Annotated in this window: 53 protein-coding genes and 1 pseudogene; 46 read left to right on the top strand and 8 right to left on the bottom strand. The window is 66.6% G+C overall.

Annotated features, from left to right (window positions below; genetic code table 11):
- Both ACLQ3J_RS17590 and ACLQ3J_RS17585 read left to right on the top strand, forming a co-directional pair.
- Positions 1–1395 (top strand): thioesterase domain-containing protein (locus tag ACLQ3J_RS17590; RefSeq protein ID WP_425904018.1); only part of this gene is annotated, 1395 nt, incomplete at its 5' end.
- Between the two features lie 134 nt (positions 1396–1529).
- Entirely contained in the window at positions 1530–2588 is a 1059-nt protein-coding gene (locus ACLQ3J_RS17585; RefSeq protein WP_169619977.1) for an alpha/beta hydrolase, read from the top strand.
- Between the two features lie 80 nt (positions 2589–2668).
- Here the strand turns inward: ACLQ3J_RS17585 and ACLQ3J_RS17580 are convergent, their stop codons facing one another.
- The 3 genes from ACLQ3J_RS17580 to ACLQ3J_RS17570 are packed head-to-tail and all read right to left on the bottom strand — an operon-like array spanning position 2669 to position 5419.
- Positions 2669–3514, bottom strand: a complete 846-nt coding sequence (locus ACLQ3J_RS17580; protein ID WP_169619976.1) for an ABC transporter permease — start codon at positions 3512–3514, stop codon at positions 2669–2671.
- A 4-nt stretch (positions 3515–3518) separates the two neighbouring features.
- A complete protein-coding gene (locus ACLQ3J_RS17575) occupies positions 3519–4376 on the bottom strand; it encodes an ABC transporter permease (protein WP_169619975.1) in 858 nt (285 codons plus the stop codon).
- Entirely contained in the window at positions 4373–5419 is a 1047-nt protein-coding gene (locus ACLQ3J_RS17570) for an ATP-binding cassette domain-containing protein (protein WP_169619974.1), read from the bottom strand. Before ACLQ3J_RS17570 ends, ACLQ3J_RS17575 begins: the two co-directional genes overlap by 4 nt.
- Before the next feature lie 264 nt (positions 5420–5683).
- Between ACLQ3J_RS17570 and ACLQ3J_RS17565 the strand changes: the two genes are divergently transcribed.
- The 25 genes from ACLQ3J_RS17565 to map all read left to right on the top strand — a co-directional run bounded on the left by ACLQ3J_RS17565 (position 5684) and on the right by map (position 20533).
- Positions 5684–7339, top strand: a complete 1656-nt coding sequence (locus tag ACLQ3J_RS17565) for an amidase (RefSeq protein WP_425904016.1) — start codon at positions 5684–5686, stop codon at positions 7337–7339.
- Between the two features lie 464 nt (positions 7340–7803).
- Positions 7804–8109, top strand: coding sequence for a 30S ribosomal protein S10 (rpsJ, locus tag ACLQ3J_RS17560; protein ID WP_003938093.1), 306 nt, complete (start codon positions 7804–7806; stop codon positions 8107–8109).
- A 28-nt stretch (positions 8110–8137) separates the two neighbouring features.
- A complete protein-coding gene (gene rplC / locus ACLQ3J_RS17555; RefSeq protein ID WP_169619973.1) occupies positions 8138–8791 on the top strand; it encodes a 50S ribosomal protein L3 in 654 nt (217 codons plus the stop codon).
- Positions 8788–9468, top strand: a complete 681-nt coding sequence (gene rplD, locus ACLQ3J_RS17550; RefSeq protein ID WP_169619972.1) for a 50S ribosomal protein L4 — start codon at positions 8788–8790, stop codon at positions 9466–9468. Before rplC ends, rplD begins: the two co-directional genes overlap by 4 nt.
- The gene (gene rplW, locus ACLQ3J_RS17545) at positions 9465–9770 is read left to right on the top strand and encodes a 50S ribosomal protein L23 (protein ID WP_072813738.1); all 306 of its coding nucleotides are present in this window, start codon (positions 9465–9467) and stop codon (positions 9768–9770) included. The genes rplD and rplW overlap by 4 nt, the downstream gene beginning before the upstream one ends.
- Before the next feature lie 38 nt (positions 9771–9808).
- Entirely contained in the window at positions 9809–10642 is an 834-nt protein-coding gene (gene rplB / locus ACLQ3J_RS17540; protein WP_169619971.1) for a 50S ribosomal protein L2, read from the top strand.
- Between the two features lie 19 nt (positions 10643–10661).
- On the top strand, positions 10662–10943 hold the full coding sequence (rpsS, locus tag ACLQ3J_RS17535; RefSeq protein WP_072699610.1) for a 30S ribosomal protein S19: 282 nt from the start codon (positions 10662–10664) through the stop codon (positions 10941–10943).
- Positions 10940–11338 (top strand): 50S ribosomal protein L22, encoded by a 399-nt coding sequence (rplV, locus tag ACLQ3J_RS17530; RefSeq protein WP_425904013.1) that lies wholly within the window; start codon positions 10940–10942, stop codon positions 11336–11338. The genes rpsS and rplV overlap by 4 nt, the downstream gene beginning before the upstream one ends.
- The gene (rpsC, locus tag ACLQ3J_RS17525) at positions 11338–12135 is read left to right on the top strand and encodes a 30S ribosomal protein S3 (RefSeq protein ID WP_072699608.1); all 798 of its coding nucleotides are present in this window, start codon (positions 11338–11340) and stop codon (positions 12133–12135) included. Before rplV ends, rpsC begins: the two co-directional genes overlap by 1 nt.
- Before the next feature lie 3 nt (positions 12136–12138).
- Entirely contained in the window at positions 12139–12555 is a 417-nt protein-coding gene (rplP, locus tag ACLQ3J_RS17520; protein WP_072699607.1) for a 50S ribosomal protein L16, read from the top strand.
- Positions 12555–12791 (top strand): 50S ribosomal protein L29, encoded by a 237-nt coding sequence (gene rpmC / locus ACLQ3J_RS17515; protein WP_072699606.1) that lies wholly within the window; start codon positions 12555–12557, stop codon positions 12789–12791. Before rplP ends, rpmC begins: the two co-directional genes overlap by 1 nt.
- Complete coding sequence (gene rpsQ, locus ACLQ3J_RS17510; RefSeq protein WP_169619969.1) at positions 12788–13072, top strand: 30S ribosomal protein S17; 285 nt, start codon at positions 12788–12790, stop codon at positions 13070–13072. The genes rpmC and rpsQ overlap by 4 nt, the downstream gene beginning before the upstream one ends.
- A 298-nt stretch (positions 13073–13370) precedes the next feature.
- Complete coding sequence (rplN, locus tag ACLQ3J_RS17505; protein WP_072699604.1) at positions 13371–13739, top strand: 50S ribosomal protein L14; 369 nt, start codon at positions 13371–13373, stop codon at positions 13737–13739.
- Positions 13739–14056, top strand: a complete 318-nt coding sequence (gene rplX / locus ACLQ3J_RS17500) for a 50S ribosomal protein L24 (protein ID WP_072699603.1) — start codon at positions 13739–13741, stop codon at positions 14054–14056. Before rplN ends, rplX begins: the two co-directional genes overlap by 1 nt.
- Position 14057: 1 nt before the next feature.
- Positions 14058–14624: a 50S ribosomal protein L5 gene (rplE, locus tag ACLQ3J_RS17495; protein WP_169619968.1), complete on the top strand. Its 567-nt coding sequence runs from the start codon at positions 14058–14060 to the stop codon at positions 14622–14624.
- Positions 14625–14628: 4 nt separating this feature from the next.
- Positions 14629–14814, top strand: a complete 186-nt coding sequence (locus ACLQ3J_RS17490) for a type Z 30S ribosomal protein S14 (RefSeq protein WP_006554598.1) — start codon at positions 14629–14631, stop codon at positions 14812–14814.
- A 168-nt stretch (positions 14815–14982) separates the two neighbouring features.
- Positions 14983–15381, top strand: coding sequence for a 30S ribosomal protein S8 (gene rpsH / locus ACLQ3J_RS17485; RefSeq protein ID WP_169619967.1), 399 nt, complete (start codon positions 14983–14985; stop codon positions 15379–15381).
- A gap of 14 nt (positions 15382–15395) precedes the next feature.
- Positions 15396–15935 carry a 50S ribosomal protein L6 gene (rplF, locus tag ACLQ3J_RS17480; protein WP_169619966.1) on the top strand — a complete coding sequence of 180 codons (540 nt, stop codon included), beginning with the start codon at positions 15396–15398 and terminating at the stop codon, positions 15933–15935.
- 2 nt (positions 15936–15937) lie between these two features.
- Positions 15938–16345 carry a 50S ribosomal protein L18 gene (gene rplR / locus ACLQ3J_RS17475; protein ID WP_169619965.1) on the top strand — a complete coding sequence of 136 codons (408 nt, stop codon included), beginning with the start codon at positions 15938–15940 and terminating at the stop codon, positions 16343–16345.
- A gap of 31 nt (positions 16346–16376) precedes the next feature.
- Positions 16377–17033: a 30S ribosomal protein S5 gene (gene rpsE / locus ACLQ3J_RS17470; RefSeq protein WP_169619964.1), complete on the top strand. Its 657-nt coding sequence runs from the start codon at positions 16377–16379 to the stop codon at positions 17031–17033.
- A complete protein-coding gene (gene rpmD / locus ACLQ3J_RS17465; protein WP_006554593.1) occupies positions 17033–17212 on the top strand; it encodes a 50S ribosomal protein L30 in 180 nt (59 codons plus the stop codon). The genes rpsE and rpmD overlap by 1 nt, the downstream gene beginning before the upstream one ends.
- Before the next feature lie 2 nt (positions 17213–17214).
- Entirely contained in the window at positions 17215–17658 is a 444-nt protein-coding gene (gene rplO, locus ACLQ3J_RS17460; protein WP_169619963.1) for a 50S ribosomal protein L15, read from the top strand.
- Between the two features lie 203 nt (positions 17659–17861).
- Entirely contained in the window at positions 17862–19175 is a 1314-nt protein-coding gene (gene secY / locus ACLQ3J_RS17455) for a preprotein translocase subunit SecY (protein ID WP_169619962.1), read from the top strand.
- Complete coding sequence (locus ACLQ3J_RS17450; RefSeq protein ID WP_296551752.1) at positions 19172–19717, top strand: adenylate kinase; 546 nt, start codon at positions 19172–19174, stop codon at positions 19715–19717. The genes secY and ACLQ3J_RS17450 overlap by 4 nt, the downstream gene beginning before the upstream one ends.
- A gap of 18 nt (positions 19718–19735) precedes the next feature.
- A complete protein-coding gene (gene map, locus ACLQ3J_RS17445; RefSeq protein ID WP_296551753.1) occupies positions 19736–20533 on the top strand; it encodes a type I methionyl aminopeptidase in 798 nt (265 codons plus the stop codon).
- Positions 20534–20542: 9 nt separating this feature from the next.
- Here the strand turns inward: map and dtd are convergent, their stop codons facing one another.
- Complete coding sequence (dtd, locus tag ACLQ3J_RS17440) at positions 20543–20980, bottom strand: D-aminoacyl-tRNA deacylase (protein WP_425904008.1); 438 nt, start codon at positions 20978–20980, stop codon at positions 20543–20545.
- A 184-nt stretch (positions 20981–21164) separates the two neighbouring features.
- Here dtd and infA point away from each other — a divergent pair, with 184 nt between their 5' ends.
- The 9 genes from infA to ACLQ3J_RS17395 all read left to right on the top strand — a co-directional run bounded on the left by infA (position 21165) and on the right by ACLQ3J_RS17395 (position 26153).
- Positions 21165–21386, top strand: a complete 222-nt coding sequence (infA, locus tag ACLQ3J_RS17435) for a translation initiation factor IF-1 (protein WP_005140011.1) — start codon at positions 21165–21167, stop codon at positions 21384–21386.
- 90 nt (positions 21387–21476) lie between these two features.
- Positions 21477–21590 carry a 50S ribosomal protein L36 gene (rpmJ, locus tag ACLQ3J_RS17430; protein ID WP_003938068.1) on the top strand — a complete coding sequence of 38 codons (114 nt, stop codon included), beginning with the start codon at positions 21477–21479 and terminating at the stop codon, positions 21588–21590.
- A gap of 212 nt (positions 21591–21802) precedes the next feature.
- Positions 21803–22171, top strand: a complete 369-nt coding sequence (gene rpsM / locus ACLQ3J_RS17425) for a 30S ribosomal protein S13 (RefSeq protein ID WP_072699592.1) — start codon at positions 21803–21805, stop codon at positions 22169–22171.
- Positions 22171–22584: a 30S ribosomal protein S11 gene (gene rpsK / locus ACLQ3J_RS17420; RefSeq protein ID WP_072699591.1), complete on the top strand. Its 414-nt coding sequence runs from the start codon at positions 22171–22173 to the stop codon at positions 22582–22584. The genes rpsM and rpsK overlap by 1 nt, the downstream gene beginning before the upstream one ends.
- A 26-nt stretch (positions 22585–22610) precedes the next feature.
- Positions 22611–23216 (top strand): 30S ribosomal protein S4, encoded by a 606-nt coding sequence (gene rpsD / locus ACLQ3J_RS17415; RefSeq protein WP_169619958.1) that lies wholly within the window; start codon positions 22611–22613, stop codon positions 23214–23216.
- A gap of 99 nt (positions 23217–23315) precedes the next feature.
- Positions 23316–24377 (top strand): DNA-directed RNA polymerase subunit alpha, encoded by a 1062-nt coding sequence (locus ACLQ3J_RS17410; RefSeq protein ID WP_169619957.1) that lies wholly within the window; start codon positions 23316–23318, stop codon positions 24375–24377.
- A gap of 30 nt (positions 24378–24407) precedes the next feature.
- On the top strand, positions 24408–24959 hold the full coding sequence (gene rplQ / locus ACLQ3J_RS17405) for a 50S ribosomal protein L17 (RefSeq protein WP_169619956.1): 552 nt from the start codon (positions 24408–24410) through the stop codon (positions 24957–24959).
- A gap of 5 nt (positions 24960–24964) precedes the next feature.
- Entirely contained in the window at positions 24965–25882 is a 918-nt protein-coding gene (truA, locus tag ACLQ3J_RS17400; RefSeq protein ID WP_169619955.1) for a tRNA pseudouridine(38-40) synthase TruA, read from the top strand.
- A gap of 70 nt (positions 25883–25952) precedes the next feature.
- A complete protein-coding gene (locus ACLQ3J_RS17395) occupies positions 25953–26153 on the top strand; it encodes a transcriptional regulator (protein WP_425904005.1) in 201 nt (66 codons plus the stop codon).
- Between the two features lie 37 nt (positions 26154–26190).
- On the opposite strand, the gene ACLQ3J_RS17390 is transcribed toward ACLQ3J_RS17395, so the two are convergent.
- The gene (locus ACLQ3J_RS17390; RefSeq protein ID WP_169651619.1) at positions 26191–27333 is read right to left on the bottom strand and encodes an acyl-CoA dehydrogenase family protein; all 1143 of its coding nucleotides are present in this window, start codon (positions 27331–27333) and stop codon (positions 26191–26193) included.
- A 56-nt stretch (positions 27334–27389) separates the two neighbouring features.
- Here ACLQ3J_RS17390 and ACLQ3J_RS17385 point away from each other — a divergent pair, with 56 nt between their 5' ends.
- On the top strand, positions 27390–27971 hold the full coding sequence (locus ACLQ3J_RS17385) for a TetR/AcrR family transcriptional regulator (protein WP_425904004.1): 582 nt from the start codon (positions 27390–27392) through the stop codon (positions 27969–27971).
- Positions 27972–27991: 20 nt separating this feature from the next.
- Complete coding sequence (locus tag ACLQ3J_RS17380; RefSeq protein ID WP_425904002.1) at positions 27992–28567, top strand: NADPH-dependent FMN reductase; 576 nt, start codon at positions 27992–27994, stop codon at positions 28565–28567.
- 9 nt (positions 28568–28576) lie between these two features.
- Here the strand turns inward: ACLQ3J_RS17380 and eccE are convergent, their stop codons facing one another.
- Positions 28577–30205 carry a type VII secretion protein EccE gene (eccE, locus tag ACLQ3J_RS17375; protein WP_425904000.1) on the bottom strand — a complete coding sequence of 543 codons (1629 nt, stop codon included), beginning with the start codon at positions 30203–30205 and terminating at the stop codon, positions 28577–28579.
- 104 nt (positions 30206–30309) lie between these two features.
- Between eccE and eccB the strand changes: the two genes are divergently transcribed.
- Positions 30310–31761: a type VII secretion protein EccB gene (gene eccB, locus ACLQ3J_RS17370; protein WP_169619948.1), complete on the top strand. Its 1452-nt coding sequence runs from the start codon at positions 30310–30312 to the stop codon at positions 31759–31761.
- 4 nt (positions 31762–31765) lie between these two features.
- Here the strand turns inward: eccB and mycP are convergent, their stop codons facing one another.
- On the bottom strand, positions 31766–33139 hold the full coding sequence (gene mycP, locus ACLQ3J_RS17365; protein WP_169619947.1) for a type VII secretion-associated serine protease mycosin: 1374 nt from the start codon (positions 33137–33139) through the stop codon (positions 31766–31768).
- Between the two features lie 4 nt (positions 33140–33143).
- Positions 33144–34601 (bottom strand): type VII secretion integral membrane protein EccD, encoded by a 1458-nt coding sequence (gene eccD, locus ACLQ3J_RS17360; protein ID WP_169619946.1) that lies wholly within the window; start codon positions 34599–34601, stop codon positions 33144–33146.
- Positions 34602–34851: 250 nt separating this feature from the next.
- On the opposite strand from eccD, the gene eccCa reads away from it, so the two are divergent.
- The 7 genes and pseudogenes from eccCa to ACLQ3J_RS17325 form a co-directional block, all read left to right on the top strand.
- Positions 34852–38838: a type VII secretion protein EccCa gene (eccCa, locus tag ACLQ3J_RS17355; RefSeq protein ID WP_425903999.1), complete on the top strand. Its 3987-nt coding sequence runs from the start codon at positions 34852–34854 to the stop codon at positions 38836–38838.
- Complete coding sequence (locus tag ACLQ3J_RS17350) at positions 38820–40316, top strand: type VII secretion-associated protein (protein ID WP_425903997.1); 1497 nt, start codon at positions 38820–38822, stop codon at positions 40314–40316. The genes eccCa and ACLQ3J_RS17350 overlap by 19 nt, the downstream gene beginning before the upstream one ends.
- Before the next feature lie 139 nt (positions 40317–40455).
- Entirely contained in the window at positions 40456–40821 is a 366-nt protein-coding gene (locus ACLQ3J_RS17345; RefSeq protein ID WP_296551762.1) for a WXG100 family type VII secretion target, read from the top strand.
- 36 nt (positions 40822–40857) lie between these two features.
- Positions 40858–41163, top strand: a complete 306-nt coding sequence (locus tag ACLQ3J_RS17340) for a WXG100 family type VII secretion target (RefSeq protein ID WP_169619943.1) — start codon at positions 40858–40860, stop codon at positions 41161–41163.
- Positions 41164–41421: 258 nt separating this feature from the next.
- Positions 41422–41865 carry a 50S ribosomal protein L13 gene (gene rplM / locus ACLQ3J_RS17335; RefSeq protein ID WP_169619942.1) on the top strand — a complete coding sequence of 148 codons (444 nt, stop codon included), beginning with the start codon at positions 41422–41424 and terminating at the stop codon, positions 41863–41865.
- Positions 41862–42377: a 30S ribosomal protein S9 gene (gene rpsI / locus ACLQ3J_RS17330; protein ID WP_169619941.1), complete on the top strand. Its 516-nt coding sequence runs from the start codon at positions 41862–41864 to the stop codon at positions 42375–42377. The genes rplM and rpsI overlap by 4 nt, the downstream gene beginning before the upstream one ends.
- A 193-nt stretch (positions 42378–42570) precedes the next feature.
- Positions 42571–42777: pseudogene (locus tag ACLQ3J_RS17325) on the top strand (hypothetical protein); the annotation flags it as partial.

Here is a 42777-nt window from a genome sequence, read left to right as displayed (position 1 = left end):
GGGGAGTTGGAGTACATCGGTCGTACCGATTTTCAGGTGAAGTTGCGGGGGTTGCGGATCGAGCTCGGTGAGATCGAGGCGGCGTTGGTGTCGCACGAGTCGATCAGCCAGGCTGCGGTGGTGGTGTCGGCCTCTGATCTCGGGGATCAGCTGGTGGGTTATGTGGTTCCTGTTGCGGGCGAGACTGTGGATCGTGACGAGTTGGCGGGGTTCGTCTCGGGGTTGTTGCCCGCGTATATGGTGCCGTCGGTCTTGATGGTGCTCGATGAGTTGCCGGTGGGTTCGTCGGGCAAGTTGGACCGCAAGGCGTTGCCTTCCCCTACCTTCGAAGCTCGCGAGTTCCGGGCGCCGCAGACAACCGTCGAACAGAGTGTGGCGTCGACGTTTGCGGATGTGTTGGGTCTCGAGCGGGTCGGTCTCGACGACAACTTCTTCGAGCTCGGTGGCAACTCCCTGGTCGCGACGCAGGTCGCCAGCCGGCTGCAGAAGGAGACGGGGGTCGAAGTTCGGGTCCAGTGGTTGTTCACCGACTCCTCGGTAGCTGCACTCGCGCACCGCATCGAAACCGATGCCGGGAGCGAGGAGGACTTCGATCCGCTCACGGACGGCGCCGTACAGGTTCTGCTGCCGTTCCGTACGCACGGTTCCGGAAACCCGTTGTTCTGCATCCATTCGATGTACGGACTCGCGTGGACCTACTCGGGCCTGACCGGATTCGTGGACGATCGGCCCCTGTACGGGATACAGACGCGCGCACTGTCGGACAACGACTACCTTCCCGGAACCATCGCGGAGATGGCGGACGACTATCTCCGGGAGATCAGGACGGCGCAGCCCGAGGGACCGTACAACCTGATGGGATGGTCGCTCGGAGGAGTGGTGGCACACGAAGTCGCCGTGAAGTTGCAGAAGCAGGGCGAGTTCGTGGAAAGCCTCGTGATGCTGGACAGCCACTGGGATCTCGAGGCAGCGGAGTTCCGCCGTGCCATTCGCGCCAACCTCGCACAGATCGGCGTGATGCTCGAGGACTCGGACGATGTGGCTGCCCTGTCCGACGAACACATCCGAAGACTCTGGGACACGATGGCACAGGACGTGACTGCGCTCAGCGCGCTCACCCTCGAGCGTTTCCGCAACTTGTACCGAAGCGCCGTCCGATCGGGACAACTGATCGCATCGCATCTCCCGGGAACGTTCGACGGTGACATCCTGTATTTCAGTGCAGCCAACCATCCGCCCGCCCGGCACGGAGCGGCGAAGCGGTGGGCTCACCTCGTGACCGGACATGTCACCGATGTACCGATCGACTTCAGCCACGACGACATGACCTCGACGGAGGCGCTCGCGGAGATCGGCCCCGTGCTCGACCACTACCTCAAACGGAATGTGGTGTAACAAGTTGCCGCTGGAATGCGACGCATGTAACTGTACGTAGGCTGCGATCGGGTACGTTCCGTTCGTACTCGCCTCGGACGAGGCGCCGTTGATGTCGACCACGCTGTCCAACCCGAAAAAGGTGAAAGAACCGTATGAAGCATCCGAGACGAGGATCCGGACGACTTCGCGTCCTGACTGCAGGCGCAGCATGCGCGTTGTTCTCTTCCGCTCTGCTGGTCTCCCCGGCAGCGGCTGATCCGGTCGCGGACACCCTGCAGCCGCTCGAGTCGGTGACGAGCGAGAACGGATCGCACATCAGCCGCATCGAAAAGTACGACGAGCAGCAGTTGCTGGTCTACGTATACTCGGCCTCGATGGACAAGGAAATCCTGCTCGACGTATGGCGTCCGGCAGACATCAGTGAACCGCGCCCCACGCTGTACCTGCTCAACGGTGCCGGTGGCGGAGAAGACAGCGCGACGTGGCGTTACCGTACCGACGCCATCGACTTCTTCAAGGACAAGAATCTCAACGTCGTCTCGCCGGTCGGTGGTAAGTGGAGCTACTACACCGACTGGAATCAGGAGGACCCGGCCCTCGGCGTGAACAAATGGGAGACCTTCCTGACCAAGGAGGTTCCTCCGCTGATCGATGCGGCGCTGGGAACCAACGGTGTGAACGCGATCGCCGGTTTGTCCTCATCGGGTACCTCGGTGCTCCAGCTCGCGATCGCGGGCGGGGGTCTCTACAAGGGTGTGGCCGCCTACAGCGGATGTGCGCAGACCTCCGATCCGATCGGGCAGGAGTTCGTCAAGATCACCACCGAGGTGTGGGGCGGGGGCGACACTCGCAATATGTGGGGTGAAACCGACGATCCGACCTGGGTGGAGAAGGACCCGTACGTCAACGCCGAGAAACTTCGGGGTCTCGAGCTCTATATCTCCAACGGCAACGGACTGCCCGGACAGTACGACACCCTCTACGGCCCGGAGATCGACGGCAAGGTGGAGATTCTCGCCAATCAGGTGGTCGTGGGCGGTGTCATCGAAGCCGCGACGAATTACTGCACTCACAATCTTCGCGACCGGCTCGACGAGCTGGACATCCCCGCGACCTACAACTTCCGTGACTCCGGCACTCATTCGTGGAAGTACTGGCAGGACGACCTGAAGGATTCGTGGCCTGTGCTGCAGAAGGCCCTCGGCATCTGACATCGGCTGTGAACGCGTGAAGCCTCTCCCACCTGTGGGAGAGGCTTCACTGCTTTCTGCCGCCTGGACTGCCCGGTTCGTCAGCCGTTCTGCGCCGCGCGCCGGTACCCTCTGATCGCCGGAACGAGGAACACCGCCACGGTTCCGAGCGACCACGCAAGCGTTTTCACGAACGGTTCGGCCACCGGGCCGCCGATCGCCAGCGCGCGCATCGTGTCGATTGCGCACGACATCGGCTGGTTGGCCACGATCGGCTGGAGCCAGGTCGGGTATGCCATCACCGGCACGAATCCCGAGTTGAAGAACATGAGCATCGTGCAGACGATCGACACCAGTTCCACCAGGGGAATTCGTCCGGGAACGGTTGCCAGCACCGTCACCATCATCGCGAAGCCGATACCGAAGATCAGCGGCACCACGAAAAGCAGGACGGAAGCGCCGAGGCCCTGGGTGAACCGGAAACCCATCACCATCCCCGCGGCGACGATCACGAGCGAGGTCACGAAGACTCGTATCGTCTCTGCCATGAGGCGGCCCACGAGGCCGGCCGAACGATGGATCGGCAGGGTGTAGAAGCGTCCCAGCAGTCCGGAGTCGCGCTCGGCGCGCAGCCCGACCGCGCTCACCACCGACCCGAACATCGCGCCCACCAGCACGATCATGGGAACGGTACCGAAGATCGACGATTGCCCGGTCGCGGCGGTGATGCTGTCCCCGAGCACGATCCGGAACATCACCAGCGTCAGCGCCGGGTAGATCAACGCCTGGATCAGAGTTACCGGATCGCGCGCCCACCGCAGCAGGAGGCGCCCGCACTGCAACCGGCTGTGCTCCCACAACGCGGGGAGAGAGTTCTCGTCCCGCGCATGGTCGGCTGCCGGGTACACAACCGTGCCGTTCGGGCGTGATTCGACGGTGTCGCTCATTCGCTCACCCCCTCCTCGTCGTGGCCCAGAGAGCTGCCGGAAGACAGACCACAGCGAGCCCGATCATCCAGAACGCACTCGGCCTGAAGACTTCCCATGTCACGCCGTCCTGCGCCATGTCGCGCATCGCGAAGGAGAACTGCGAGATGGGCTGGTTGCGGACGAACGGCCTGATCCATTCGGGAAAGCCACTCTCGGGCACGAATCCGCACGAGAGCATCCCGAGGATCAGTTGCGGGAGTGTCAGCGCCTGAGACGTCGCCTCCGGGCTCTTGGACAGGCTTCCGATCGCGTCGGCGCCCAGGCACAGCAGAACACTGATGGCGAGTGCGGTCGCGCAGAACAAGGCCGCCTGGCCGAATCCCGCCGAGAACCGGAAACCGATCGCATAGCCGAATCCGATGGCCGCAATCAGCGACACGATCGACCGGACCGTCCCGGCCGCCAATCTGGCCAGCATCGGTATCCCAGCCACCACCGGCATCGTCTGCATTCGTGTCGTCAGTCCGGTCGATGCCTCCGACGCAGCAAGCTGAGCCGCGGAGATCGCGGTGAACGCCATGGACTGCAACACGATGATCGGCATCAGGAACTGCGCGTAGTCGATGCCCTGGAGCTGCATCACGAACTTGAGAGGTAGGTAGAACCCGAGTCCGAAGACGACCGGCGCTATCACCGCGACCACGAGTTCGCCGTTGCGCGCCATCGTCCGCAGCGCGCGCGTGGTCAGCACCCACCATTGCTTCGAGGCGGCGGGCGCGATCCGGCGATGGTCTCCTCCGGGGCTGTCGCCCGAACCCGGAGTGGACGAGCCGGTCGACGGAGGGTCGGGGAGCGGCGCCCGATCGGTGCGTGTCGTCACGGTAGTTCCCCCGCCACCGCCGCCTCCGGTCGTTCTCCGGCGGACGGGTCCGCCGGCGACTCACCCGGTACGGGCGTCGCGGTGTGTCCGGTGAGACGCAGGAACACATCGTCGAGCGACGGCCTCCGAAGCCCGATATCTGCGAGGTCCACGTCGAGCGGTTCGAGGCGCCGAAGAGCCTCGGTGAGGGTCGCGGCGCCGTCGGGTGCCGGGATCGAGATCCTGTCCTCGTCTCCTTCGGTCCCGAGGGGGAACGCCGCGCGAGCGTCCGGCGGCACCATGTCACCGAGCGCCTGCGCGATGGCCGGGAGGGCGCGGGGCTCGACCGGTACGATCTCGCAGAAGCTGCCTCCTGCCGATGCCTTGAGCTGGTTGGCTGTGCCCTCGGCGATGACGGTGCCCTTGTCGATCACGATGATGTTGTCGCTCAGTACATCCGCCTCTTCGAGGTACTGGGTCGTCAGGAGCACCGTGATCCCCTGGTCCTTGAGCGCCGACACCAGCGCCCACACGCCCTGCCGGCTCCGCGGATCGAGTCCCGTGGTCGGCTCGTCGAGAAAGACCACCTCCGGGCGGACCACCAGTCCGCAGGCGATGTCGACGCGGCGTCGCATGCCGCCGGAGTAGCCTTTCACCGGGCGGCGAGCGGCTTCGACCAGATCGAACTGGCGGAGGAGGTCGTCGGCGCGCCGCTTCGCCGATGCGTTGTCGAGACCCATCAGCCGGCCGAAGAGCACGAGGTTCTCCCGGCCCGTGAGCGTGTCGTCGAGCGCCGCGAACTGGCCGGTCATCATGATGGATCGGCGCACCGCCGCAGCGTCGGTGACGACGTCGTGTCCCGCAACGACCGCTCGCCCGGAAGTGGGGCGCAACAACGTCGACAGGACCTTGACCATCGTGGTCTTTCCGGCTCCGTTGGGTCCCAGAATGGCGAGGACACGCCCCGCAGCGGCAGTGAAACCGATCCCGTCGAGGGCCTCGACATCGCCGAAAGACTTGTGCACGTCCTCCACGAGGACTGCCTGATCATGACTGTTCAGCATCACACTCCACCGTCGAACTCGGTCCCGCCCTGCATCGGGACTTCGTCTTCCCGCCGGCGGCGGTGCCGCCGACCATGACGGATGCGCTGCCGTCGAGAGGCGATGTTACCGGCGTCACTGCAACGAGGCGGGTCCAATGGTGTATCGGCGGGCCTCTGGCAACGGATGGTGGGAGGAATCGAGCCGCCGCGCCGTTTTCGAGACAAGATCACAACGGGACACCCCCGACCGGCGAATCCGGCCGATCCGTGGTCTTCTGGGGGCGTGGCAGTCCCAGTAACGCGTCGGCAGTTGATCGGGGGAGCGGCGGGCGGACTGGTCGCCTGGGGTTCGGTCTCGGCCGCTACCTCTCGGGCAGCTCGGCACAGACTGCCGGAGCCGGAGACGGTCACCGCCGGCGATCCGGCGCTGATGAGCGCCGTGGACGCCGCTGCACTTCTGCGCGCCGGCCTGTTGCATCCCCGCGAGTTGCTCGAGTCGTGCCTCAGCCGCACCCGCGCCTTCGACGGTGACGTCGGTGCCTGGGTGCGGCTCTATCCCGAACTCGCGTACGAGGCGGCCGATGCGGCGGGGGAGCGTCTCGCCCGCGCGCGACGCGAGCAGACGCACATCTCCCCGTTGTGCGGGCTGCCGATCGCGCTCAAGGACATCTTCGCGGTATCCGGTCTGCCGTTGACCGCGTCGAGCCGGGTGCTCGAGGGCAACATCGCAGCCGGTCACTCGGGGGTGTGGCGGAGGCTCGACGCGGCCGGCGCGGTACTCATGGGTCACACGCACACCGACGAGTTCGCGATCGGGGTCACGACCCCACAGGTCGGCAACCCCTGGAACACGAGATTCTCGCCCGGGGGCTCTTCGGGAGGCAGTGCAGCCGCTCTCGCGGCGCGCTTCGTGCCCCTCGCTCTGGGCAGTGACACCGGAGGCTCGGCACGACTGCCCGCCAGTGCCTGCGGAGTCTCGTCGATCAAACCCACCTACGGGGCGATCACGTCGTACGGCATGATCCCGCTCACCTGGACCCGAGACCATGTCGGGCCGATGGCGCGCAGTCTCGGAGACGCGGCCCTGCTCATGTCCGTGCTCGCGGGACCGGACGCCGACGATCCGATCACGTCCCTCGGGCGCCCGGTTCCGGAGGGCGGATACCCGCTCGCCGCTCGCGGCGGGGCGGCGCCTCTCTCCGGAATCAGGATCGGGGTACCGGTCGATTCCCGTCCCGCACCCGTGGCCGCGGTGCAGCGGGTCGTCGACGGATTCCTCGACGTCGTACGTTCGCTCGGCGCTGTGACCGTGCCGGTGACCATGCCGCCTCTGCCGTCGTCGCTCGCGACGGGCGATCAGGTGGAGATGGGCTCCTACCATCAGCAGTTCGCAGATCGGCTCGGGCTGTACCGGCCGGACAAGGCGGTGCTGGTGTCCGCGGCCGTCGCGTCGCTGGGGGTGCCTGTCGGTGACTACTTCCAGTTCGAACGCGACCGGCTTCGCTACCAATCGGAGTACAACCGGATGTTCGCCGATCAGGATCTCGATGCCATTGCGGTGGCGGGGTCGGCGGTCGACGGTGCGCGTCGCGACGAGTTCCTCGGCGTCAGCGTCACGGCGGGTGTGGTGGGCGACGTGCGGTGGGCGAACTACGCGGGCGCGCCCGTGGTGACGCTTCCGGCGGGGCGGTCGGGGGACACGGGGATGCCGGTCGGGGTGCAACTCGGCGCGCGCCCCTGGCAGGATGCCGAACTCATCGCGATCGGCCTGGAAGTGCAAGCAGCAGTACCGATTTGGCGTGACGAACCGGTACTCGTACCGGCGATCGCTCGTGTTCCCGAGGTGGGGAGTGTGCAGCCGGGGCGAGGGCCCGATCCCACCAACACCGTCGGCGCGGCGGCGCCGTTGCGCACGCCCGCGATGAACCCGGTGGGGTAACCGGCGCCCGGTTGCCGGGTGAGCGAGACCACGAAGGGCGCCGAGTTGAACTCTCGCGTGGACTCCTGCATACTGGTCGGGTTGCCTTGACCGGGCCATGGGTTGTTTCGCGGCTCGGATCGGGAAATCGTGACAGTCGCTGATCGGCCCGAGGGTTGGTTGCGGCCACAAAGCAAGACGGAAGCAGTACCAGCGTGCGCTCGTATGAGTGCATTCGGTCCCGTTCTTTGCGGTGTCGAAGCCCAGAGCTTCGTCGCCGGGGAATGAGCGACTGGGCGACACGCCCGACCGCGTGGACCGGAGAACAATGACAGATGAACAGCGGCAGCGGATCGGGTGACCCCGGCTCGCAATGTGTATTCCAGTGCTGTTCTCTGTCGCCGTTCCCCTGGGGAACTGTGCAGACGAGGTGGTTCCCGGCTTGATCGGGTGCTACGAAACGCGGCAAGAAAAGGACACTAAGCGTGGCGGGACAGAAGATCCGCATCAGGCTCAAGGCCTATGACCACGAGGCGATCGACGCATCTGCGCGCAAGATCGTCGAGACGGTCACCCGTACGGGTGCCCGCGTGGTCGGCCCGGTGCCGTTGCCTACAGAAAAGAACGTGTACTGCGTCATTCGTTCGCCGCACAAGTACAAGGACTCGCGCGAGCACTTCGAGATGCGTACCCACAAGCGGCTGATCGACATCCTCGACCCGACGCCGAAGACTGTCGACGCGCTCATGCGCATCGACCTTCCGGCGAGCGTCGATGTCAACATTCAGTGAGCTTCGGAAGACGCAGCGGAGATAACACATGACTAACCAGATCAAGGGAATCCTGGGCACCAAGCTCGGCATGACCCAGGTCTTCGACGAGAACAACCGGGTCGTTCCGGTGACCGTCGTCAAGGCCGGACCGAACGTGGTCACGCAGGTTCGCACCGAGGAGCGCGACGGCTACAACGCCGTGCAGCTCGCGTTCGGTGCCATCGCGCCTCGCAAGGTCAACAAGCCCGTCCGCGGCCAGTTCGACAAGGCCGGCGTGACCCCGCGTCGCCACCTCGTCGAGCTTCGCGTCGAGGACACCTCGGACTACGAGGTCGGCCAGGAGCTCACCGCAGAGGTTTTCGAGGACGGCGCATTCGTCGACGTCACCGGCACCTCCAAGGGCAAGGGCTTCGCCGGCACCATGAAGCGTCACGGCTTCGCGGGCCAGGGTGCCTCGCACGGTGCGCAGGCTGTGCACCGTCGTCCGGGTTCCATCGGTGGCTGCGCCACCCCGGGCCGCGTGTTCAAGGGCACGCGCATGTCCGGCCGGATGGGCTCCGACCGCATCACGACGCAGAACCTCTCGGTCCACAAGGTGGATGCCGAGAACGGTCTGCTCCTGATCAAGGGCGCGATCCCCGGCCGTAAGGGCGGCCTCGTGATCGTCAAGACTGCAGTGAAGGGTGGTGCACGGGCATGAGCACCGAGACCGCAACCAAGCTGACACTGGACGTCAAGGCGCCCGGTGGCCAGTCCAACGGCACCGTCGATCTCCCCTCGGAGATCTTCGACGCTCCCGCGAACATCGCGTTGCTGCACCAGGTCGTCGTCGCACAGCTTGCGGCGGCTCGCCAGGGCACGCACTCCACGAAGACTCGTGGCGAGGTCCGCGGCGGCGGCAAGAAGCCGTACCGCCAGAAGGGCACCGGCCGCGCCCGCCAGGGTTCGACCCGTGCACCGCAGTTCGTCGGTGGCGGCGTCGTCCACGGCCCGCAGCCGCGCGACTACTCGCAGCGCACCCCCAAGAAGATGAAGGCTGCCGCTCTCCGCGGTGCCCTCTCCGACCGGGCACGCAACGAGCGCATCCACGTGATCACCGAACTCGTCGCGGGTCAGACCCCGTCGACGAAGAGTGCTCGCACGTTCCTCGGCGAAATCAGCGACCGCAAGAAGGTCCTGCTCGTCGTCGGCCGTGAAGACGTGGCGGCGTGGAAGTCGGTGCAGAACCTTCCGAACGTCCACGCGCTCGCGCCGGATCAGCTGAACACCTACGACGTGCTCTACAGCGACGACGTTGTGTTCAGCGTCGAAGCGCTGAACGCGTTCATCCACGGCCCGGCAGAGTCCGGCCAGGAATTCAAGGAGGAGACCAAGTGAGCACGATCGCCGATCCGCGCGACATCCTGCTGGCTCCCGTCATCTCCGAGAAGTCCTATGGACTGATGGAAGACGGCACGTACACCTTCCTGGTTCACCCGGACTCGAACAAGACGCAGATCAAGATTGCCGTCGAGAAGGTCTTCGGCGTCAAGGTGACCAGCGTCAACACCGCGAACCGTCAGGGCAAGCGCAAGCGGACCCGCTCCGGTTACGGCAAGCGCAAGGACACCAAGCGCGCGCTCGTGACCCTGGCCGCCGACAGCAAGCCCATCGAGATCTTCGGAGGCCCGGTCGCGTAGCGATCGGAACTCTCGAGAGATAGAGGACGAGAAGACTCATGGCAATCCGTAAGTACAAGCCGACTACGCCGGGCCGTCGTGGCGCCAGCGTGTCGGACTTCGCCGAGATCACTCGGTCGACGCCCGAAAAGTCGCTGGTTCGCCCGCTTCACGGTCGTGGTGGACGTAATGCGCACGGTCGCATCACCACCCGGCACAAGGGTGGCGGCCACAAGCGCGCCTACCGCCTGATCGATTTCCGTCGCAACGACAAGGACGGAATCCCGGCGAAGGTCGCTCACATCGAGTACGACCCCAACCGCACCGCTCGCATCGCGCTGCTCCACTACGTGGACGGCGAGAAGCGCTACATCATCGCCCCCAAGGGCCTGATGCAGGGTGCTCCGGTCGAGTCCGGCCCCACGGCCGACATCAAGCCGGGTAACAACCTGCCGCTGCGCAACATCCCGACCGGTACCACCATCCACGCAGTCGAGCTGCGTCCGGGTGGCGGCGCCAAGATGGCACGTTCCGCCGGCGCGAGCATCCAGCTCCTCGGTAAGGAAGGCACCTACGCCACGCTGCGTATGCCGTCCGGTGAAATCCGTCGCGTCGACGTGCGCTGCCGCGCCACCGTCGGCGAGGTCGGCAACGCCGAGCAGTCGAACATCAACTGGGGTAAGGCCGGCCGTATGCGGTGGAAGGGCAAGCGCCCGACCGTCCGTGGTGTCGTGATGAACCCGGTCGACCACCCGCACGGTGGTGGCGAGGGCAAGACCTCGGGTGGTCGCCACCCGGTCAGCCCCTGGGGTAAGCCGGAAGGCCGTACCCGCAAGAACAAGGCGTCCGACAAGCTCATCGTCCGTCGCCGCCGTACCGGTAAAAAGCGCTAGTCAAGGAGGGAGTTAGAGAATGCCACGCAGCCTCAAGAAGGGCCCGTTCGTCGACGACCACCTCCTGGCGAAGGTCGACGTCCAGAACGAGAAGGGCACCAAGCAGGTCATCAAGACCTGGTCGCGCCGTTCCACGATTCTGCCGGACTTCATCGGTCACACGTTTGCCGTCCATGACGGACGCAAGCACGTGCCGGTGTTCATCTCGGATTCGATGGTCGGCCACAAGCTCGGTGAATTCGCACCGACCCGTACGTTCAAGGGCCACATCAAGGACGACCGGAAGAGCAAGCGTCGATGAGCACTGAAACCACAACCAACAGCGCTCGGGCTGTTGCGCGCCACGTGCGCGTAACCCCGATGAAGGCGCGCCGCGTCGTCGACATCGTTCGCGGTAAGTCCGTCGAGGAAGCCCTCGCAATCCTCAAGTTCGCGCCGCAGGCCGCGGCCGAGCCGGTCGCCAAGGTGATCGCCTCTGCCGCTGCGAACGCGGAGAACAATTACAACCTCGACCCCAGCACGCTCGTCGTCGCGACGGCGTATGTGGACGAGGGTGCGACCCTGAAGCGGTTCCAGCCGCGTGCCCAGGGCCGTGCGTTCCGAATCCGCAAGCGGTCGAGCCACATCACCGTGATCGTGGAAAGCGTCGCATCTCGGTCGGGTTCGACTCGCAACCGCCGGAAGGGAGCTCAGTAGTGGGCCAGAAGATCAACCCGCACGGCTTCCGTCTGGGCATCACCACCGACTGGAAGTCGCGTTGGTACGCAGACAAGCAGTACGCGGAATACGTCAAGGAAGACGTCGCGATCCGTAAGTTCCTGGCCTCCGGCCTCGAGCGTGCAGGCATCGCGAAGGTCGAAATCGAGCGCACCCGTGACCGTGTGCGTGTGGACATCCACACCGCACGCCCGGGCATCGTCATCGGTCGCCGCGGCGCCGAGGCCGATCGCATTCGCGCCGAGCTCGAGAAGCTGACCGGTAAGCAGGTCCAGCTGAACATCCTCGAGGTCAAGAACTCGGAGTCCGAGGCTCAGCTGGTGGCGCAGGGCGTCGCCGAGCAGCTCTCGAACCGTGTTGCCTTCCGTCGGGCGATGCGCAAGGCCATTCAGTCGGCCATGCGTCAGCCCAACGTCAAGGGCATCCGCGTGCAGTGCTCGGGCCGCCTCGGTGGCGCCGAGATGTCGCGCTCGGAGTTCTACCGTGAGGGTCGGGTTCCGCTGCACACGCTGCGTGCGGACATCGACTACGGCCTGTACGAGGCCAAGACCACCTTCGGTCGTATCGGCGTGAAGGTCTGGATCTACAAGGGCGACATCGTTGGTGGCCGTCGTGAGCTCGCTGCTGCTGCAGCTGCTCCCGCCGACCGTCCGCGTCGTGAGCGTCCCAGCCGCCCGCGTCGTTCCGGCGCGTCGGGCACCACGGCGACGAGCACCGACGCCGGCCGCGCAGCCTCGGCCGACGCCCCCGCTTCGACTGAGAACAAGGAGGGCTGACGCATGTTGATCCCACGGCGGGTCAAACACCGCAAGCAGCACCATCCGAGCCGTACGGGTGCCGCCAAGGGCGGAACCCAGGTGACCTTCGGTGAGTGGGGCATCCAGGCTCTCGAGCCGGCCTACATCACCAACCGGCAGATCGAGTCCGCTCGTATCGCCATGACCCGGCACATCAAGCGTGGCGGCAAGATCTGGATCAACATCTTCCCGGATCGCCCCCTCACGAAGAAGCCGGCCGAAACCCGCATGGGTTCCGGTAAGGGTTCCCCCGAGTGGTGGGTCGCGAACGTCAAGCCCGGTCGGGTCCTGTTCGAGATGAGCTACCCGAACGAGGAGATTGCTCGCGAGGCCCTGCGTCGCGCGATGCACAAGCTCCCCTGCAAGTGCCGCATCGTGACGAGGGAGGAGCAGTTCTGATGGCTACCGGTACCCCCGCCGCGGAACTCCGCGAGCTGAGCGACGCAGAGCTGGCCGACAAGGTCCGTGAGTTCAAGGAAGAGCTGTTCAACCTGCGCTTCCAGATGGCCACCGGACAGTTGGACAACAACCGTCGGCTGCGTGTCGTTCGCAACGAGATCGCACGTATCTACACGGTGCTGCGCGAGCGTGAGCTCGGACTGGCCACCGGCCCGAACACGGGTGATGTGGCATGAGTGAGGAAAAGACAGTGAGCACAAACGAAGACCGCGCGAGCCGCAAGGTTCGCATCGGCTATGTCGTCTCGGACAAGATGGAAAAGACCATCGTTGTCGAGCTCGAGGATCGTGTGAAGCACCCGCTGTACGGCAAGATCATCCGCCGTACCACCCGGGTGAAGGCACACGACGAGAACAGCCTCGCCGGCGTCGGCGACCGCGTGCAGCTGATGGAGACCCGTCCGCTGTCCGCGTCGAAGCGGTGGCGTCTGGTCGAGGTGCTCGAGAAGGCCAAGTAGGCTTCCGGCATCGTCGGTGAAGTACCTCGACAGCACCCCCGGCACCCGATCACTCGGGTGGTGGGGGTGCTGTTCTTCGCCGTAGTGACGTACGGAACGGGCCGGCACAGCCGGACCCGGGGCATGGGACCGAGCACACGGTTCGCTAATTTGCCCTGGGTACGGTATATGGCCTACTCTGGACGGGTTGCTCACGGGACCCGTGCGCCCAGCGTATGTGCGCCGCGAGCAAACGACGACCGCGTACGTCCAGGTCGGAAATCTGACGTACATACCAATCCAGGTCAAGGAGAAGTAAGTGATCCAGCAGGAGTCGCGACTGCGCGTCGCCGACAACACGGGTGCCAAGGAGATTCTCTGCATCCGCGTTCTCGGTGGCTCGTCCCGTCGCTACGCCGGTATCGGTGACATCATCGTCGGCACCGTCAAGGAGGCGATCCCCGGCGGCAACGTCAAGCGTGGTGAGGTCGTCAAGGCCGTTATCGTGCGCACCACCAAGGAGCGCCGCCGGCCGGACGGCTCGTACATCAAGTTCGACGAGAACGCTGCCGTCCTCATCAAGGGCGACAACGATCCTCGCGGAACCCGCATCTTCGGACCCGTCGGTCGCGAGCTTCGCGACAAGCGCTTCATGAAGATCGTCTCGCTTGCTCCGGAGGTGCTGTGATGAAGGTGCACAAGGGCGACACCGTTCTCGTCATCTCGGGTAAGGACAAGGGCGCCAAGGGCAAGGTCATCGAGGCCTACCCGAAGCAGAACCGTGTCCTCGTCGAGGGCGTGAACCGCATCAAGAAGCACACCGCAGTCTCGGCCAACGAGCGTGGTGCCTCCACCGGCGGCATCGTCACGCAAGAGGCCCCGATCCACGTTTCCAACGTTGCGGTCATCGACTCGGACGGCAACGCCACGCGCGTGGGCTACCGCGTCGACGAGGAGACCGGCAAGCGCGTTCGGATTTCCCGGAAGAACGGGAAGGACATCTGACATGACCACCACTGAGACCAAGACCATGCCGCGCCTGAAGGTGCGGTACCGCGAGGAGATCCGCGACGCGCTGCAGTCGGAATACGGCTACGCGAACGTCATGCAGATCCCCGGCGTCGTGAAGGTCGTCGTCAACATGGGTGTCGGCGACGCCGCCCGCGACGCGAAGCTGATCAACGGCGCGGTCAACGACCTCGCCCTGATCACCGGCCAGAAGCCCGAGATCCGCAAGGCACGTAAGTCCATCGCACAGTTCAAGCTGCGCGAAGGCATGCCGATCGGTGCCCGCGTCACGCTTCGTGGCGACCGCATGTGGGAGTTCCTGGACCGTCTCGTGTCCATCGCGCTGCCCCGTATCCGGGACTTCCGCGGCCTCAACGGCAACCAGTTCGACGGAAACGGCAACTACACGTTCGGCCTGAACGAGCAGTCGATGTTCCACGAGATCGACGTGGACAAGATCGACCGCCCGCGCGGCATGGACATCACCGTCGTCACGACCGCCACCAACAACGAAGAAGGCCGTGCCCTGCTCAAGCACCTCGGCTTCCCGTTCAAGGAGAACTGAGCCCATGGCTAAGAAGGCACTGGTCAACAAGGCCAACAAGAAGCCGAAGTTCGCGGTGCGCGCCTACACCCGCTGCCAGCGCTGCGGACGCCCGCATTCGGTCTTCCGCAAGTTCGGACTCTGCCGCATCTGCCTTCGCGAGATGGCACACCGCGGTGAGCTTCCGGGAGTTCACAAGAGCTCCTGGTGACGTGAACGGTGGGCGGAGCGCCGACGGCCTCCGCCCACCGCCACGCTGTCATGGGTCTGCGGCATCTGCCGCGGACCCGCATCGAAACCGAGTTCGATGTAGGCCCACGGCCGGGATATATCCCGGTGTTGTATGGGAACCGCACCGAGAAAGGTGTACAGGTCAGCCATGACCATGACCGACCCCATCGCAGACTTCTTGACACGTCTGCGTAACGCCAATACGGCGTACCACGACGAGGTCAAGCTCCCGTCCTCGAAGATCAAGGTGAACATCGCCGAGATCCTCAAGCGCGAGGGCTACATCTCCGACTACCGCACCGAGGACGCCGAGGTGGGCACGACCCTCATCGTCGACCTCAAGTACGGCCCTTCCCGTGAGCGCAGCCTTGCAGGCGTGCGCCGCGTGTCGAAGCCCGGCCTGCGCGTGTACGCGAAATCCACCAACCTGCCCAAGGTCCTGGGCGGCCTCGGCGTGGCGATTATCTCCACGTCTTCCGGCCTGCTCACCGATCGCCAGGCGGCCAAGCAGAAGGTGGGCGGGGAAGTCCTCGCCTACGTCTGGTAAGGGAGGCCACCACAATGTCGCGAATCGGAAAACTCCCCGTAGTCGTCCCCTCGGGTGTCGAGGTGAACATCGATGGCCAGGCCGTCGCAGTGAAGGGCCCCAAGGGCAACCTCTCGCTGACGGTCGCCGAGCCCATCGTCGTCACCAAGGGTGATGACGGAGCAATCAACGTCACGCGTCCGAACGACGAGCGTCGCAGCCGTGCGCTGCACGGTCTGTCCCGGACCCTGGTGCAGAACCTCATCGTCGGCGTGACCGAGGGCTACACCACGAAGATGGAAATCTTCGGTGTCGGCTACCGCGTGGCACTCAAGGGTAAGGACCTCGAGTTCTCCCTGGGCTACAGCCACCCGGTGCTGATCGAAGCGCCCGAGGGCATCACGTTTGCCGTCGAGACCCCGACGAAGTTCTCGATCACGGGGATCGACAAGCAGAAGGTCGGCCAGATCGCTGCCAACATCCGCCGGCTGCGCAAGTCCGACCCGTACAAGGGCAAGGGCATCCGCTACGAGGGTGAACAGGTCCGTCGCAAGGTCGGAAAGACGGGTAAGTGATCATGAGCCAGACCGAGAACCAGAAGGCAAAGCGCATTCCGCGCGGCAAGGACGTGTCCACCACGCGTCGCCTCTCGAAGACGCGTCGTCACTTCCGCCTCCGCAAGAAGATCTCCGGCACCACCGAGCGTCCGCGTCTCGTCGTGAACCGGTCGTCGCGTCACATGCATGTGCAGTTGATCGACGACCTGACGGGTACGACCCTCGCCGCAGCTTCGACCATCGAACCCGATGTGCGTGCTGTCGAGGGCGACAAGAAGGCTCGTGGCGCGAAGGTCGGTCAGCTGATCGCCGAGCGCGCCAAGGCTGCCGGCGTGGAGGCCGTGGTCTTCGACCGCGGTGGCCACACCTACAGCGGCCGCATCGCGGCCCTCGCGGACGCGGCTCGCGAAAGCGGGTTGAAGTTCTGATGATGACTTTTTCGAACGGAAGGAACGCCTGATGCCGGGACGTCAGCGGCGTGACGGCGGCAGCGGCCCTGCCGGCCAGAACCCCAACAGCAGCAGCAGCGGTGACAACCGCGGCGGTCGTGACCGCCGTGACCGCGACTCGCGTGGCGGCAACGCTGCCGAGAAGTCGAACTACATCGAGCGTGTCGTCTCGATCAACCGTGTGTCGAAGGTCGTCAAGGGCGGCCGTCGCTTCAGCTTCACCGCTCTGGTGATCGTGGGCGACGGTAACGGCTTGGTCGGCGTCGGCTACGGCAAGGCCAAGGAAGTTCCCGCGGCCATCCAGAAGGGCGTCGAAGAGGCTCGCAAGGGCTTCTTCCGCGTGCCGATGATCGCCACCACCATCACTCACCCGGTTCAGGGTGAGGCCGCAGCAGGCATCGTCATGCTGCGTCCGGCTTCGCCGGGTACCGGTGTTATCGCCGGTGGCGCGGTGCGTGCCGTGCTGGAGTGCGCGGGCATCTCCGACATCCTGTCGAAGTCCCTGGGCTCCGACAACGCCATCAATGTGGTGCACGCGACGGTTGCGGCTCTCAAGAGCCTGCAGCGTCCGGAAGAGGTTGCGGCTCGCCGTGGTCTCTCCCTCGAGGAAGTTGCCCCCGCCGGCATGCTTCGCGCCCGTGCACAGGCTGCTGGGAGCGTGAAGTAATGGCAGAGCTGAAGATCACCCAGATCAAGAGCACCATCGGCGCCAAGTCGAATCAGCGGGACAGCCTGCGCACCCTCGGTCTGCGGAAGATCCGTCAGTCCGTCGTCCGCGAGGACAATGCGCAGAACCGTGGCTTGATCAACGTGGTGCGTCACCTCGTGACCGTTGAGGAGGTCTGAAAATGACCATCAAGCTGCATCACCTGCGCCCGGCTCCGGGCGCGAAGACCGAAAAGACCCGCGTCGGACGTGGCGAGGGTTCCAAGGGCAAGACCGCTGGTCGCGGTACGAAGGGTACGAAGGCACGTAAGAACGTGTCGGCAGCCTTCGAAGGTGGCCAGATGCCGATTCACATGCGTCTCCCGAAGCTCAAGGGCTTCAAGAACGCATTCCGCACCGAGTACCAGATCGTCAATGTCGGCGACATCGCACGGGTGTTCCCCGAGGGTGGCCAGATCGGCATCGACGAGCTCGTCTCGAACGGACTGGTCCGCAAGAACCAGCTCGTGAAGGTGCTCGGCGAGGGCGAGCTGTCGGTGGCCGTGCAGGTCACCGCCAACAAGTTCTCGGGCTCCGCCAAGGAAAAGATCGCCGCTGCCGGCGGCACCACGACCGAACTGGTCTGACCTGTTCGATCATGTGAGCCAAGGCTCGCGAACGGCCGCGTTGCAGAACCCTGCATCGCGGCCGTTCGTGCTTTCACCGAGTTGAAGTACGCTACCGGCGTACTCGCCCGCTGAGGGCACACTGTTAGAGTTTTAGAGTTGTCTACTTTTCCGACGGGTCCGAAGTCGACCCGCCGTCCCCGATCGGCCTGCCAGGAGGATCTTTGCTTTCCGCCTTCGTTTCGGCCCTCAGGACACCGGACCTGAGGCGGAAGATTCTCATCGCCCTCGGTCTCGTGGCCCTGTATCGCCTCGGTGCGACCGTGCCGTCCCCGGGCGTCGACTACGGCAACGTCCAGGCCTGTGTCGATCAGCTTGCCGGTGGTGATCAAGCCGGCATCTACTCGTTGATCAATCTCTTCTCCGGTGGTGCGCTGCTGCAGCTGTCGGTGTTCGCGATCGGCATCATGCCGTTCATTACCGCGAGCATCATCGTCCAGTTGCTCACCGTCGTCATCCCTCGCTTCGAGGAGTTGCGCAAGGAAGGCCAGTCCGGCCAGGCCAAGATGACGCAGTACACGCGTTATCTGGCCGTCGCACTCGCTGTTCTCCAAGCCACCGGCATCGTGGCCCTCGCGGCCCGTGGGCAGCTGCTTCAGGGCTGTTCCGAGCCGATCCTCGCCGATGACAGCATCTTCGCGATGGTCATCATCGTCCTGGTCATGACCGCCGGTGCCGCCGTCGTCATGTGGTTCGGCGAACTCATCACCGAGCGCGGTGTCGGCAACGGTATGTCGCTGCTGATCTTCTCGGGTATCGCTGCGGCGCTCCCGACCGAGGGTCGCACCATCCTCGAGTCGCGCGGCGGCCTCGTCTTCGCGATCGTCTGTGTGGTGGCCCTGGTCATCATCACCGGCGTCGTGTTCGTCGAGCAGGGCCAGCGCCGTATCCCGGTCCAGTACGCCAAGCGCATGGTGGGCCGGCGCATGTACGGCGGTTCGTCGACGTACCTGCCGCTCAAGGTCAACCAGGCCGGCATCATCCCGGTCATCTTCGCGTCGTCGCTGCTGTACCTGCCGAACCTCATCGGGCAGCTCACCGGCGCGACATCGGCGGTCGAGCCGAACTGGTGGCAGCGCATCGTCAACACGTACCTGATCGATCCGAGCAACCCCGTCTACATCTCGATCTACTTCGCGTTGATCGTCTTCTTCGTGTTCTTCTACGTCGCGATCACCTTCAACCCGGAGGAACGCGCCGACGAGATGAAGAAGTACGGCGGCTTCATTCCGGGCATCCGTCCGGGCCGGCCCACCGCCGAGTACCTCAGCTTCGTGCTCAACCGCATCACGGTCCCGGGCTCGATCTACCTCGGTCTCATCGCAACCCTGCCGAACTTCTTCTTGTCCGGGGGCCAGACCGCCTCGAGCATTTTCGGTGGCGCCGCGGTGCTCATTCTTGTCAGTGTCGCGCTGGACACCGTCAAGCAGATCGAAAGTCAATTGATGCAGCGTAACTACGAAGGGTTCCTCAAGTGAGACTTGTACTCCTCGGTCCTCCCGGTGCCGGAAAGGGCACGCAGGCCGCGATCCTGTCCGACAAGCTCGGTGTCCCCGCGATCTCGACCGGCGATCTGTTCCGCGCCAACATCGGGCAGGGAACGCCGCTCGGCGTCGAGGCCAAGAAGTACATCGACGCAGGAGACCTCGTACCCGCGGAGATCACGAACAACATGGTGCGTGACCGTCTCGGCGAGCCCGACGCGGCACACGGCTTCCTTCTCGACGGCTTCCCGCGCAGCGTCGAGCAGGCCAAGGAACTCGAGAACATCCTGCAGGACCTCGGGGTGGCCCTCGACGGCGTGCTGTCCTTCGTCATCGACGAGGACGTCGTCGTCGGGCGCATGCTCGCTCGCGGCCGCGCCGACGACACCGAGGACGTCATCCGTAATCGCCTCCGGGTCTACCGCGAGGAGACAGCTCCGCTGCTCGACTACTACCGCGACGCGATCATCACGGTCGACGCCATCGGTGAGGTCGAGGAGATCAACGCCCGGGCGCTCGCAGCGCTCGGCAAGTAACACGTAGGAAGTTTCGACATGGGTTTCGGGCGCAAGCGCAAGGTGGTTCCGTTCCGTACGGCCGGTGAACTCGACGCGATGGCGGCCGCCGGCGCGATCGTCGGTGCCGCACTCGTTGCGGTGAGGGATGCGGCGAAGCCGGGCGTGAGCACCCTGGAACTCGACCGGGTGGCGGAAGCGGTGATCCGTGATGCGGGCGCCGTTCCGTCCTTCCTGGGATACCACGGTTTCACCGGTTCGATCTGCTCGTCGGTCAACGACCGCGTGGTCCACGGCATCCCGTCGGCGGACGACATCCTCGCCGAAGGCGATCTGGTCTCCATCGACTGCGGCGCGATCCTCGACGGCTGGCACGGCGACTCGGCATGGACATTCGGGGTCGGTGAACTCGCACAGGACGACGCCGAGCTGAGTGAGGCGACGCGGCTGTCGATGGAGGCCGGCATTGCGGCGATGCTTCCGGGCAACCGTCTCACCGACGTCTCGCACGCGATCGAGAACGGCACGCACGCCGCCGAGAAGCTGTTCGGCCGTTCCTTCGGGATCGTGGACGGCTACGGCGGCCACGGCATCGGCCGCGAAATGCACATGGAGCCCTTCCTGGCGAACGAAGGCGCGCCCGGCAAGGGACCGCAACTGGTGGTCGGATCGGTGCTCGCGATCGAGCCCATGCTCACTCTCGGCACGTACGAGACCGAGGTGCTCGAGGACGACTGGACCGTGGTCACGTCGGACGGCAGCCGCGCCGCGCATTGGGAGCACACCGTCGCGGTCACCGAGTCGGGCCCGCGCATCCTCACGCTGCGCCCCGAGTAGCGGCGTTCGTCACACCTCGACGATCAGGGTTACCGGCCCGTCGTTGACGAGGCTCACCTCCATGTGTGCGCCGAACACTCCCGTTTCGACGTGTGCGCCGAGCGCACGCAACGCGGACGTGAACTCCTCGACGAGAGGTTCCGCCACACTGCGCGGCGCCGCCGCCGACCAGGACGGCCGCCGGCTCTTCCGGGTGTCGGCCATCAGCGTGAACTGGCTGACGACCAGCACCGGAGCGCCCACATCGGACGCAGATCTCTCGTCGTAGAGGATGCGCATCGTCCACACCTTGCGGGCGAGTGTCGCCGCTGTCGCCGCGTCGTCGTCGTGGGTCACCCCCACGAGCACGAGCAGACCGTGCCCGCCGGGTGGGGGAGTGATCCGGGCAACCTCGTCGCCCTCCACCGCAACCGACGCGGTCGTCACCCGCTGAATCAGCGCCCGCAACTCGTGTCCTCCTCGTCCGTCTCCATTTGGCCTGGTGGGAAAACTCCCGTAGCATTGACCGGTGGTGCGCGCTGCGCTCCGGGTCGGTACGTGTCGAATCTCGATTCGCGCGACTTCCGGAGGCCGAGCGTCACGGTATCGGATGCCGATGCAACCACACATCGAACGACGGATCGCGGAGGATATGGCTAAGAAAGACGGGGCAATCGAGGTCGAGGGCCGGGTTGTCGAACCACTGCCCAATGCGATGTTCCGCATCGAGCTGGAGAACGGTCATAAAGTTCTGGCCCATATCAGCGGCAAGATGCGCCAGCACTACATTCGTATCCTTCCCGAGGACCGCGTGGTCGTGGAGCTTTCGCCCTACGACTTGACGCGTGGACGCATCGTCTACCGGTACAAGTAGAAGCTTCCCCGGCTATACGGTCGGGGGGAACCCTGTCTTCGGTCGCGGTCAGCCGTGTCCGGGGGCGCACATACAGGAGATCGGACGCACGTGAAGGTTCAGCCTAGCGTCAAGAAGATCTGCGAGAAGTGCAAGGTGATCCGTCGTAACGGACGGGTCATGGTGATCTGCGAGAACCTGCGTCACAAGCAGCGTCAGGGCTAGATCGGACCTTCGTCTCGAAGATCTGCTTGGCAACAAGCAAAGAAGACCTTCCAGCACCAGTCGCACGGTTACGATCCTCGATCAGTCGAGGAGCTGTGCGATCAACCCCCGGTTCGGAGGCCGGGGCCCCACTGTGTTTATCGACTTACACAGTTTTTCGACGCAGGGGACGGGCTGGGAGAAGACCTCCGCACACCGAATAGGAATGCCACATGGCACGTCTCGCAGGTGTCGATCTACCCCGTGAAAAGCGGATGGAGATCGCACTCACTTACATCTACGGCATCGGCCGTACGCGCTCCCAGGAAATCCTTGCGGCAACCGGCGTGAACCCGGATCTGCGCAGCAAGGATCTGTCCGACGAGGATCTCGCCAAGCTCCGCGAGCACATCGAGGAAAGCTACAAGGTCGAGGGTGACCTCCGCCGCGAGGTCCAGGCGGATATCCGCCGCAAGATCGAGATCGGCTGCTACCAGGGCCTGCGGCATCGTCGTGGTCTGCCCGTGCGTGGACAGCGCACCAAGACCAACGCCCGTACCCGCAAGGGTCCGAAGCGCACCGTCGCAGGAAAGAAGAAGTAATGCCTCCCAAGTCACGCACCGCCGGTCCGAAGAAGACCCAGAAGGCACGGCGCAGGGACAAGAAGAATGTTCCGCACGGCGCCGCTCACATCAAGAGCACCTTCAACAACACCATCGTGTCCATCACCGATCCCCAGGGCAACGTGATCTCCTGGGCGTCGTCGGGCCACGTCGGCTTCAAGGGTTCGCGCAAGTCGACCCCGTTCGCCGCCCAGCTCGCCGCCGAGAGCGCTGCCCGCAAGGCGCAGGAGCACGGTGTCAAGAAGGTCGACGTTTTCGTGAAGGGCCCCGGTTCGGGCCGCGAAACCGCGATCCGCTCCCTCCAGGCCGCAGGCCTCGAGGTCGGCACCATCTCCGACGTCACGCCCCAGCCGCACAATGGTTGCCGTCCGCCCAAGCGGCGTCGCGTCTAATACGGGAAAGGAAAAGGTTCTAAGTCATGGCACGTTATACCGGTCCCGTTACACGTAAGTCGCGTCGTCTCCGCGTCGACCTGGTCGGAGGCGATCAGGCCTTCGAGCGCCGCCCCTACCCGCCCGGCCAGCACGGCCGCGCGCGGATCAAGGAGAGCGAGTACCTGCTCCAGCTGCAGGAGAAGCAGAAGGCTCGCTTCTCCTACGGAATCATGGAGAAGCAGTTCCGTCGTTACTACGAGGAAGCCGCCAGCCGTCCCGGTAAGACCGGTGAGGTGCTGCTGACCATCCTCGAGTCGCGTCTGGACAATGTCGTCTACCGTGCCGGCCTCGCCCGCACGCGTCGTCAGGCTCGTCAGCTCGTCAGCCACGGCCACTTCCTGGTCAACGGCAAGAAGGTCGACGTTCCCAGCTACCGCGTCTCGCAGTACGACATCATCGATGTCCGCGAGAAGTCGCTGAGCACGCTGCCCTTCCAGGTGGCCCGTGAGACCCAGGGCGATCGCCCGATCCCGGGTTGGCTGCAGGTCGTCGGTTCGCGTCTGCGGGTGCTGGTTCACCAGCTGCCCGAGCGCGCACAGATCGACGTCCCGCTGCAGGAACAGCTCATCGTCGAGTACTACTCGAAGTAAGGCACTTCGTGCCGTGTGTTTCTCCGGTCCTTCGGGCCGGAGAAACACACACCCATCCACCAGGGCGTCAAATAGCGGACGCCCACAAGGAGGCAACAGATGCTCATTTCGCAGCGACCCACCCTGACCGAAGAGGTCATCGCTGACAACCGTTCGAAGTTCGTCATCGAACCCCTCGAGCCTGGCTTCGGGTACACACTCGGCAACTCGCTTCGTCGCACCCTGCTCTCCTCGATCCCGGGCGCAGCCGTCACCAGCATTCGCATCGACGGCGTGCTCCACGAGTTCACCACGGTTCCGGGGGTGAAGGAGGATGTCACCGACATCATCCTGAACCTCAAGGGCCTCGTGGTCGGCTCGGAAGAGGACGAGCCGGTCACCATGTACGTCCGCAAGCAGGGTCCCGGCACCGTTACGGCCGGCGACATCGTCCCCCCGGCCGGTGTCACCATTCATAACCCGGACCTGCACATCGCCACCCTGAACGACAAGGGAAAGCTGGAGATCGAGCTCGTCGTCGAGCGCGGTCGCGGCTACGTCCCCGCCGTCCAGAACAAGGCGTCCGGCGCCGAGATCGGCCGTATCCCGGTCGACTCGATCTACTCGCCGGTGCTCAAGGTGACGTACAAGGTGGAAGCGACCCGCGTCGAGCAGCGCACCGACTTCGATCGGCTGATTCTCGACGTGGAGACCAAGAACTCCATCACGGCGCGGGACGCGCTCGCTTCGGCGGGCAAGACCCTCGTGGAGCTCTTCGGTCTGGCTCGTGAGCTGAATGTCGAAGCAGAAGGTATCGAGATCGGTCCCTCGCCCGCCGAGGCCGACCACATCGCCTCCTTCGGACTTCCGATCGAGGACCTCGACCTCACGGTCCGGTCCTACAACTGCCTCAAGCGCGAAGGCGTTCACACCGTCGGTGAGCTCGTGGCACGCACGGAGTCCGATCTGCTCGACATCCGCAACTTCGGTCAGAAGTCCATCGATGAGGTCAAGGTCAAGCTGCACTCGCTCGGCCTGTCGCTCAAGGACAGCCCCGCTTCGTTCGACCCCAGCACCGTCGCCGGCTACGACGCCGCGACCGGTACCTGGAGCGACACCGAGCCCGGCTCCTTCAGTGAGCCCGACGGCAACGAGGACTACGCCGAGACCGAGCAGCTGTAGCAGCTCACGGTCCGTTACTAGGAGAAAATCATGCCCAAGCCCAAGAAGGGCGCCCGCTTCGGCGGGTCGGCCTCGCACCAGAAGGCGATCTTCGCCAACCTGGCCACCGCGCTCTTCGAGCACGGCCGCATCACCACCACCGAGTCCAAGGCCAAGGCCCTGCGCCCCTACGCCGAGAAGCTCGTCACGCACGCAAAGGCCAACACGTTGGCTTCGCGTCGTGAGGTGCTGAAGGTCCTCCGCAACAAGGACGTCGTCCACACGCTCTTCGCGGAGATCGGTCCTTCCTTCGAGGATCGCAACGGTGGCTACACCCGCATCATCAAGACGATGCCGCGCAAGGGCGACAACGCCCCCATGGCGGTCATCGAGCTCGTCCGTGAGAAGACGGTCAGCAACGAGGCGGATCGCGCTCGCCGCGTCGCCGCGTCGCAGTCTGCTCCGGCTGCCGAGGACAACGTGGTGGAGGCCGTGGAGGCCGACGCCACCGATGCCCAGGTCGAGAACGCGGATGCCGTCATCGAGTCGATCGAGGACGACACCGCTACGGCCGCCGATGCCGACGAGGCCAAGAAGGACTAGTTCCCTTGGTTTCGGCATCTGCTGAAGCACACGAGCCCGCCGACCCTTCCGAGGGCGGCGGGCTCGTCGCTTCCCACGACCCCGCTGTTGCGGACGGGCCCGAGCTCACCCGGCTCCGGCTCGATATCGCGTACGACGGCACCGACTTCTCCGGATGGGCACGACAGCCCGGCCGCCGCACGGTGTGCGGCGAGATCGAGGAGAAACTCGGCGCGATCGTGCGTACCCCTGTGCTGCTCACCGTCGCGGGCCGCACCGACGCCGGGGTGCACGCCTCCGGTCAGGTCGCGCACGTCGACGTGCCCACGGCGGCACTGCCCGATGACCCTTCGCGCTGGATCCGGCGACTGGCACGGTTCCTTCCGCGCGATATCCGGGTGACCGGAATCTCCGTGGCGCCGGAGCATTTCGATGCGCGGTTCTCCGCGATCCGCCGCCACTACGAATATCGATTGACGACGGCGCCGTACGGTGCGGAGCCGTTGCGTGCGCGCGACACCGTGGCGTGGCCGAAGACCGTCGACCTCGAGGCCATGCAGCGCGCATCCCGATCGCTTCTCGGATTGCACGATTTCGCCGCGTTCTGCAAACGCCGCGACGGCGCCACGACGGTCCGCGAACTCCAGCGCTACGACTGGTCGCGGGACGGTGACATTCTCACCGCCTATGTCAGCGCCGACGCGTTCTGCTGGTCGATGGTGCGAAGCCTCGTCGGTGCTGCCCTCGCCGTCGGTGAGGGCCGGCGCAGCGTCGAATGGATGACCGCGTTGCTGCAGGAGCGCGAGCGCGCCGCATCGGTGGCCGTCGCGCCCGCGCACGGACTCTCGCTCGTGCGCGTCGATTATCCGGCGGACGACGAACTCGCCGCACGCAATGTCGCGACCCGCGAAGTCCGCGGGCCCATCGTGCCGGGTTGCTGCTGAGGGTCTCGTCCCGTCCCATGTCGTGTCGCGCCGGTCGGCGCCGCGGGAGTCCGGCTGTCTTCGTGCTGCAGTGCTCCGGGAAACACTGCACCTGACGAACGGCAACCTGAACCGTCATCTCGAAGTGCTCGTCGACGCGGGACTGCTCGAGAGCACGCGTGAAGAAGGCAAAGGACGCACACGTACCTGGGTCACGATCACCCCGTCCGGTCGCGCCGCGCTCGACGCGGAGATCGCCGCGCTCCGCGCGCTGATCGGCGCGCACGACTAGACGGAGACTCGCCCGGTGCCGGAGACCGCCGGTCGGCTCAGCCGGCGAGGGACCGTGCGATCACCAGACGCTGAATCTGATTGGTGCCCTCGAAGATCTGCGTGATCTTGGCGTCGCGCATGAACCGTTCGACGGGGAAGTCGCGCGTGTACCCGTAGCCGCCGAGCACCTGCACGGCATCGGTGGTGACCTTCATGGCGGCGTCCGTCGCGACGAGTTTCGCAACCGAGGCCTGGCGCGAGTAGGGGAGACCCGCGTCCTTGCGGCGCGCGGCGTCGAGGTAGGTGGCGCGGGCGGAGTCCACTGCCGCCGCCATGTCGGCGAGGACGAATCCGAGACCCTGGTGGTCGATGATGCGCTTGCCGAACGCCTTGCGTTCCTTGGCGTAGGCGGTGGCCTCGTCGAGCGCTGCCTGTGCGATACCGGTGGCAACGGCGGCGATGCCGAGGCGGCCCGAATCCAGCGCGCTGAACGCGATGGGCAACCCCTGGCCTTCGGCGCCGATACGGCGGTCGGCGGGGACGAACGCGTCGTCGTAATGTGCTGCGGTGGTGGGAATCGCGTGCAGGCCCATCTTCTCCTCGGGCTTGCCGAAGCTCAGGCCCTCGGTTCCGTCGGGCACGAGGAAACACGAGATGCCCTTCGAACCGGTGTCCGCGGTACGAGCGAACAGCGTGTAGAAATCGGCCTTGCCACCGTTGGTGATCCACGCCTTCGATCCGGTGATGCGGTATCCACCGTCGACCGCGGTCGCCCGGCACGCGAGGGCGGCGGCATCCGATCCGGCCTGCGGCTCGGACAGGCTGTATGCGCCGATGGTGTTGCCACCGAGCATGTCCGGAAGCCACGCGTTCTTCTGTTCGTCGGTGCCGTGGGTGGCCAGAGCGAAACAGGAGAGGCCGTGCACACTCACCGCGACCGCGACCGCAGCCCACCGGGCTCCGAGTTCTTCGAGGACCTGGAGGTAGACCTCGTACGGCTGGTCGCCGCCGCCGAACTCTTCGGGGTACGGCAGGCTCAGCAGTCCGGCCGCACCGAGTGCCGGGAACACACCCTCCGGGAACGTCTCGGCGCGCTCGTGCTCGTCGACGCGCGGGGCCAATACCTTGTCGGCGACGTCGCGGGTCAGCTCGATCAGGTCGTAGGCCTCTTGGGTGGGCAGAAGACGCTCGACAGCCACAGGATTCCTCCCTCAGAAAACAGTACTGAGAACGATACTGCAGTACTGTCCTAAGTATGACAAGAGCGGAGACGCGCCGGACGACAGCGCGCCGGGCCCAACTGTTCGACCAGCTCGTCGCGATGTTTCTGGCCGAGGGCTTCACGCACCTCACCCTCGACGACATAGCCGCCCGCCTCCACTGCTCGAAGTCCACGCTCTACGCGCTCGCGGAGAACAAGGACCGGCTCGTCTACGCCGTCACGGTGCACTTCTTCCGGGGTGCCACCGAGCGCGTCGAAGCAGAACTCGCACGCAGTACAGGAGCGGAAGCGCGGATCCGCACCTACCTCGAGGCGGTCGGACGGCAACTCGAGCCGGCATCCGCGCGCTTCATGGAGGACATCGCCCGAACTCCCGTCGCCCGCGAGGTGTACGAGCGCAACACCCGGATGGCGGCAGATCGGGTGCGCATGCTGATCTCCGAGGGTGTCGACGCGGGCGATCTCCGCGACGTGCACGCGGCCTTCGTCGCCGACGTCGTCGCGTCCGTCATGGTGCGAATCCAGCAACGGCAGGTCGCCGAGGCCACGGGACTGGCCGACGCCCAGGCCTACCGCGAACTGGCGGCGCTCCTGACACACGGTCTCACCACCTGACCGCGCCTAGGATCGCAGGCATGGACCCACAGATCGGGACCGGGCCGGTCCGCCTCGAGATCGTCGTGGCCAGCGTGCGCGCCGGACGCGTCGCACCGGTGGTCGCCCACTGGTTCGCCGAGACCGCTCGGCGCCGAGCAGAATTCGATGTGGGAATCATCGACCTCGCGGACACTCCCTTACCGCAGGATCTCTCGGGAGGACCCGAAGCCGACGCGTTCACCCGCCGGGTGGGCGCGGCCGAGGCGTTCGTCGTGGTCACCTCGGAGTACAACCACGGATATCCCGCTGCCCTCAAGACCGCGATCGACACCGTGAAACACGAATGGCGCACCAAACCGGTCGGATTCGTCTCCTACGGCGGGCTGTCCGGCGGTCTGCGCGCCGTCGAGCAACTCCGGCAGGTCGTCGTCGAGGTGCACATGATGCCGGTTCGTGAATCGGTGAGCTTCCACCGCGTCAAGCACGCATTCGCGCAGGACGGCACCACCACCGACGGGGCGGCGATCGACGCGGCGGAGCGCATGCTCGACCAGATCGACTGGTGGGCGCGGACTGTGCGGGCGGGGCAGGCTCGCACGGAATATCCCGGCTGAGCGGGGCAGTCAGGACACCGGAACAGGTTCGGGACTCCGCGGCCGGCCGATATGGGTGGTCTCGGCGGCAATGGTCACGAGCGTGAGGCGCACGCGGGTGCCGGCTGTCGTGAGCAGGATCCGGTCTCCCGATGCGCCCGGTTGGTGAAGCAAGACCGTGGGGCGTTCTCCGGGCAGGCTGTCCGGGTGCATCTGCACGTGAATCGCGCTGACCTGGGGCGGAACCGTCGTGGGCCGCACGCCGTCGTAGACCACGGTGTCGAACTTCCGGTCGTCGGCGTACTCACCTGCCACGCGAAGCCGATCTGGTCCGGCAGCACCGTCGAGCAGTGGTCGCCACGCACCGACCCGGTCGGTGTGCAGGAGGACTCGCGCTCCCACGGCCACCGCTCTGAACACGACCTGCTGTGCCAGGTACAACTCACCCGCGACATGCACAGAGCGGATCCCGGGGCCGAAGAGTCGCACGGTGACCGCACGCCCGGCATCGTCCGAACCGATGAGCTGACCGCAACCGCCCGGTGGCAGTGCGAGCCCATCCAGTTCGCCGGCACTCACATCACGCAACGGCGCCACGTGCTCGAGCCGCGGAGCCGCGACCGGCAAGGCGGCGGTCAACGACTCCCGGTCGAGCCCGTACGGGCAGCGGAGTCCGGGCAGCGCGGGAACGACAGGTGATCTCGTGGTGAACCGAGCCGATCCCGCGACCCGGACGGCGCCATGATCTCCCGGCCGCAGCCGGACCACGAGTGTCGAGGAGAGGGCGGGATAGGTCCACACGCTGGTCGCTGCTCGCCGACCGAATCGGCGGGGGTCGAAGTAGCCACCGCTGTTGAAGCCCATCGGGAGGGGGACGTGATGTGGGTGCCGCGCGAATTCGGCGGGCGCGACACCGTGCGCGACGCGACGCGACGCGTTCTCGATGTCGGAGGCGCTGAGAATGATTCCCGCACAACCTCCTTCGTCGAGCACTCGCACGACGCGCCGCGCCGCCGCCGCGACGGTGCGTGCCGCCCCTTCCGCTCCGCCGCCGCGCCGGGCGATCGCCTCACCACAGGTCGACACGTCGAGACGGAGAGCGAGCCAGACCGTTCGCTCGGCTGCAGCGGGCAGCGGACCCAGCAGGTGTGCGTAGACCTGCCCTGCCGGGCTCGAATCGCGTACCCGCCATCCGTGCGTCACCACATCGATCCCGTCGAGGGTGACGTCGTGCCGGCGCAGGCACGATGCGATCGCGTCGAGCGGCAGCGTGACCTCGGCCTCGACGCTGTCGCGCCCCAGTCGCATGACCTGCCCGGGCCGCGACACGACTTCGACGACCGCCGTCACGTATGGAGCGTCCCAGCTCAGACCGATCGGGCGCCCGGCCGGCTGCGGGAAGTCGCGCAGGACCGCTTCGTGTCCGCGTCGTCCGAACCGGTAGCGCACCAGTGTGGAGGCGAACGTGATCGCATCGACTCCGCGAACGGGGATGATCAGGGCCGCCGCGACGAGCGCGCCCGCCGCTACCGCCGGCCACATCCGCCCGGTGGCACCGTGCACTGCGGCCCACACCGCCACCGCAGAGATCTGTGCGATCACCAGACGAGTGACGGCAACGGATTTCGTCCGACCCGCCGCCGCCGAAGCCCCAGCCATGTCTCCCCCCGATCCCGCCCGGCCGCGCCCCCTGCGCTCCACCGGACTTCCCGGCGGAACTGTACTGTGTTGCGGCAGAGAGCGTGCCGCACAGGGGGAGATGCATGGCAGCACAGCCGACCACGCGATGGCAGGTCAGCGGATACAGATTTCTCATGCGGCGCATGGGACACGCATTGGTGCGACGCGATGTGCGGATGATCCACGACCCGCTTCGCTCCCAATCCCGCGCGCTCGCCGTGGGAACGGTCGTGGCCTGCCTCGGACTCGCCGGCTGCGCCGCGCTGGCGCTGTTCCGGCCTCAGGACCGGATCGGGGATGCCACCGTCGTCGTCGGACGCGAGTCCGGCGCGCTGTATGTCGCCATCGACGGGACCTTCCACCCCGCCCTCAACCTCGCGTCCGCACGCCTCGTGCTCGGCTCGCCTGTCGAACCGGTCGTTGTGGCCGACGACCAGCTGGCGGATCGCCCCCGTGGCCCTCTTGTGGGGATCCCGGGGGCGCCGTCGTCGCTGGCACACGGTGCGGACGATCGGCCGTGGACCGTGTGCGACACCGTCGAACCTCACGGAATGCTCGCCGTGACGACCGCCGTCGTCGTCGGCGAGCCGGAGAGTGGCAGAAATACACCCCTGCGCGACGACGAAGCGTTTCTCGTCTCGTCCGACGATCGTTTCTACTTGGTGTACAACGGGGTTCGAGCCGAGATCGATCCGGACGACCGTGCGTTGACGCGCGTGCTCGGTCTCGATGTGACGCGGGCTCGTCCGGTGAGTCCCGGCCTCCTGGGCGCGATTCCCGAAGTGCCTGCTCTCGCCGCTCCGGTGATTCCCGGTGCGGGCGGTGCTCCGAGCGTGCACGTTCGCGGGTTGCCCGTCGGATCTGTGGTGGCGCTGACCGAACCCGATGGGCAGAGTTTCCATGTCGTGCTGCGTGACGGCGTTCAAGAGGTGTCGCGCGCGACCGCGCAGATCCTGCACGCGTCGGATTCCCAGGGGGCGGCGGAGATCCCGGTCGTACCGCCGGACGTCCTCAAGGATGCGCCCGCCGTGCGGGAGCTTGCGGTGGCGACCTTCCCCGCCGTGATTCCCGACATCGTGGAGCCGGCTGACGCTCCCGTGGCGTGTCTGACCTGGGACCCGACGGGACCCGGGGACGACCGGAACCGCTCCACGCTGGGGTTGTCGGCCGGCACCGGGCTCCCCCTCGCCGAGGACGCCGTCCCGGTGGTACCGGCGCAAGCGGACGGCGCCGGCCCGAACGCCGACGCCGTGTACGTTCCGCCGGGGCGGGGCGTGTACCTCGGCACGACGGCCGTGACACCCGGTAGCGATCGCGCCGGCCCGTTGTTCTATGTCGCGGACACCGGGGTCCGGTACGGCATCGTGGACGGTGAATCCGCGGCAGCCCTGGGTCTGTCGGACCCGGTCCGCGCTCCGTGGCCGATGGTGGAACTCCTCGCACCCGGTCCCGCCCTCGGCAGGGCAGAGGCGCTGCTCGCACACGACGGTGTTGCACCGGACCCGAGCCCCGCACCCCTACGCGCGGGAGGCTGACAGCTCAGGTCCGCGCGCCGAGACGGCGCCGCGGGATCGACAGCAACACGACGGGCACCAGCGCGATACACACAGCGGCCGCAGCGATCAGCGCGATGGTGCGCGACCGGTTGTCCGGCGGGGGAGTGTCTGCGGGGGCAGCGAGCGGGTGCGGTTCGGGTGGACGCGCCTCTACCGGATATGAACGGTTCGCCGACAGTGGGGCAGTGACGGCTGCGTACGGATCCACGATCCCGTGGCCGACCCGCGGATTCCAGCCCTCGGCAGGGGCGTGCGCGGTCGCCTCGATCCGGGCCATCACCTCACGTGCGGTCAGGTGCGGGTGCCGGGCACGCACGAGAGCCGCAGTCGCCGCGACCAGTGGCGCTGCGAAACTGGTACCGGAAATCGATTGCGGCCCGTTCGATCCCCAGACCTGGTCCACGAGACCCGCCGTGCCGGGATTCAAGGAGACCAGTCCGCTGCCCGGTGCCGCGACATCCACCCACGGGCCGGGCAGGCTGTATTCGGACGGGGTGCCGTCGGGTTCGACAGCGCCGACGGCGAGCACGTAGTCGTCGTACCAAGCGGGCGACGCCAGAGTCGTTACAGAATTCCACGGATCGTCCTCGGGCGCAGCAGGATCGAGCGATCCAGGATTGCCGGGGCGGCAGGTATCGGTGTTCCCGGCCGCCACGACCACGACGACGTCTTCGACATCGGTGGCGTACTGCACCGCCGCACCCAAGGGGCCGTCGAACAGCCCTTCGGCAGTGGTCCGGCATGCCACCTCCGAGATGTTCACGACGGTCGCACCCAGATCCACCGCTCGACGGAGCGCGAGGGCGAGTGTGCGCACGTCGCCGTAACCGGTGGCATTGCGGGCGGTGTCGTCGTCTGCGCGTGCCCGATCAGAGTACCGTCCGCTCGACTGGCGAATCGTGATCAGCTGGACATCGGGCGCACCACCGGCGAACCCGGATCCGGGAACCTGGGCAGCCGCGATGAGACCTGCGACGAGTGTGCCGTGTGCGTCGCAGTCGTCCGTGCCGTCCCCTGTCGACACGTAATCGCCACCCGGTTGCAGTGCGGGTAGCCGGGGATGGGGTTGCACCCCGGTGTCGATGACCGCGACGACTTGCCCCGCGCCCCGGGTGAGCGGCCAGACGGACTCGAAATCGAGAATCCGCTGGGCAACGGGCATCTGGGGCCCGTCCGGTGCCTCCTCCGGTTCGGAGCACACGATGCGTTGTTCCGTGGCGTCCGGCGGCGCCGGAGTGCCACCGGACGGCAGAAGGGCGGGATCCGGAACGGGTGGTCTCGCCGCTGCCGGACTGCCGCCGCCTGCGATCACAGCCGCGATGACGACAACGCAGGCGGACGCCGCAGGCCGTCGCATCCCTTCACAGCCCCCGCACCGCGGAGTACAAGCCCGCGACCCAGCACGCGAGCGGAACGATGAGCGCGATCACGGTGTATTCGGTCAGTTCCGCGATCCGGCGCTGCACCGGCGTGAACTGACGGCGGGGCGCCACCACACCGAACACGATCGCGCCGGCGAACATTGCCAGGGCAGCGGCGGAGACGAACCACGGCGGAACCGGGGCGAGTACCGCCGCTCCGGTGATCAGCCCGATCAGGATGGTCGCGCCGCCCACCACCAGCGGCACCGCTTCGGTCACGGACGTGTAGGAGCGGCCCCGGAACATCAGCACGACCGCGGTGGTGACGGCCAGACCGACCCCCGGCCACGACACCGCCCCGGCCACCGGATAGGCCGCGCACCACGCGCCGCCGACAGCCAGGGCGGCCGCGGCGTAGACCAGCCCCGTCAGATGCGCGCGGGCGCGTCCTATCCGCGCCTCGAGTTCCCCGAACGACGGGAGCGGAGCGGCTGCCTCCGGATCGGGCGATACCGGGTCGAGTGACGTTCCGGGTACGGGTACCGGAGGTACGGGCAGGCGGCCGAGAACCGCTGCGAGACGTGGCGCGGAAGCCACGAGAAGCAAGGCTGCGATCACCGTGCCCGCCCCGACCGCGTGCGGCCCCGCACCGGCCGTCGACGCAAGGACCAGTGCGACCGCCGCACCTGCCGCAGCGGCGGCGACACCGGTGAACGTCGCAGTACCGACCATGGCCGTTCGCAAGGCGATCACCGCGGCCGCACCGACCAGCACTGCCCCGAGCAGTAGTTGTGGAGGCCCCACATTGCCCGGCACGAGCAGCACTCCCGCGGCGAACACCGGCGGTACCGCGCAGACGGCGGGCAGGAGCCCTGTCCGCGGGTCGCCGTAGCCGCGTGAGACGACCGCTGCCGCGACCAGGAGCAGAACGCCCAGCACCGCCGCGATCGCGCCCGCCACGAGTCGGTGAGGACCCGCCGGCAGTTGCAGCAGGGAAAAACAGCCCGCAGCGAGCGCCGCCGGAGCGAGCACCGTTGCCAGCACACCCGCGGGAGCGGCACCCCACCGGCGCAAGCTGTCCTTGCCCTCCACCGCCACCGCATACATCACGTCGTCGAACAGCGGGGGAGGTGCAGGAGATCCGGCATCGGCCAGGACGAGCAACTCGCCGTCGCGTACCCCGTGTTCGTCGAGGCTCAGCGCACCCGCAAGCGGCGCATGACCGATCCGGGCGAGCGTCCACGCCCCCGGCTCCACCTGCTCGGGCGTGAGATCGAACCGGTTCGCAGCCCGGTGCGATGCGACGAGGTCCACGATGCCGGGAATCAGCAGCGCCACAGGAACTCCGAGGGGAAGAGCGAGATCCACCTCGGTGTGCTGCGCGAGCACCGTGATCCGGCACAGGTCCGGAGCCTGGACAGCGCCGTGATGCTCGGATCCGGTCTGCGCGGACGTCATCGCTCTTCTTCCCCCGTCGTTCACTCGGTCGCCGGCCGCTGCGAGCGGCTCCCCTCGGATGTGCACCGCGCCGACCGGGACGACGCAGACCATACGACACGCGCCGGTCGGTGTCTCGTGACGGAGTCGCCGGCAGGACCCGATCACGAGGTGCCCTGTATGTCTGCGTCGTGCGCTACCCTTCCTCGGACCGTGGGGGTCGGCCGTCGGGGGACGGTTGTGGGATGCGGTGTTCCGGGGGTGGCGAACGTTGAGTACCGAGCGCTTCGTGCGCGCAGCGCGCAAGGAGGCTCCGCGGGCTCCGAGCGGCGAGTTGAGTGTGCAAGCGCCGCCCGATATTCCGCGTCCGACGCCAGGGAATCTGCTGGTGAGGTTACTGCCGCTCGTGATGGTGGCGGCCATGATCGGCATGATGGCGCTGATGTTCACCTCCGGCATGGCCCGGAGTCCGATGGCGATGATCTTCCCGATCATGATGGTCGTCTCGATGGTCGGCATGCTCGCGAACGGCGGGCGCGGAGGAACGAAGACCTCCGAGGTGGACGAAGACCGCAAAGACTATCTCCGGTATCTCGACCAGGTCCGGCGCGAGGTCACCGAAACCAGTGGCGAACAGCGCAAGTCGCTCGAATGGGCACACCCCGACCCCGCCCTGCTCTGGACTCTCGTCGGCACCGCGCGGATGTGGGAACGGCGGTGCACCGACGCGGATTTCTGCCACGTGCGGGTCGGACGGGGCGGGCAGCGACTCGCCACCCGCCTCGTCGCACCGGACACCGGTCCGCTCGAAGATCTCGAGCCGGTCGCGGCGGTCTCCCTCCGGCGATTTGTGCGCGCCCACTCGGTGGTACCCGCGCTGCCCACGGCGGTCGCACTGCGAGGCTTTGCGGCGATCGGACTCGCCGGAGACAGGCAGGCCGCCCGGTCTCTGGTGCGCGCGATGCTCATTCAGTTGTGCACCTTTCACGGGCCGGACGTCCTTCGGGTAGCGGTCGTCTGCGGACCGGACACCGCCGCGGAATGGGAGTGGGCCAAATGGCTCCCGCATGTTCAGCACCCCGACGCCCGCGACGGTGCGGGGAGCGCGCGAATGGTCTTCGGCTCGGTCCTCGAACTGGAGACGGACCTCGCTCCGGTCCTCTCGACCCGAGGACGCTTCACACGCAATGCCCCGGCCTTCGAGGGAGTTCCGCAGCTCGTCGTCGTGGTCGACGGTGGTGTGTCGGGGTCCGGGTCGGGACTGCTCGAGGACGGGCTGGATTCGCTGACGATCCTCGACCTGTCGGGTTTCGCGCCGCGACTCGCGTCGGCTCGCGGTCTCCAACTCGTGGTGGAGGACGGCTCTGTCGGCGCACGATCCGGCGTGGAGGTCGAATCGTTCGCCGACGCCGATTCCGTCAGCGCGCCACGGGCTCAGACGGTCGCGCGCCGTCTGGCTCCGTATCGCGTGGTCGCGCAGGCTTCGGCAGGCGACAACTCCGACGAAGGTCCGGCCACCTGGCAGGACCTTGTGGGGGTCGGCGACGTGCTGCGCTTCGATCCCGGCCGAGCATGGGTCCCACGCCGGGGGCGCGACCGTCTGCGGGTTCCCATCGGTGTCGATCCCGACGGCAGACCTGTGGAGATCGACCTGAAGGAAGCCGCCGAGAACGGGATGGGCCCACACGGTCTGTGCATCGGAGCGACCGGATCAGGGAAGTCGGAGTTACTGCGCACACTTGTCCTCGGGCTCGTCGCCACTCATTCGCCCGACGATCTCAATCTCGTTCTGGTCGACTTCAAGGGCGGTGCAACCTTTCTGGGGTTGGAAGGCCTTCCCCATGTAGCGGCGATCATTACCAATCTCGCGGATGAACTCGCAATGGTCGACCGGATGAAGGACGCACTCGAGGGTGAAATGAACCGCAGGCAGGAGTTGCTCCGGGCGTCCGGAAACTTCGCCAACGTCGGAGACTACGAAAAGGCACGTGCGGCGGGTGCTCCCCTCGATCCGCTCCCGGCGTTGTTCATCGTCGTGGACGAGTTCTCCGAACTACTTTCGCAGCAACCGGAATTCGCCGACCTGTTCGCGGCGATCGGACGGCTGGGGCGCTCGCTGCACATGCATCTTCTGCTCGCCAGCCAGCGACTCGACGAGGGACGACTGCGAGGGCTCGACAGTCACCTGTCCTACCGCATCGGCCTCAAGACGTTCTCTGCGAACGAATCGCGCAGCGTCCTCGGCGTTCCCGATGCGTACCATCTGCCGTCGGCGCCGGGTGCGGGTTACCTCAAGTCGGATTCGGCGGAGATCGTCCGGTTCGCCGCGGCGTACGTTTCCGGGCCCTCGGTGTCCGGACGCCCGTCCCGGCGGACTGCGGTGCACGGAGTCACCGGTGCACTGCGGCCCCGGGTGTTCACCGCGCGCGCCGTTCCGCTCGACGATCCTGTTCCGCAGGCGGTCCCGGCACCGGACATTACGGACGACACGGCGGCCGCAGGAGGCCGTAGCCTCCTCGACCTCGTCGTGGACCGGATCCGCGGACACGGAACACCCGCGCACGAAGTGTGGCTTCCTCCCCTCGAGGAGTCTCCGACTCTCGATGCGCTGGTGCCGCGCTCGGTCCTCACGGGCGAGGTACCCCAGCTCGCCCCCCTGCGGACTCCTGTCGGCATCGTCGACCGGCCGTTCGATCAACGCCGCGACCTTCTCGTGGTGGATCTTGCGGGTGCGGCCGGCAACGTCGTGATCGTGGGCGGTCCCCAGGCGGGAAAGTCGACGCTGCTGCGCACTCTCGTCGTGTCGACGGCCCTGACGCATACCGCGGAGCAGGTGCAGTTCTACTGTCTCGACTTCGGAGGCGGTGCGCTCGCAGGTCTGGCAGCGCTGCCTCACGTCGGATCGGTCGCAACCCGTCTCGATGCCGATCGGGTGCGGCGTACCGTGGCGGAACTCGTGTCGTTGTTGCGGAGCCGAGAGCGACTGTTCGCCGAGCAGGGTATCGAGTCGATGGCGGAGTTTCGCCGCCGCCGGGCCGGCGGCGCACCCGGCACGTCCACCGATCCGTTCGGCGATGTCTTCCTCGTGATCGACGGATGGCCGAGTATCCGGCAGGACTTCGAGGCTCTCGAGCAGGTCGTGAGTGTTTTGGCGTCCCAGGGGCTTTCGTACGGTATCCACGTGGTGCTCAGTGCGCCCCGCTGGGGGGATGTCCGTCCGGCGATGCGGGATCAGTTCGGCACGCGACTCGAACTGCGCCTCGGGGATCCGTCCGATTCGGAGTACGGACGGAAGAAGGCGGCGACGGTGCCGGAGGGGAGACCGGGCCGTGGGATCGACCGCGACGGGCTGCACATCCTCGTGGCGCTGCCGCGCGTGGACGGTGTCACGGACACCACCGATCTCGGCGTCGGAGTGTCGGCAGCGGTCGCCGCGATCGCCGCCGCGACGCCCGGCGGACGCGCACCGAGGGTCCGGATGCTGCCCGACACCATCGATCGCGCCGATCTGCTCGCGGCGCTGCCCCGCGGATGGCCGAGTGGCCCGGATGCGCCGCCCGCGGTGCGTCTGACGATCCCGATCGGCATCGACGAGGCGGAACTCGCGCCGGTCGCCGTGGACTTCACCGACAGCCCGCATCTCCTCGTATTCGGTGATTCCGGCTGCGGGAAGACAGCCGTGCTCCGTGGCATCTGCCGAGGATTGATGGAGTCGAACACCTCCGACCAGGTGCGCATCATCGTCGGTGACTACCGCCGCACCCTGCTCGGCGTGGTCGAGGGCGACCACCTCGGCGGCTACGCACCGGCCGCGAGTGTGCTGGCCACGATGGCCCAGGAACTCGCCGGGATCTTCGAGCGGCGACTGCCCGGGCCGGGGACGACTCAACAGCAATTGCGGGACCGTTCGTGGTGGTCCGGGCCGGAGGTCTTCGTGATCGTCGACGACTACGACATGGTTGCGGCGAGCGGCCAGAATCCGTTGGCCCCGCTGCTCGAGTATCTGCCGCAAGCCAAGGACCTGGGTCTGCACCTCGTGGTGGCGCGCCGAGCCGGAGGCGCGGGCAGGGCACTGTTCGAACCGGTGCTGGCCCGATTGCGCGAACTTTCCAGTCCCGGGCTGGTGATGAGCGGCAATCGGGACGAAGGTGCGCTGGTGGGCTCGGCTCGCCCGTCGCCCATGCCGGCCGGAAGAGGACTGCTCGTGCGCCGCGACGGCGCGTCGCTCGTGCAGACCGCATGGTCACCGCTGCCGTGACGTCGCCGGAAGTGCTGGTCCTGGCCGTGCTGCCGGGGTGGGTGCGGGGGAAATGGGGTGAGACGTCACGATCGGTACCCGCGGTCGCGGCTCGGTTCGGCGGCGGCTGGGTGTTCGGCGACTCGGCTCTCGACTCTCCGGACGCGATCGACGTCACCGACACGGTCGACGACCCCGCTGCGGTTGCCTCGCCGCGAACGGACGGCCACGAGCCAGGACCCGTGCTGACCGGACTCGTGTGCTATGCCGCCGCGGCCGTGGGTGCCCCATCGATGGTCGCGACAGCCGTCGTGGTGCACCCGACCTGGTGGAACGAGCGTCGCCGCCGCCTACTGGACACGGCCGCGCGTCAGGTCGCGCACAACGTGCTGCTGGTTCCGGTCTCCGTTGCGGCATGTCGTGCCGCGCACCAAGGCGATGCCGAGCGGTACGTCGTGCTCGAGTTCGCCGAGCGAGGCGTCACCGCTGTATCGGTCATGCCGGGGTCGCGCGATGACGGTCCGGCGGTCGACCGGGTCGCCCGGAATCCGGAGATCCTGGTCGACGACCTCGTGGCGGCGGATGCAGGCGACACCGTGTCTGCGGAAGGGGCGGTCAGGTCGCTGATCGCAGCGGTGAACGACGGCCGGGAAGACTCTTGTGTGCTGGTCGTGACCGGTGCGCCGGGCGAACCGGCGGGAGGGTCGGCGTGCGAGCAGATAGCGAACCGGATCGCCGGCACCGTCCCGACCGTGCCGGTCGCTGCCGCGGAGATGGTGGCGGCAGTGTCCGGCCGCCGCGTCCAGGAGACCGCCCCCGCCGAGACCGCCTCGACGGTGCCGTGGCTACACGAGGTACGGACACCGGGAACTCCTGCCACCCGCAACGGGCGAACCGCCAAAGTGATCCTCGCGGTGGTGAGCGTCGGTCTGCTCGCCGCGGTGTTCCTGTGGGTCGGCGCACACGCGCCCCCCGGATCCGTGGCGGGTGCCGGGACGACCGGCGACGGCGCCGGTGCCACCGACAGCCCCGCCTCGGCGGCAGACCCGGATCTCTCACAGCCCCGCACGGATCGGCCGGCTCGCTTCGAGATCGGGCCGGTGCGCCTCGACCTGCCCGGTTCCTGGCGCCTGCGAACGCCGGAATCGGCGGACTCCGGGCGTGCGGAACTCGTCCCGGCGTCGGGCACCGACCGGAGAATCGTGATCGTGCACAGCGTCCTGGCCGACGGCATGGACGAGCATGCCGTGGCCGCGGTGCTCGGGACACGGGCGGAGGAACGCGGCCGGGTGATTCGAAATATGGACGCCGACACCACATTCGCGGACCGGAGTGTGATCGCCTACACCGAAGTGCCCGACGAATTCTCCGAGGTTCGGTGGTCGGTCGTGGTCTTCCCGGGGTTGCAGGTCGCGGTGGGTTGCCAGTTCCTCGACGGTGAGTGGGCAGGGATCCGGCGCGAGTGCGAGCAGGCGGTGCACACCCTCCGGACCGGGTGAAGACACGCTGGAAAACGAATTCCGGATCCGAGGGAACCGCTCGGCCGGTTGCGGCGTCCAACCTTGTGTAGGCGCAATCCGGCTCAGACCAACTGGGGGGCTGAGACAGCCGGTGCGCGGAACGATCGAAGGAGCACTCGTGACCGAACCGTCGGCCGGAGCAGGGTCCGGCCACTCGAATGGCTTGAGCACAGATGTCGCAACCATGGAGGTGGTCGCGGGGCAACTTCAGGATTCTCGCAACGAACTCGTGGGGATTCTCCGAGTGCTCGGCGACGTCGTGCAGTCCGCACCGTCCGTGTGGCGAGGTGTGTCCGCCACGCGCTTCGCCGGAATCATGGAGCGCTGGAATGTCAACAACACCAACCTGACCGCCGCGCTCGACGAACTCGCGGAAGCGGTGCGGACCAGCGGCCGGTCCTACGACGCGACCGAACAGGAGAACGCACGGGCGCTCGGTGCCGTCGACCCCGGTGCCGGTTCCCTTCTCCGCGGTTCGTTCTGATCCCCGGTCCCGAATCCAGCTGAAGGAGAACGAACAGTGACAGTCGACGGTGGATCCGAGATCTTCCAGAATTTCGCGGGCGTCGCAGATCTGCACGCGCGTCTCGTCTCGGGCGAGAAGGCGATCAGGGACACGCTCGACCGGATCGAATCGCAGGTAGCGCCGCTGGTGGCCACGTGGAGTGGTGAGGCGCAGGCCGACTACGTCGCGACGCAGCAGCGGTGGAACCGGGCCGAAGCGGGCCTGATCCAGGTGCTGCAGGACATCGGCCGGATCGTGTCGAGCGGCAACGACGACATGCTGGCAACCGAACGGAGGAACCAGGCACGCTTCCCGGGGTGATACCCGGTGCGTCCGGTGGGTGCAGGGGGAGAACCCACGGCACAGCGTCCCGGTGGTGGAGAGGCCGCCGGGACGTCGTGCCGTCCGGACGCGTTTTGACCTACCGGCCGCTGCGCCGGTAAAGTGGTTCCTCGGCGTGTCGTCCGTCGTCGTTGCCTTGTGCGCGGCGAACATCTCATCCCGGGTCTCAACTGGCCGCCGGGTGTGACCATCGGCGGCACGCGGGCCAGCAGCGAAAACGATAGACGAGGAAATTCTGTGTCTACGTACACACCGAAGGCCAGCGAGCTGACCCACGAGTGGCACGTCATCGACGCCACCGACGTGGTCCTCGGCCGCCTCGCGGTGCAGGCGGCAAACCTGCTCCGTGGCAAGCACAAGCCCACCTTTGCTCCGCACATGGACGGCGGTGATTTCGTCGTCATCATCAACGCCGACAAGGTCGCCATCTCCGGCAACAAGCGGACCGACAAGTTCCTGTACCACCACTCCGGTTACCCGGGTGGCCTGCGGGGTCGTTCGGTCGGCGAGGTTCTCGACAAGAACCCCGATCGTCTCGTGGAGAAGGCCGTCACCGGCATGCTCCCGAAGAACAAGCTCGGCCGCGCCATCGCCAAGAAGCTGAAGGTCTACGCGGGCCCGAACCATCCCCACGCCGCGCAGCAGCCGGTGCCGTTCGAGATCAAGCAGGTGGCACAGTGACGACACCCGAGGAACAGAACGAGAACGTGACGAACGTCGAAGAGTTCGCCGACAACGTCGAGGTCGCTGCAGACGAGTACGTGGCCGAAGAGGCTGTTGCGGAGCCCGTGGCTCCGATCGTGCTCGACCGTCCGATCCAGACCGTCGGTCGCCGTAAGGAGGCCGTGGTCCGCGTGCGTCTGGTGCCCGGCTCCGGCAACTTCGTCCTCAACGGGCGCACCATCGAGGATTACTTCCCGAACAAGGTGCACCAGCAGCTCGTGAAGTCGCCGCTGGTGACCGTCGAGCGCCCCGAGGGCTTCGACATCCACGCTCGCCTGCATGGTGGCGGCCCGTCCGGCCAGGCCGGCGCGCTGCGTCTCGCCATCGCACGTGCACTCATCGAGGTCACTCCCGAGGATCGCCCCGCGCTCAAGCGCGCCGGCTTCCTCACGCGTGACCCGCGTGCCGTCGAGCGTAAGAAGTACGGCCTGAAGAAGGCCCGTAAGGCATCTCAGTACTCCAAGCGCTGATGTGTCGCCGACGCTGACCTGGTCAGCCTCGGCACTTGTTCGACCACGAGAGCAGGCGTCGGTAGAGATTCGCTACCGGCGCCTGCTTTCGTGCATTCTGTCTTCCGTCAGATTCCGGGGCCGGGTACGCCGTGCCGCGGAACAGGGGAGCATTGCGCGGTAGTGACCGCAGTGAATGGTGAGGGGCGTGTCTATGGGTCGGTTGTTCGGCACCGACGGAGTTCGAGGCTTGGCAAATGCCGAGCTGACGGTGGAGTTGGCATTGCGTCTGGCCGGTGGTGCTGCCGCGGTGCTGGCGCCGGTGGATTCCGGCCGACGACGGGCCGGGGGCGGCGGGCGGCCGGGCCCCACCGCCAGCGGGGTGAGTCGCGCGGCCCCCCGGCCCCCCCGCCGGACCCCC

The sequence above is a fragment of the Rhodococcus sp. DT1 genome (assembly GCF_049844875.1).
Classification (GTDB): Bacteria; Actinomycetota; Actinomycetes; order Mycobacteriales; family Mycobacteriaceae; genus Rhodococcus.
This window is presented reverse-complemented; position numbering and strand designations above follow the sequence as displayed.

Excerpts from the sequence above, each read along its gene's own strand:
- ACLQ3J_RS17585 (WP_169619977.1), top strand. The coding sequence starts at position 1,530 with ATGAAGCATCCGAGACGAGGATCCGGACGACTTCGCGTCCTGACTGCA.
- ACLQ3J_RS17580 (WP_169619976.1), bottom strand. The coding sequence starts at position 3,514 with ATGAGCGACACCGTCGAATCACGCCCGAACGGCACGGTTGTGTACCCG.
- ACLQ3J_RS17570 (WP_169619974.1), bottom strand. The coding sequence starts at position 5,419 with ATGCTGAACAGTCATGATCAGGCAGTCCTCGTGGAGGACGTGCACAAG.
- rplC (WP_169619973.1), top strand. The coding sequence starts at position 8,138 with ATGACTAACCAGATCAAGGGAATCCTGGGCACCAAGCTCGGCATGACC.
- rplD (WP_169619972.1), top strand. The coding sequence starts at position 8,788 with ATGAGCACCGAGACCGCAACCAAGCTGACACTGGACGTCAAGGCGCCC.
- rplB (WP_169619971.1), top strand. The coding sequence starts at position 9,809 with ATGGCAATCCGTAAGTACAAGCCGACTACGCCGGGCCGTCGTGGCGCC.
- rpsS (WP_072699610.1), top strand. The coding sequence starts at position 10,662 with ATGCCACGCAGCCTCAAGAAGGGCCCGTTCGTCGACGACCACCTCCTG.
- rplV (WP_425904013.1), top strand. The coding sequence starts at position 10,940 with ATGAGCACTGAAACCACAACCAACAGCGCTCGGGCTGTTGCGCGCCAC.
- rplP (WP_072699607.1), top strand. The coding sequence starts at position 12,139 with ATGTTGATCCCACGGCGGGTCAAACACCGCAAGCAGCACCATCCGAGC.
- rpmC (WP_072699606.1), top strand. The coding sequence starts at position 12,555 with ATGGCTACCGGTACCCCCGCCGCGGAACTCCGCGAGCTGAGCGACGCA.
- rpsQ (WP_169619969.1), top strand. The coding sequence starts at position 12,788 with ATGAGTGAGGAAAAGACAGTGAGCACAAACGAAGACCGCGCGAGCCGC.
- rplX (WP_072699603.1), top strand. The coding sequence starts at position 13,739 with ATGAAGGTGCACAAGGGCGACACCGTTCTCGTCATCTCGGGTAAGGAC.
- rplE (WP_169619968.1), top strand. The coding sequence starts at position 14,058 with ATGACCACCACTGAGACCAAGACCATGCCGCGCCTGAAGGTGCGGTAC.
- ACLQ3J_RS17490 (WP_006554598.1), top strand. The coding sequence starts at position 14,629 with ATGGCTAAGAAGGCACTGGTCAACAAGGCCAACAAGAAGCCGAAGTTC.
- rpsH (WP_169619967.1), top strand. The coding sequence starts at position 14,983 with ATGACCATGACCGACCCCATCGCAGACTTCTTGACACGTCTGCGTAAC.
- rplF (WP_169619966.1), top strand. The coding sequence starts at position 15,396 with ATGTCGCGAATCGGAAAACTCCCCGTAGTCGTCCCCTCGGGTGTCGAG.
- rplR (WP_169619965.1), top strand. The coding sequence starts at position 15,938 with ATGAGCCAGACCGAGAACCAGAAGGCAAAGCGCATTCCGCGCGGCAAG.
- rpsE (WP_169619964.1), top strand. The coding sequence starts at position 16,377 with ATGCCGGGACGTCAGCGGCGTGACGGCGGCAGCGGCCCTGCCGGCCAG.
- rpmD (WP_006554593.1), top strand. The coding sequence starts at position 17,033 with ATGGCAGAGCTGAAGATCACCCAGATCAAGAGCACCATCGGCGCCAAG.
- rplO (WP_169619963.1), top strand. The coding sequence starts at position 17,215 with ATGACCATCAAGCTGCATCACCTGCGCCCGGCTCCGGGCGCGAAGACC.
- map (WP_296551753.1), top strand. The coding sequence starts at position 19,736 with ATGGGTTTCGGGCGCAAGCGCAAGGTGGTTCCGTTCCGTACGGCCGGT.
- infA (WP_005140011.1), top strand. The coding sequence starts at position 21,165 with ATGGCTAAGAAAGACGGGGCAATCGAGGTCGAGGGCCGGGTTGTCGAA.
- rpsM (WP_072699592.1), top strand. The coding sequence starts at position 21,803 with ATGGCACGTCTCGCAGGTGTCGATCTACCCCGTGAAAAGCGGATGGAG.
- rpsK (WP_072699591.1), top strand. The coding sequence starts at position 22,171 with ATGCCTCCCAAGTCACGCACCGCCGGTCCGAAGAAGACCCAGAAGGCA.
- rpsD (WP_169619958.1), top strand. The coding sequence starts at position 22,611 with ATGGCACGTTATACCGGTCCCGTTACACGTAAGTCGCGTCGTCTCCGC.
- ACLQ3J_RS17410 (WP_169619957.1), top strand. The coding sequence starts at position 23,316 with ATGCTCATTTCGCAGCGACCCACCCTGACCGAAGAGGTCATCGCTGAC.
- rplQ (WP_169619956.1), top strand. The coding sequence starts at position 24,408 with ATGCCCAAGCCCAAGAAGGGCGCCCGCTTCGGCGGGTCGGCCTCGCAC.
- ACLQ3J_RS17385 (WP_425904004.1), top strand. The coding sequence starts at position 27,390 with ATGACAAGAGCGGAGACGCGCCGGACGACAGCGCGCCGGGCCCAACTG.
- ACLQ3J_RS17380 (WP_425904002.1), top strand. The coding sequence starts at position 27,992 with ATGGACCCACAGATCGGGACCGGGCCGGTCCGCCTCGAGATCGTCGTG.
- eccE (WP_425904000.1), bottom strand. The coding sequence starts at position 30,205 with ATGGCTGGGGCTTCGGCGGCGGCGGGTCGGACGAAATCCGTTGCCGTC.
- eccB (WP_169619948.1), top strand. The coding sequence starts at position 30,310 with ATGGCAGCACAGCCGACCACGCGATGGCAGGTCAGCGGATACAGATTT.
- mycP (WP_169619947.1), bottom strand. The coding sequence starts at position 33,139 with ATGCGACGGCCTGCGGCGTCCGCCTGCGTTGTCGTCATCGCGGCTGTG.
- eccD (WP_169619946.1), bottom strand. The coding sequence starts at position 34,601 with ATGACGTCCGCGCAGACCGGATCCGAGCATCACGGCGCTGTCCAGGCT.
- ACLQ3J_RS17350 (WP_425903997.1), top strand. The coding sequence starts at position 38,820 with ATGGTCACCGCTGCCGTGACGTCGCCGGAAGTGCTGGTCCTGGCCGTG.